At 72.3% G+C, this 56389-nt stretch carries 51 protein-coding genes (1 of these 51 cut by a window edge); 20 read left to right on the forward strand and 31 right to left on the reverse strand.

The genetic code is table 11. The features are described 5' to 3' along the window. On the forward strand, positions 1–721 hold a 721-nt coding region (locus P3T35_RS34200), incomplete at its 5' end, for an RraA family protein (RefSeq protein WP_348533449.1). A 14-nt stretch (positions 722–735) separates the two neighbouring features. Here the strand turns inward: P3T35_RS34200 and P3T35_RS34205 are convergent. Continuing rightward, positions 736–1623, reverse strand: coding sequence for a LysR family transcriptional regulator (locus P3T35_RS34205; protein WP_101383404.1), 888 nt, complete (start codon positions 1621–1623; stop codon positions 736–738). 216 nt (positions 1624–1839) lie between these two features. Here P3T35_RS34205 and P3T35_RS34210 point away from each other — a divergent pair, with 216 nt between their 5' ends. Beyond that, a complete protein-coding gene (locus P3T35_RS34210) occupies positions 1840–2412 on the forward strand; it encodes a DUF6817 domain-containing protein (RefSeq protein WP_101383403.1) in 573 nt (190 codons plus the stop codon). 8 nt (positions 2413–2420) lie between these two features. Here P3T35_RS34210 and P3T35_RS34215 read toward each other — a convergent pair whose 3' ends face one another. Further along, entirely contained in the window at positions 2421–2975 is a 555-nt protein-coding gene (locus P3T35_RS34215; protein ID WP_101383402.1) for a DinB family protein, read from the reverse strand. Positions 2976–3163: 188 nt separating this feature from the next. On the opposite strand from P3T35_RS34215, the gene P3T35_RS34220 reads away from it, so the two are divergent. Next, the gene (locus P3T35_RS34220; protein ID WP_101385433.1) at positions 3164–3931 is read left to right on the forward strand and encodes a 3-hydroxybutyrate dehydrogenase; all 768 of its coding nucleotides are present in this window, start codon (positions 3164–3166) and stop codon (positions 3929–3931) included. 59 nt (positions 3932–3990) lie between these two features. On the opposite strand, the gene P3T35_RS34225 is transcribed toward P3T35_RS34220, so the two are convergent. The 3 genes from P3T35_RS34225 to P3T35_RS34235 all read right to left on the reverse strand — a co-directional run bounded on the left by P3T35_RS34225 (position 3991) and on the right by P3T35_RS34235 (position 5898). Then, positions 3991–4626 carry a hypothetical protein gene (locus P3T35_RS34225; RefSeq protein ID WP_101383401.1) on the reverse strand — a complete coding sequence of 212 codons (636 nt, stop codon included), beginning with the start codon at positions 4624–4626 and terminating at the stop codon, positions 3991–3993. An 11-nt stretch (positions 4627–4637) separates the two neighbouring features. Continuing rightward, complete coding sequence (locus tag P3T35_RS34230; RefSeq protein WP_180356710.1) at positions 4638–5378, reverse strand: SDR family oxidoreductase; 741 nt, start codon at positions 5376–5378, stop codon at positions 4638–4640. 241 nt (positions 5379–5619) lie between these two features. After that, a complete protein-coding gene (locus tag P3T35_RS34235; RefSeq protein ID WP_101383399.1) occupies positions 5620–5898 on the reverse strand; it encodes a helix-turn-helix domain-containing protein in 279 nt (92 codons plus the stop codon). A gap of 86 nt (positions 5899–5984) precedes the next feature. Between P3T35_RS34235 and P3T35_RS34240 the strand changes: the two genes are divergently transcribed. From P3T35_RS34240 to P3T35_RS34250, 3 genes are all read left to right on the forward strand, one after another. Then, on the forward strand, positions 5985–6323 hold the full coding sequence (locus tag P3T35_RS34240; RefSeq protein WP_101383398.1) for a hypothetical protein: 339 nt from the start codon (positions 5985–5987) through the stop codon (positions 6321–6323). A 147-nt stretch (positions 6324–6470) separates the two neighbouring features. Then, positions 6471–6866: a helix-turn-helix transcriptional regulator gene (locus tag P3T35_RS34245; protein ID WP_101385432.1), complete on the forward strand. Its 396-nt coding sequence runs from the start codon at positions 6471–6473 to the stop codon at positions 6864–6866. 56 nt (positions 6867–6922) lie between these two features. Then, entirely contained in the window at positions 6923–7339 is a 417-nt protein-coding gene (locus P3T35_RS34250) for a VOC family protein (RefSeq protein ID WP_101385431.1), read from the forward strand. Positions 7340–7342: 3 nt separating this feature from the next. Here the strand turns inward: P3T35_RS34250 and P3T35_RS34255 are convergent, their stop codons facing one another. The 6 genes from P3T35_RS34255 to P3T35_RS34280 all read right to left on the reverse strand — a co-directional run bounded on the left by P3T35_RS34255 (position 7343) and on the right by P3T35_RS34280 (position 13202). Continuing rightward, the gene (locus P3T35_RS34255) at positions 7343–7660 is read right to left on the reverse strand and encodes a hypothetical protein (protein ID WP_101383397.1); all 318 of its coding nucleotides are present in this window, start codon (positions 7658–7660) and stop codon (positions 7343–7345) included. Between the two features lie 115 nt (positions 7661–7775). Further along, complete coding sequence (locus tag P3T35_RS34260) at positions 7776–8699, reverse strand: MerR family transcriptional regulator (protein ID WP_101383396.1); 924 nt, start codon at positions 8697–8699, stop codon at positions 7776–7778. Between the two features lie 89 nt (positions 8700–8788). Next, on the reverse strand, positions 8789–9535 hold the full coding sequence (locus P3T35_RS34265) for a ferritin-like domain-containing protein (protein WP_101383395.1): 747 nt from the start codon (positions 9533–9535) through the stop codon (positions 8789–8791). A gap of 147 nt (positions 9536–9682) precedes the next feature. Further along, entirely contained in the window at positions 9683–10687 is a 1005-nt protein-coding gene (locus P3T35_RS34270) for a hypothetical protein (RefSeq protein WP_101383394.1), read from the reverse strand. Between the two features lie 175 nt (positions 10688–10862). Beyond that, positions 10863–11783, reverse strand: coding sequence for a hypothetical protein (locus P3T35_RS34275; protein ID WP_180356709.1), 921 nt, complete (start codon positions 11781–11783; stop codon positions 10863–10865). Positions 11784–11948: 165 nt separating this feature from the next. Then, the gene (locus P3T35_RS34280) at positions 11949–13202 is read right to left on the reverse strand and encodes a S53 family peptidase (RefSeq protein ID WP_280709061.1); all 1254 of its coding nucleotides are present in this window, start codon (positions 13200–13202) and stop codon (positions 11949–11951) included. 487 nt (positions 13203–13689) lie between these two features. On the opposite strand from P3T35_RS34280, the gene P3T35_RS34285 reads away from it, so the two are divergent. The 6 genes from P3T35_RS34285 (at position 13690) to P3T35_RS34310 (ending at position 21153) form a co-directional block, all read left to right on the forward strand. Continuing rightward, positions 13690–15135 (forward strand): hypothetical protein, encoded by a 1446-nt coding sequence (locus tag P3T35_RS34285; protein ID WP_180356708.1) that lies wholly within the window; start codon positions 13690–13692, stop codon positions 15133–15135. A 192-nt stretch (positions 15136–15327) separates the two neighbouring features. Beyond that, a complete protein-coding gene (locus tag P3T35_RS34290) occupies positions 15328–16665 on the forward strand; it encodes a CHAP domain-containing protein (protein ID WP_101383390.1) in 1338 nt (445 codons plus the stop codon). Positions 16666–16827: 162 nt separating this feature from the next. Further along, on the forward strand, positions 16828–18540 hold the full coding sequence (locus P3T35_RS34295; RefSeq protein ID WP_180356707.1) for an AfsR/SARP family transcriptional regulator: 1713 nt from the start codon (positions 16828–16830) through the stop codon (positions 18538–18540). Next, positions 18537–18929 carry an RNA-binding S4 domain-containing protein gene (locus tag P3T35_RS34300; RefSeq protein WP_101383388.1) on the forward strand — a complete coding sequence of 131 codons (393 nt, stop codon included), beginning with the start codon at positions 18537–18539 and terminating at the stop codon, positions 18927–18929. Before P3T35_RS34295 ends, P3T35_RS34300 begins: the two co-directional genes overlap by 4 nt. 197 nt (positions 18930–19126) lie before the next feature. After that, positions 19127–20461, forward strand: a complete 1335-nt coding sequence (locus P3T35_RS34305) for a DUF2252 domain-containing protein (protein WP_101383387.1) — start codon at positions 19127–19129, stop codon at positions 20459–20461. Between the two features lie 338 nt (positions 20462–20799). Then, positions 20800–21153: a DUF6204 family protein gene (locus P3T35_RS34310; protein ID WP_101383386.1), complete on the forward strand. Its 354-nt coding sequence runs from the start codon at positions 20800–20802 to the stop codon at positions 21151–21153. 113 nt (positions 21154–21266) lie between these two features. On the opposite strand, the gene P3T35_RS34315 is transcribed toward P3T35_RS34310, so the two are convergent. Both P3T35_RS34315 and P3T35_RS34320 read right to left on the reverse strand, forming a co-directional pair. After that, positions 21267–22823: a glycerol-3-phosphate dehydrogenase/oxidase gene (locus P3T35_RS34315; RefSeq protein ID WP_101383385.1), complete on the reverse strand. Its 1557-nt coding sequence runs from the start codon at positions 22821–22823 to the stop codon at positions 21267–21269. Beyond that, positions 22823–23464 (reverse strand): TetR/AcrR family transcriptional regulator, encoded by a 642-nt coding sequence (locus P3T35_RS34320; protein ID WP_101383384.1) that lies wholly within the window; start codon positions 23462–23464, stop codon positions 22823–22825. Before P3T35_RS34320 ends, P3T35_RS34315 begins: the two co-directional genes overlap by 1 nt. 73 nt (positions 23465–23537) lie before the next feature. Between P3T35_RS34320 and P3T35_RS34325 the strand changes: the two genes are divergently transcribed. Both P3T35_RS34325 and P3T35_RS34330 read left to right on the forward strand, forming a co-directional pair. Further along, positions 23538–25157 carry an FAD-binding oxidoreductase gene (locus P3T35_RS34325; RefSeq protein WP_101385429.1) on the forward strand — a complete coding sequence of 540 codons (1620 nt, stop codon included), beginning with the start codon at positions 23538–23540 and terminating at the stop codon, positions 25155–25157. Continuing rightward, entirely contained in the window at positions 25147–26037 is an 891-nt protein-coding gene (locus P3T35_RS34330) for a diacylglycerol kinase family protein (RefSeq protein WP_218976728.1), read from the forward strand. The genes P3T35_RS34325 and P3T35_RS34330 overlap by 11 nt, the downstream gene beginning before the upstream one ends. Positions 26038–26073: 36 nt before the next feature. Here the strand turns inward: P3T35_RS34330 and murF are convergent, their stop codons facing one another. Beyond that, positions 26074–27468, reverse strand: coding sequence for a UDP-N-acetylmuramoyl-tripeptide--D-alanyl-D-alanine ligase (gene murF / locus P3T35_RS34335; RefSeq protein WP_101383383.1), 1395 nt, complete (start codon positions 27466–27468; stop codon positions 26074–26076). Between the two features lie 157 nt (positions 27469–27625). On the opposite strand from murF, the gene P3T35_RS34340 reads away from it, so the two are divergent. Next, positions 27626–28594 carry a glycosyltransferase family 2 protein gene (locus P3T35_RS34340; protein ID WP_101383382.1) on the forward strand — a complete coding sequence of 323 codons (969 nt, stop codon included), beginning with the start codon at positions 27626–27628 and terminating at the stop codon, positions 28592–28594. An 8-nt stretch (positions 28595–28602) separates the two neighbouring features. On the opposite strand, the gene P3T35_RS34345 is transcribed toward P3T35_RS34340, so the two are convergent. The 4 genes from P3T35_RS34345 to P3T35_RS34360 form a co-directional block, all read right to left on the reverse strand. Next, positions 28603–30264: a lipid II flippase MurJ gene (locus P3T35_RS34345; protein WP_101383381.1), complete on the reverse strand. Its 1662-nt coding sequence runs from the start codon at positions 30262–30264 to the stop codon at positions 28603–28605. Further along, complete coding sequence (locus tag P3T35_RS34350; protein WP_101383380.1) at positions 30261–31898, reverse strand: UDP-N-acetylmuramoyl-L-alanyl-D-glutamate--2,6-diaminopimelate ligase; 1638 nt, start codon at positions 31896–31898, stop codon at positions 30261–30263. Before P3T35_RS34350 ends, P3T35_RS34345 begins: the two co-directional genes overlap by 4 nt. Positions 31899–31971: 73 nt before the next feature. Further along, positions 31972–32406: a GNAT family N-acetyltransferase gene (locus P3T35_RS34355; protein WP_280709069.1), complete on the reverse strand. Its 435-nt coding sequence runs from the start codon at positions 32404–32406 to the stop codon at positions 31972–31974. Then, on the reverse strand, positions 32403–32627 hold the full coding sequence (locus P3T35_RS34360; protein WP_280709071.1) for a hypothetical protein: 225 nt from the start codon (positions 32625–32627) through the stop codon (positions 32403–32405). Before P3T35_RS34360 ends, P3T35_RS34355 begins: the two co-directional genes overlap by 4 nt. A 95-nt stretch (positions 32628–32722) precedes the next feature. On the opposite strand from P3T35_RS34360, the gene P3T35_RS34365 reads away from it, so the two are divergent. Further along, on the forward strand, positions 32723–33529 hold the full coding sequence (locus tag P3T35_RS34365; RefSeq protein WP_101383379.1) for a thioesterase family protein: 807 nt from the start codon (positions 32723–32725) through the stop codon (positions 33527–33529). On the opposite strand, the gene P3T35_RS34370 is transcribed toward P3T35_RS34365, so the two are convergent. The 4 genes from P3T35_RS34370 to thrS all read right to left on the reverse strand — a co-directional run bounded on the left by P3T35_RS34370 (position 33530) and on the right by thrS (position 38326). Beyond that, positions 33530–34780 carry an MFS transporter gene (locus P3T35_RS34370; RefSeq protein ID WP_101383378.1) on the reverse strand — a complete coding sequence of 417 codons (1251 nt, stop codon included), beginning with the start codon at positions 34778–34780 and terminating at the stop codon, positions 33530–33532. A gap of 85 nt (positions 34781–34865) precedes the next feature. Then, positions 34866–35450 (reverse strand): hydrolase, encoded by a 585-nt coding sequence (locus tag P3T35_RS34375; RefSeq protein ID WP_101383377.1) that lies wholly within the window; start codon positions 35448–35450, stop codon positions 34866–34868. 106 nt (positions 35451–35556) lie between these two features. Beyond that, entirely contained in the window at positions 35557–36966 is a 1410-nt protein-coding gene (locus P3T35_RS34380; RefSeq protein ID WP_101383376.1) for an MFS transporter, read from the reverse strand. A 142-nt stretch (positions 36967–37108) separates the two neighbouring features. Next, positions 37109–38326 carry a threonine--tRNA ligase gene (gene thrS / locus P3T35_RS34385; protein WP_101383375.1) on the reverse strand — a complete coding sequence of 406 codons (1218 nt, stop codon included), beginning with the start codon at positions 38324–38326 and terminating at the stop codon, positions 37109–37111. A 403-nt stretch (positions 38327–38729) separates the two neighbouring features. On the opposite strand from thrS, the gene P3T35_RS34390 reads away from it, so the two are divergent. Then, complete coding sequence (locus P3T35_RS34390; protein WP_101383374.1) at positions 38730–39080, forward strand: zinc ribbon domain-containing protein YjdM; 351 nt, start codon at positions 38730–38732, stop codon at positions 39078–39080. A gap of 44 nt (positions 39081–39124) precedes the next feature. Here P3T35_RS34390 and P3T35_RS34395 read toward each other — a convergent pair whose 3' ends face one another. Beyond that, positions 39125–40243 (reverse strand): chemotaxis protein, encoded by a 1119-nt coding sequence (locus tag P3T35_RS34395; protein ID WP_101383373.1) that lies wholly within the window; start codon positions 40241–40243, stop codon positions 39125–39127. A 383-nt stretch (positions 40244–40626) separates the two neighbouring features. Between P3T35_RS34395 and P3T35_RS34400 the strand changes: the two genes are divergently transcribed. Further along, on the forward strand, positions 40627–41418 hold the full coding sequence (locus P3T35_RS34400; RefSeq protein ID WP_101383372.1) for a DUF3050 domain-containing protein: 792 nt from the start codon (positions 40627–40629) through the stop codon (positions 41416–41418). 138 nt (positions 41419–41556) lie between these two features. Then, positions 41557–41847 (forward strand): hypothetical protein, encoded by a 291-nt coding sequence (locus tag P3T35_RS34405; RefSeq protein WP_101383371.1) that lies wholly within the window; start codon positions 41557–41559, stop codon positions 41845–41847. A gap of 126 nt (positions 41848–41973) precedes the next feature. Here the strand turns inward: P3T35_RS34405 and P3T35_RS34410 are convergent, their stop codons facing one another. Next, a complete protein-coding gene (locus tag P3T35_RS34410) occupies positions 41974–43542 on the reverse strand; it encodes an IPT/TIG domain-containing protein (protein ID WP_101383370.1) in 1569 nt (522 codons plus the stop codon). A 756-nt stretch (positions 43543–44298) separates the two neighbouring features. Continuing rightward, on the reverse strand, positions 44299–45195 hold the full coding sequence (locus tag P3T35_RS34415) for an N-acetylmuramic acid 6-phosphate etherase (protein WP_101383369.1): 897 nt from the start codon (positions 45193–45195) through the stop codon (positions 44299–44301). Between the two features lie 100 nt (positions 45196–45295). On the opposite strand from P3T35_RS34415, the gene P3T35_RS34420 reads away from it, so the two are divergent. Further along, entirely contained in the window at positions 45296–45784 is a 489-nt protein-coding gene (locus P3T35_RS34420; RefSeq protein WP_101383368.1) for a carboxymuconolactone decarboxylase family protein, read from the forward strand. A gap of 15 nt (positions 45785–45799) precedes the next feature. On the opposite strand, the gene P3T35_RS34425 is transcribed toward P3T35_RS34420, so the two are convergent. The 6 genes from P3T35_RS34425 to P3T35_RS34450 all read right to left on the reverse strand — a co-directional run. Further along, positions 45800–47347: a glycosyltransferase family 39 protein gene (locus P3T35_RS34425; protein ID WP_101383367.1), complete on the reverse strand. Its 1548-nt coding sequence runs from the start codon at positions 47345–47347 to the stop codon at positions 45800–45802. Next, the gene (locus tag P3T35_RS34430; RefSeq protein WP_101383366.1) at positions 47344–48978 is read right to left on the reverse strand and encodes a phospholipid carrier-dependent glycosyltransferase; all 1635 of its coding nucleotides are present in this window, start codon (positions 48976–48978) and stop codon (positions 47344–47346) included. The genes P3T35_RS34425 and P3T35_RS34430 overlap by 4 nt, the downstream gene beginning before the upstream one ends. Before the next feature lie 20 nt (positions 48979–48998). Next, positions 48999–50255 carry a glycosyltransferase gene (locus P3T35_RS34435; protein WP_101383365.1) on the reverse strand — a complete coding sequence of 419 codons (1257 nt, stop codon included), beginning with the start codon at positions 50253–50255 and terminating at the stop codon, positions 48999–49001. Between the two features lie 127 nt (positions 50256–50382). Then, positions 50383–54510, reverse strand: a complete 4128-nt coding sequence (locus P3T35_RS34440) for a choice-of-anchor D domain-containing protein (protein ID WP_101383364.1) — start codon at positions 54508–54510, stop codon at positions 50383–50385. 162 nt (positions 54511–54672) lie between these two features. After that, complete coding sequence (locus tag P3T35_RS34445) at positions 54673–55281, reverse strand: response regulator transcription factor (protein ID WP_101383363.1); 609 nt, start codon at positions 55279–55281, stop codon at positions 54673–54675. Positions 55282–55302: 21 nt separating this feature from the next. After that, positions 55303–56389: the 3' portion of a histidine kinase gene (locus P3T35_RS34450; protein WP_101383362.1), read on the reverse strand. The gene runs 38 nt beyond the window's last position; 1087 of the gene's 1125 nt are visible here — the last part of the coding sequence; the start codon falls outside the window, past its right edge; its stop codon occupies positions 55303–55305.

Consider the following 56389-nt stretch of genomic DNA (forward strand, 5'->3'; position numbering starts at 1 on the left):
GGAGCACGTGATGGACCAGGAGACGTTGCGTCAGCGATTCGCCTCGCTCAGCACCGCGCATGTGGCCGACGCCTGCATCCGCGCCAAGCTGCCGGTGCGCTGCGCGCCGGCCGGGATGCGGCCGCTGGAGGCCGGGAGCAAGGTCGCCGGGCGGGTGGCGCCGGCCCGGCACGTCGGCAGCGTGGACGTCTTCCTGGAGGTGTTCGAGCGCCATGTCGCCCCCGGCGACGTCCTGGTGGTCGACAACGCAGGCCGGCTGGACGAGGCCTGCGTGGGCGACCTGGCGGTTCTGGAGGCCGTTGCGGCCGGGCTGTCCGGGGTGGTGATCTGGGGTCTGCACCGGGACACCGCCGAGCTGCGGGCGATCGGCCTGCCGGTGTTCAGCTTGGGCGCCCTGGCCACCGGCCCGCAGCGTCTGGACGCCCGCCCGGCGGATGCCGTGCACGGCGCCGAGCTCGGGCCGTGGCGGGTCACCTCGGACGACGTGGTGCTCGGCGACGACGACGGGGTGATCGTCATCGCCGCCGACCGGGCGGATGAGCTGCTCACCGTGGCCGAGTCGATCCGCGACACCGAGCGTCGGCAGGCCGAGCGGATCCGCTCCGGCACCACGCTGCGGGCCCAACTCCGGTTCGCCGACTACCTGGCCGCCCGCGACCTGGATGGCGAGCTGACCTTCCGCGCCCATCTGCGCGGCATCGGGGGCGCCATCGAGGAGTAGCGAGGAGTAGCTCGCTAGGGCCGCTGGTGCGCCACCACGGTCTCGGCGAACTCCAGGGCCGGTCGGCTGAGCGCGTCCCACTGGCGGACCGCCCAGCCGACCGCCAGCGGCGGCAGGCCGGGAATCGGGATCAGGCGCAGCGACGGGTGCTCGGTGGCCTGCCAGCCGGGCAGCGCGGGCACCACGGCGGTGCCCGCGTCCAGCCCGGCCAGCAGCATGGCGGTGTCCCAATCGGCCACGCTGGTGGTGGCGTTGGGCTCGGTGGCCGGGTGGGCGAGCTGGCCGTCCAGATGGGCGCGGCCGGCCGAGTTCTCCGGCAGCCGGATCGGCTGCAGCCCGCTCAGCTCGCCGGGGTCTATGGCCTCCCGGCGGGCCAGCGGGTGGTTGACGTGCACGGCGAGCACCCAGGGCAGTTCGAGCACCGGGCGCTGCTCGATGCCGCGCACCGGGGTGCTGATGGTGATCCAGCCAAGGTCGGCCTCGTTGGCGGCGAGTGCGTCGAAGCAGCTGCGGCTGGAGGTCTCGGTGCGGAACTCCAGGTGCACATCGGGGTGTCGGCGCCGGAACGCCACCACCGCGTCCGCCATGAAGTGCCGCACCGTGGTGGCCCCGGTGGTGATCCGCACGGTGCCGCTCTCCCCTTCGCGTAGATCCCGCAGCCGGCGCAGCGCCTGGTCCAGCTGCCCGATGCCCTGCGCCGCCGCCCGGTGCAGGATCCGCCCGGCCTGGGTGGGCACCACCCCGCGCGACTGCCGCTCCAGCAGGGTCAGCCCGAGCTCGGCCTCCAGTCGGCGCACGTGCTGGCTGATCGCCGACTGGGTGCGCTGCAGGTCACGGGCGACGGCGCTGAGGTTGCCCGCCTCGCAGGCGGCGACGAAGACACGGAGGTCGTCCAAGGTCATGGGCAGCCAAGGTATCCCCTGGGAAGGCAGCCAAGCTATTCCTTGGGGATCTGGAAGAAAACCCGAGGATTGACTTGGATCTCGGGGTGCTGAACGATCGTCAGTGGCCCGGGACGGCACCCTGTCCAGGGACGGCGGCGGCGATCCGGACGCGGACGACGACCGCAAGGACAGGGGCCGGTCTCGGGAACGCCACCCACTCGGAGGAACCCCTTGATGCCCGACTCTCCCCCAGACTTCGTCCGGGGGGACCCCCATCAGCAGGCCGACGCCCTGCTCCGCTCGCTCGGGGCCGCCGAACTCGACCACCCCGGCGGCACCCTGCTCGCCCATCTGCACCGGGTCCGGGAACTGCTCGCCGACTGGGGTGCCCGCCCCGAGCTGCAACTGGCCGGCCTGTGCCACGCCTGCTACGGCACCGACGGCTTCCCCACCGCCCTACTGCCGGCCGCCCGCCAGGACTCGCGCGACCGGCTGGCCGCCGTGATCGGCCCGGCGGCCGAGCAGCTCGTCCATGACTACGCCGGCTGCGAGCGGGGCCCCACCTATCGGGAGCTGACCGGTGAACCGCCGCGCATCCACGACCGGTTCACCGGCCGTCCGTACCAGCCGACACCTCATCAGCAGCGCGACTTCGCGGAACTGACCGCGGCCAACGAGCTGGACCTGGCCCGCCATAGCCAGGATTTCCGAGCTCGCCACGGAGCCGCGCTGCTGACGCTCTTCACCCGGTGGCGCCCACTGCTCAGTGAACCGGCCTGGGCGACCGCCGAGTTGCTGTTGGGCTGACCGCCGGGTCAGGCGGCCGGCTGCCCGGTCACGTCGTACAGGTGGTGCACCGGGTCGTGGATGAAGTACTGGGCGAAGCTGCTCACTGTGAAGCGGGCGCCGTCGGAGCGGTTGCCGGTGCGCTCCCACTGCTCGCCGGTGACCCGCTCGAAGGCGGCGGCGATCACCTCGGCCGCCTCGGCCAGTTCGCCGGAGACCACGGCCGGGTCCTGCTCCCGGTAGCGTTCGGCGAGCGCGGTGTCGTCCTGGTCCCAGTTGGGGAAGAGCGGGCTGTCCTGGGTGAGCATCAGGTCGAGGCGGTAGGCGAAGAGCCGGAAGACGTCGCGGACGTGGCAGCCGTACTCCAGCGTCGACCAGCTGGCCGGCTCGGGGCGGCGGCGCAGCTCGGCCGGGTCGCCGGCCAGCAGCGCGGTCCAGCCGGCGGCGTTGGCGCGCACCAGCGCGGGGACCTCGGCGGGGTGGACGGCGGGGGTGTCCAGGCCGCAGTCGGGGCAGGCCCGCTCCAACACCCAGGTCCAGTCCTTGGTGTCGGGGACGATGGCGGCGGTCTCTTCGTTGCTCATGGCTCCATGATCGTCGGTGTGACGGGGTGCCGACCAGTGGCAGTCATGCCACTCGTCATCAAGATCCTGCCACCGAGATCCCCCCAGCGGCCGGTCAGGCCTCATGGCGGTGGCAACCACGGCGCACCGAGCGGATGTGGCGGTACGTCACATGGGTGACCGAGCCGCGGATCCCTACCGTTGTGACCATGGAGAACTATCGGACAACCGGGCGGTTCCTGACCGGCCGCACCGCGCTGGTCACCGGCGCGGCCGGCGGGATCGGCCGGGCCTGCGCGCATGCGCTCGCGGCGGCGGGCGCCACGGTCCATGTGGTGGACCTGGCCGCCGAGACGGCCAGGGCCGTTGCGGCCGAGATCGGCGGCACCGCCCAGGTGGTCGACCTGTCCGACCCGGCGGCGGTGGACACCCTGCCGTGCGAGGTCGACATCGTGGTCAACAACGCCGGCCTGCAGCACGTGGCGCCGGTGCAGGACTTCCCACCGGAGCGGTTCGCGCTGATCCAGCGGGTGATGGTGGAGGCGCCGTTCCGGATCCTGCGCCGCACCCTGCCGCACATGTACCGGCGGGGCTGGGGGCGGGTGGTGAACATCTCCTCGGTGCACGGCTTGCGGGCCAGCCCGTTCAAGGTCGCCTATGTGGCCGCCAAGCACGGGCTGGAGGGGCTGAGCAAGGTGGTCGCGCTGGAGGGCGCCCCGCACGGGGTGACCAGCAACTGCGTCAACCCCGGCTATGTGCGCACTCCGCTGGTGGAGCGCCAGATAGCCGACCAAGCGCTTGCTCATCAGATCCCCGAACAGGAGGTGGTCGAGCGAGTGCTGCTGGAGCGCAGCGCGATCAAGCGCCTGATCGAGCCCGCCGAGGTGGCCCAGGCCGCGCTCTGGCTCTGCTCCGACGCCGCCGCCTTCATGACCGGCACCTCGCTCACCCTGGACGGCGGCTGGACCGCCCACTGACCCCCGCGGCTCCCGCGGCTCCCGCCGCCCGAAGTCAACGCCCTTCGGGCAGCGGGGAGTCAGCGCGGATCCGGCCGGTCCAGGTTCCAGTGCCGGACCACCATGCCGACCCAGGCCTCGGTCTGCACGCCCGGGATCAGCGAGAACCGGCTGATGGTGCGCTGCCCGCCCTCGGAGTCGCCGTAGAGCAGATCGATGTCGACCCGCTCCCGGTTCTCGATCAGCTTCCGCAGCGGGCCGAAGTCGGGGTCCTCCGCGTCCCGGACCGCCGCGTGCCAGAAGCTGGTGTCCCCGGGCGCCACATAGAGGTCACGCGCCTGCCGTCGGAAGTCCGCCGGATCGGGGCGCTCGGCCCGTACGAAGACGTGCTCCCCCACCCAGCGCCAGCCGTGGATCACGCCGAGTCCCGGCCCCACGTTGCGCAGTGAGATGGCCAGGTAGACGTTGCCGTCGACGAGCATCACATAGCCCGCGCCGCCGTCCAGATGGGTCCAGTGCGCGTCGTGCCAGACCACCTTCTGCGTGGGCGACTCCAGTTGGGAGCCGATCAGCAGCGGGCGCAGCGAGGCGAGCACCGCCCGCTCGGCCGAGAGTGCGGCCCGGTCGGCCGAGCGGATCGAGGCGAAGGAGGCCCCGGCGAGCACCAGGGTGCCCCCGGCGGTGGCGAGGTTGGAGATGGTGGACCAGTCGACCATGGCGGGAGGCGTCAGAACATCGCGCCGTTGGCGCGCACGGTCTGGCCGGATACCCAGCCGGCCTCCTCGCTGACCAGCCAGCCCACCACCGGCGCGATGTCGCCGGGCTGCCCCAGCCGACCGCGCGGGCTGTGGTGCGCGGCGGCGGCCATCGACTCCGGCGTCTCGGCGTTGCGGTAGAAGTCGGTGTCCACCGGGCCGGGCGCGACCGCGTTCACCGTGATGCCGCGCGCGCCCAGTTCCTTGGCCGCGGCCAGCACCATCCGCTCGACGGCCGCCTTGCTGCCCGAGTAGAGGCCGTAGGGGCCGGTCATCACGGAGGTCAGCGTGGTGGAGAAGACCACGTACCGGCCGCCGTCACCCAGCAGCCGGGCGGCTGCCCGCAGGGTGTAGAAGGCACTGCGGGTGTTGAGGCCGATCACGCGGTCGAAGTCCTCGTCGGTGACCTCGGCCAGCGGCTTCTTCAGCACCATGCCGGGCAGGTGCACCACGATGTCCAGTCGCCCGTGCCGCCGCACGGTCGACTCGAACAGCTCGTTGACGTCCGCCGACACCGTCGCGTCGGAGCGGACCGCCTCGGCCTCCACGCCGTGCTTGCGCAAGGCGGCCACGGTCTCCTGGGCCGCCTCGGCGCCGTTGGCGTAGCTGATCACCACGGTGGCCCCGCGAGCCGCCAATTCCTCGGCGCAGGCCGCACCCTGGTTCCGGCTGCCGCCCACCACGATGGCGACCTTGCCCTCAAGATCGCGCACAGCCGTCGTCCCGCTCATCCCGTCCCCCAGCCGATCGCAGAAAACTGACGGCTGATCATATTGGCCGAAGATAGCGTTTCACTATCGCTACCCCTGCCCGCGCGCGGGGGGCCGACGTCATCACCGGCCCACCGCAAGGGAGTTCGCCTGCCCAGCACCCCGGCATCGCCGGCACCCCCAGCGCTCCCAGCGCCCCGAGCACCCCCCGGTCACCCCCAGCCCCGCCCAACCGCTCGGCGACTCAGCGCGCCCCGAGCACCGAGGCCAGCAGCCCCGGAAAGCGCGTGTCGAGCTCCGCGCGGCGCAGCGACATGATGCGGTTCTTGCCCTCCTGCCGGGTGCTGGTGAGACCGGCCTCGCGCAGGATGCGCCAGTGGTTGGTGAGTGTCGACCGCGGCACCGCGAGGCCGTCAGGGCTGCAGGCGCTCTCACCCTCGGCCGCCATCCGGCGCACCAGTTCGAGGCGCACCGGGTCGCCGAGCGCGTGCAGCACGGCGGCCAGTTCCAGAGCGTCTGCCATGGCAGTAGTATGCCGATCGTTTCGATATTTCGGGAAAGTCGAAATGATCTCCCCAGCAGCGACCCAGCACCTCCGGAGGCCTCGCCGTGCCCGCAATCGCCACCCTCGCCCGCATCTATGTGGACGACCTGGACGCCGCCCTGCCCACCTTCACCGCCCTCGCCGGTGAGCCGCCGCAGTTGAGGTTCGGCTACCGCGGCCTGGAGCTGGCCCGCGTCGGCGGCTTCCTGCTGATCGCCGGCCCGCCCGAGGCGCTCGCCCCCTACCGGGACACGCACGCCACCGTGCTGGTCGGCTCACTCGACGAGATCCTGGACAGCGGCACCGTGCTCGACGGCCCCAACAAGGTGCCCACCGGCCGCAACGCGACCCTGCGGCACCCGGGCGGCGCGGTCGTCGAGTACGTGGAGTTCGCGTCCGCGTGAGCCGCCGGGCGTGCTCTCCGCTCTGGTGGCCCCGCTCGGTTGACCCGCACGCCCGGTGGGCGCGACTCTGGAGGGGCCGACCCACCAGCAGGCCGACCCACCGGCAGGCCGGCCCACCACCAAAAGGACCGCCGCCCCGTGCCCCGCATACCCATCGCCGACCTCGTCCGCCTGCGCCAGGCCCGGGACCGGATGGACCGCGACTACGCGGAGCCCTTGGACGTCCCGGCACTTGCGCGGGACGCCCTGATGTCACCGGGCCACTTCTCGCGCAGCTTCCGCGCCGCCTACGGCGAGACTCCGTACAGCCATCTCATGACCCGCCGGATCGAGCGGGCCAAGACGCTGCTGCGGCGCGGTGACATGACGGTGACGGAGGTGTGCATGGCGGTCGGCTGTACGTCGCTCGGGTCGTTCAGTTCGCGGTTCACCGAGCTGGTCGGCGAGAGCCCGAGCGCCTACCGGGCCCGCGACCACGAGCACAGCGCGGGCATCCCGGCGTGCATCGCCAAGATCCACACCAGGCCGGTCCGGAACGGCTAGCGCGGGTATGGCCGGAACGCGGGCGAAAGGCCCCGCCAGTCCCTAGGGTGCTGATCATGGATCTCAAGCTTGCACAGTGCTTCATCGCCGTCGACGACCACGAGAAGGCGCTCGCCTTCTACCGCGATGTGCTCGGCCTGGAGGTGCGCAGCGACATCGGGTTCGAGGGGATGCGCTGGGTGACCGTCGCCTCCCCCGACCAGCCGGACGTGGAGATCGTCCTCGAACCGCCGGTCGCCGACCCGCACGCCACCGAAGCCGACCGGCAGGCGGCGGCCGAGCTGATGGCCAAGGGCCAGCTGCGCGGGGTCATCTTCCGCACCGACGACTGCGACGCCCTCTTCGAGAAGATCCGCGCCAGCGGCGCCGAAGTGCTCCAGGAGCCGATGGACCAGCCGTACGGGGTGCGCGACTTCGCGTTCCGCGACCCGTCCGGCAACATGCTGCGGTTCAACCAGCCGCGCGCCCAGTAGCCGTCAGGCCGGGCGCTCGCCGGTCACCACCTCGCCGTGGGTGAAGGGCAACTGGTCGGCGTCCGGCCCGCTCAGCACCAACCCGCAGCCGTGCCCTGCCTCCAGCTGCGGCAGCCGCACCCCGCGGTACTTGTGGATCTCGAGCAGCACCAGCTCCACCTCCCGCCCGTCCGGCGTCGTGCGGCGGAACCGGTCGCCCTCCCGGACCTCCTCGTAGGTCCGCGCGGCCACGGCGACCATCCCGGGCTTCCGGCCCAGCACCCGGTCCAGATAGAACTGCGGGGCCTCGGCCGCGGGCGATTCCATGATCGACTCAGTCATCCCGTCAGCATGGCACGGCGCCGGCGGCTCCCTCTCCGGCTTTTCGAGCCGCGCGCTGTCGAGCCGCGCGCTGGTGAGCCGCGCGCTGGTGAGCCGCCGGCTGTTGAGCTGCCCGCTACTGAACCGCCAGCGCCCGGGCCGCCCAGCTCAGCGCCGGGTCCGGCGGCTCCGGCGCCGGCCAGCCGTTGACCACCGCGAGCAGCCGACGGTAGCGCGCCAGCCGGGGGTCGGCGGCCTGGGCCAGCCGCTCGGCCAGCCGCCCGCGCGGGGCGGGGTCGTCGGCACGGCCGCGGGCTCGCACGTAGCGGGCCACCAGTGCCGCGGCGATCGGTGCCGCCTCGGGTGCGTCCGGCGCGGTGCCGGCGGCGAGCGCCGGACGCACCAGCTCGCACAGCTCGGTGACCAGGTCGGGGCGTGGGACGCTGTTCGGGGACCGCTCCACCGCGTGCTCCTCGGCCAGCCGGCGGAGCACGGTGCGGAACTCCCGCTCCTGGGAGAGCTCGGCGAGCTCCACCCAGGCTTGCAGCTGCGCGGCCTCCGGTTCGGCCGGCAGGACGGGGGTCAGTGAGCAGGCGATCCCCTGGAAGGCTCCCTCGGCGTCGACGCCGCCGAAGACCGCGGTGAGGAAGTCGTCGATCAGACGTCGGCGCTGCTGCTCGGTGAGTGTGGCCAGTCGGTGCATGAGTTCCATCTCCTGGGTGCCGGCGCCGCGTTCGGCCACCGCCGACAGGACCGCCTGGCGCAGCCGCAGGGTGCGGATCTGCACCTCCAGGGCCGCGACGTGTGCCGCGGCCACCTCGGGGAGGGCGAGCTCCCGCTCCACCACCTTGCGGACGGTGGCGAGGTCCAGGCCCAACTCGCGCAGGGTGCGCACGAGTTCCAGCCGGGCCAGGGCGTCGGTGTCATAGCGGCGGTAGCCGGACGGGCTGCGGTCGGTGGGCGAGACGATCCCGCGGTCGGAGTAGAAGCGCACGGTCTTGACCGTCAGTCCGGTCCGCCGGGCCAGCTCGCCGATCGAGTAGAGCGCATCGCCGTTCATGCCGCCAGCTTGGCGCCTCCCCTTGGTGGAGACTCAAGTCGGGGCCGGGCTCAGGGGCCGGGCTCAGGGGCCGGGCTCAAGGGTCGGGCTCAGGCCGGTGCGCGGTGGGCGGCCGCCGCGCCCGGGGTGCCGACCGCGCCGAGCAGGCCGGCGGCGACCGGCACCGAACTCCGCAGCACTCCGAGGACGAACCCGGTGCGGGACGCCCGCAGGCTGTGCAGCGCCGGGCCGTGGTCCACTGCCACGAACAACGCTGCCGCCAGCAGCAGCAACCGCCAACCGGCCAGCGCCAACGGGCGCAGGGCGGTGGGCAGCTCGGCGATGGAGTCGTGCAACCTGCGGGTGTGGAACGGGATGTGCCGCTGCTCGTCCCGCAGGATCCGGGCGGCGACCTCGCGGGTGAGCGGGTCGGCGACGCCGTCGCGCAGGTCGCGGTAGTACTCCACGGCGACCAGTTCGGCGGTCATCAGCACCATCAGCTCCAGCCGCAGCCCGAGCAGCCGCCGGACCCGCATGAAGATCCGGTCGCTCCAGTGCCCGGTCAGCGTCGCCACCCCGGCGGTCTCCAGCAGCCGGGCCAGCAGCCGCGCGTGGCCCAGCTCCTCGTCGATGAACAGCCGCACCGCCGCCGCGTAGTGCGCGTCACCTGCCAGGTCGGCCTTGCCGATCAGGTTCCGCCCGTCGCCGTTCTCGCCGATCTGGAACTTCTGCAGGCTCCGGCAGACCGTCGCCGGCAGGTTCGCGCCCCACTCCCACCGCGGCTCCTCCAGTCGCGCCCGCCGTGCCCGCTCCCCCTCGAACTCCGCCACCCAGTCGGCGAACCCGTCCTCGCTCATGCCCTGGCACCCCCACGTCCCGAGCCCGCCCGACACTGACCGCCCGCGGGCACACCGAGGTAGACGCCCGTCCTGGGCGCCTACCGTGACCGCCAACGCTAGCGCACAATTGAACGCGTTCAAATGACGGCGCGCAGCTGGGCGGGGTCAGTACCCGTAGTCGCCCCGGACGGGGTCGGGGAAGCGCTCCGCCACCTCTCTCAGCCGGTGGCCAGCGAAGACGGCGCGGAGCATGTTGGTGGGATGCTCGACGTGGCCGTCGAAGCGGAAGCGCTGGCGGATGAAGACGGTGCCGGTCCAGTAGTTGTCGGCCGCGTAGGGAGTACCGGGGAGGGCGTCCGGGTTGGGCTCCAGATACTGCCAGCGGGCCTTCTTCCACATGACCACGCACTCGCCCGCGTACCAGGCGGCGTGCATCCAGAAGTCCTCCTTCGCAACCTCGTTGTACTCATCGACCGACGCGAAGCGCTCAAGCAGCAGCTCCTCCAGGGCATCCAGCGACTCCGGCCGGTAGTTCCAGCGCTCCTCGCCGCCGCCCGCCTCTTGGACCCAGCTCCAGCGGTGCAGATTCCGGTGGTACCAGCCCCAGTTCAGCAGCCGCTTGGCCATGGTGAACGACTCCAGCTCCGCCCGCGCTATCCACGGGGTGGGCAGCCGCTCGGGCTCCCAAGTCCCGTTGCCCTTGCGCCGTTTGCGGGCTCGCACCGCGCCGCGCAGCCGGCGGGCCTCCTCGGCGAAGACCGTGCCCGTCTTCTCGGCCACGGCGCGCTCGACGATCTCCAGGGGGACGACCGGCGCCAACTCCAGCGCCGGGTCCGGGCAGACGACCGGCAGCCCGATGCCACCGTCCAGGGTCTCGTCCCAACCCCAGCGCCCACCGGCCTGGTTGAGCAGGGTCTCGCCCAGATAACCGGCGACCGACCGCAGCAGCAGGGTGTCCATGTCGCCGCCGAGTCGGCGGTCCAGGAACCAGTGCAGCGTCCTCTCCAGGCGCTTCAGCGAGGGCGCCTGGTAGGTGTGCGACCAACCGGCGTAGCTGAAGGTGCCGTTGAGCAGGTCCATGGCCTCGTGCAGGTCCTGGATCCAGGCGTACAGCTCGAAGTCGGCCGTGCCCCTCGGGGCGTTCATACCGCGGATGTAGACGTCGTCCATGGGGCCAGACCCTATGGGCCGGGTCTGACGACGAGTCAGACCGGTCATACGGCGGCCAGGAGACGCTGCTCACTCGCGCGGAAGGCGTAACGAGAACGTGCCCGGCGCGGCGGCCGAAGCCGTCGCACCGGGCACGTCAGGCCCTGCTGGGAACCCTGTCGGGCCCTACGGTCGATCAGTACTGGCCGTAGGTCCCGGAGCCCCAGATCGCGCTGTTGGACGTGTTGTAGACCACGAAGTTCAGGTCGAACTGGATCTTCGCGGTGGCGCCCGGGCTGTTCCAGGTGTTGCTGTCCCAGTAGGGGTTGCCGGTCGTCTTGTCGATGACGGCGAGCACACCGTAGGTCGAGTCCATGACGGTCTCGACGTTGGACTTGTTCCAGGTGCCGGAGCTCCACAGAGCCTGGCCGTCCCGCTTGCGGTAGACCACCAGGTTGCCGTCCGGCTGCATCAGCACCCAGGCGTTGGCGGACTCGATCCAGTGGCCGGGGGTCAGGGCGTGGCCGGACAGGAGGGTGTCCGCCGGAACGTCGGGGTAGGTGCCGTTGACCTGGTTGACCAGGTAGCCGGTGTGGCTGCCCCAGTACGCGGTCTGCGCGGCGTCGTTGCCGACCATCAGGTCACCGTAGTAGAACTCGGCGTAGCTGTTGGTCTTGCCCCAGGTGCCGGAGCTCCACAGGGCGCCACCGGTGGTCGGGCCACCGCCGGCCTTGTAGAGCACCAGGTTGCCGTCGGCCTGCATGGTCAGGTAGGCGCCCCAGTTGCCCCAGGTGCCGGTGGACCAGAGCGACTTGAAGTGCTGGCCGTTGGAGAAGTTCATGTAGACGACGAGGTTGCCGTCCGACTGCATCTCCAGCGTGGTGTCGTTGTCGACGATCTTCTGACCCGAGGCCAGGGTCTGGCCCGGGTTCAGGACACCACCGTTGTTGCCCACGTTCGGAGTGGCCGTCTTGGCCGTCCGCGACGCCTGCTGGTGGAACGGCTCCGCGGTGACCGGCGCCTTCACGTGCTGGGCCGCCGGCGCTGCCACTGCCGCCGGCGCGACAGCGGCCGCAAGGCCCGCGCCGACCAGCATCGAGGCAGCACGCATGAGCATGCGCTTGCGCATGATGAGGTAACCCCCCTCGTAGGTTGAGCTTGAGGAGGATATTCATACACCCTTGCGAAGACATCGTGTGCGGCAGGGCGGGGTGAATTGACGGCCGGGGCCGGCACACCCCATGAGTGTGCCGGCCCCGGCCGCTCGGAGAGTGGCGGCAGGTCAGCCGGTGAAGGCCGCCAGGCCGTTCGGGGTGCCCAGGCCGGTCGGGCCGTCGTAGCCGGGGCCGGCGGTGCACAGGTAGGACGGCGAGCAGGTGCCGTTGCTGCCGCTGGTCACGTCGTTCAGCGCGCCCGGGTGGGCGTAGGCGTCGGCGGCCGGGACGGCGACGGTCGGCGCGCCGGCGTCGGCGTAGACGCCCGCGATGATCGGGGACGAGGCGCTGGTGCCGCCGTAGACGGACCAGCCGGAGGCGCCGTAGGTCTGGTAGACGGCGACACCCGTGGCCGGGTCGGCGACGGCCGACACGTCGGCGACGGTGCGCTTGGCGCAGCCGCTGTCGGTCTGCCAGGTCGGCTTGGTCTCGTAGGCCGAGCAGCCGGAGCCGGTGCCCTCGGTGGAGCTGGTGGACCACACCGACTCGCTCCAACCACGGGCGCTGGAGTCCCGCTTGAGCGCAGTGCCGCCGACCGCGGTGACGTAGGGCGAGGAGGCCGGGTACTGCGCGCCGTACGCCGAGTCGCCGGCCGAGACGGTGATCGCCACACCCGGGTGGTTGAAGTAGGTGGTGTCGTACGAGGTGTCGACGGACGACTCGCCGCCGCCGTAGCTGTTGGAGACGAACTTGGCGCCCAGCTTGACGGCCTCGTTCACGCTGGCACCCAGGTTGGTCATGCTGGCGGTGTTGGCCTCGACCAGGATGATGTGGGCGTTGGGCGCGATCGCCGAGACCATGTCGAGGTCGAGCGATATCTCGCCGGCCCAACCGGAGTTGCTGGCGGGCAGCTTGCTGGTGCTGCCGGTCTGACTGACCTTCTTGAAGCAGCCGTTGGCGGTGGTGCAGGCCGGCAGGCCGAACTGCGAGCGGTAGACGGCCAGATCGGACTCCGCGTTGGGGTCGTTGTAGGCGTCCACGATGGCGATGGTCTGCCCGGCACCGCCGTTGGCCGGCAGGTTGTAGGCGCTGATCAGGTCGCTCGGGCCGAAGCCGGACGGAGTGGCGTTGGGGGTGACGCCGAGCGCGTTGACGTGCTGGGCGGCGCTGGTGACCTTCAGCGCGTTGCACGCCATGGTGTCACCGGCCGCGAGGGTGGCGCACGAGCGGATCCAGGAGGTGCCGCCCTTGGTGTAGACGGTCGCGGGGGCCGCGTTGGCGGGCGCGGCGGCTGCGGCCAGCGTCGCGGTGGCGAGCGCCGCGGTACCGGTGAGGGCGACGGCGAGGCGACGGATCCGGGCGCTGGCGGGGGAGCTGAACAACGAACTGCCTCCTGTGGTGGGGGAACCGGGGGCACTGCGCATGACGAGTCCGCTCATGGGCCGTGGGGTGGCTCATGGGCGGCGAGCGAGGGAGCTGTCGAATCCCGGTTCGGGTCGACCAGCTGGCGATGAGGCTAATGAGTCATGGTCAGGTCAACAAGAGGTGAGCACGAATGAAATGTTCCGGTTACCGGCGTTGGCCGGAAGTGACCATCCGTTAGCTGAAACGCCGTCGCCGGGCAACGCGGCAGTAACAATTCGCTGGACGGCAGCGCCTCGCTCAGCTCGCTGAGCAGCGAGTACGATCACACCGCCAGATCGACCAGCCTTCAGGTACCAACACCAGGAACGCGCGTTCGCACGACAGCCCCGGGCCGTCTAGCAGCGGCGGTTCGGGCAGAGCCCAGGAGACTCGTTGGCCCGCAAACCACGTCCCATCGACCCGACTGAGGGGCCCCTGCAGGCCTTCGCCCACGATTTGCGGCTCGTGCGCGAAGTTGCCGGCAACCCCACCTACCGAGCCCTCGCCACCACAGCGGGATTCGGCGCCACTACTCTGAGTGATGCCGCCGGCGGAGTGCGGCAGCCCAGCCTGGAGGTGACCCTGGCGTATGTCGGGGCCTGCGGCGGTGACGTCGCCGCCTGGGAGCAGCGCTGGCGGGAGCTCAACCGCACATTGGAGGAGCAGCGGGCGGGCGCGAAGCACGAGGACGCGGACGAACCCGAGGCCGAAGCCGGGGAACCGGCACCCACTGGATCCGACACACCCTCAGCCGACGCACCCCCACCCGACGCCCCCGCGCGGGACGCCTCTTCGGCCGACCCCGCCGCCCCCGAGACCGCCGGACCCGACGCCCTCTCACCCGACGCCCCGTCAACCGAAACCCCGTCAGCCGAGACCCCCGCACCCGGCGCCGCCGAGCTCCGCGATGGGGACTCCCCGGAGTCCAGCGGCCACCCCGGCACCCCCACCCGCCCGATGTGGCGGCGCCCGGTCACCATCGCCGCCGTCGCCGTGATCGCCCTGATAGCCACCCTGCTGGTGACCCGGCCGCCGATCATGCAGGACGCGAAGGCCCAGGAGAGCACCCCGAGCGCCTGCGGCCCGATGCCGCCGCCCGCCGCCAAGGACACCGGCTCCTTCGACTTCGTCGGCACCACCTACGGCGACGGCGCACACGTCCGCACCGGCGCCAGCCGCAACTCCCCCACCATCCGCACCGTCCCGGCCGGCTGCCAGCTGCACTTCACCGGCTACTGCCTGGGCGACGTCATCTACGACAGCCACGGTGCCTCGGCGGACATGCGCTGGTTCGAGCTCTACGGCGGCGGCGTGATCTCCTCGGCGATCATCCACGGCAACCCGCCGGACGCCATGGCACCCTCGCAGTGCCCGGCGGACCGCCCGATGCCCGACGCGATCTCGCTCAACATGCTGCGCACCGCCGACACCTCGGACACCGTGCGGCTGTGGGCCACCGGCACTAATCTGGGAATCGTCGGCTTCGCCGCGCGCTACGTCACCCCGAGCATCCCTCCCAGCGCCTCCCCGAGCGCCGGGTCGAGTCCGGCCACCGTCACCACCGGTCAGCCCACCCCGACCGGCGGCGCGGCGCCCACCGCACCGACCTGGCACCACCTGGACGTGATCAACAGCGACACCAACACGTTCAGCTACCCGTGGCGCCTGGGCCCGCTGTCCGGCACGGCCGAGCAGCCCGGCAATCCCGGCACCGCCATCGCGGTAATCGCCGTCGCCTGCCTGGGCGGCGACGGGCCGACCGATGTGACCGACGTCCGGCTGGTGCCGGCCCCCTCCGGCACCGACCCCGCGCAGCAGGTTCCGAGCCCCCCGCAGCAGATCAAGCTGAGCGCGGCGGAGCAGATCACCGCGTCGCACGCCGCCTGCCGGTACCCCGACGTCAACGGCTGAGTGACTGTCAGAGCATAGCGCCGTCACGGCCCGCGACCGGCGGGCCGTGACGGGCGCGATACGGCGGCGATACGTCCACCGACGACAGTGGGCGCACCCGCACGCAAGCCTCCGGGCCCCGGCTCCTCATCTCGGCCGGGGCCCGCGCCATGCGTGCGGGCCGTCCACGTCCCCGCTCCCCCAAGGACCACGGTGAACGTCACTCGCCTTCTGCGCCGGATATCCGGCGCCGCGGCGGTTCTGCTGATGCTCGGCTTCGTCTCGCTGGCCCCGGCGACCGCCGCCTCGGCGGCCACCGGCGCCGGCGTGGCCTCCCTGGCCACCGCCAACGTCACCAAGACCGCCGGCACCTGCGCCAACAACCCCACCTACAACAGCCTCGGCGGCTCGGAGTTCGAGCACAGCTGCGACGGCAACAACGGCACCCCCGAGTACTGGTGCGCCGACTTCGCCATGTGGGTCTGGCAGAACGCCGGCTACTACATCGGTGGCCTGGACGCCGGCGCGGCCAGCTTCTACACCTACGGCCAGAACAACGGCACCCTGCACACCGGCACCGGCTACACGCCGCAGGTCGGTGACGCCGTGGAGTACGGCTCCACGCAGGACAGCGAGATCCACCACGTGGGCATCGTGACCGCCGTGAACGCGGACGGCTCGGTCGACACCGTCAACGGCGACTGGGGCGGCACCACCGGCACCGGCTCGATGGCCGGCTTCGCGGTCAGCTCCAGCGTCGTCAAGATCACCTTGCCGGCAGGCCAGACCTCGGTCGGCAGCGTGCCGACCACCGTCGACACCAAGGACGGCTACAAGATCGTCGGCTACACCACTCCGGTGACCGGAAGCGGCTCGTTCGGCACCAACCCGTACACCGCGCCGCAGGTCTGCGGCAGCGGCTACGGCATCATCGACTCGCACGACCTCGGCTCCGCCACGGTCTTCCTGCTCTACAACGGCTCGACCGGCAGCAACTGCGTCACCACCCTGGTGAAGAACCCGTCCGGTCCGGTCGCGCTGAACGCCAACCTCACGGTCCAGGGCGGCAGCCCCGTCAGTGACACCGGCACCTACACCGACTACGCCGGCCCGGTCTCGGCCGCCGCCGCCAACTCCTGCGTGCAGTGGGGCGGCAGCTACGCCGGCACCTCGTGGACCAGCCCGTGGGACCACTGCGGCACCGGCGCGCCGACGCCCTCCCCGGCCACCGGCAACCCGTACACCGCCGGCCAGGTCTGCGGCAGCGGCTACACCGTGAGCGACAGCCACGCCCTCGGCAACGCCACCGTCTACCTGCTCTACAACTCCGCGACCGGCAACAACTGCGTGACCACGCTGGCCGACAACCCGTCCGGTGCGGTCTCGATGAACGCCACCCTCGCCGTCCAGGGCGGCAGCTCCGGTAGCAACCCCGGCAGCTTCACCTACTACGCCGGCCCGGTCGTCGAGAACGCGCCCACCGCCTGCGTGATGTGGGGCGGCAGCTACGGCACCACCTCCTGGACCAGCCCCTGGAGCCACTGCGGCTGACGCGGCACTCCAACAGGTCACACAGACGTCAGCTCGGCCCGTCAAGGGTCGAGCTGACGTTCTGTTGTACGGAATTGATTGACCGATTCCACACAGGCTCGCCGAACAATCCGACGTCGCGCTACACATGGCCTCACCAGCGAAACGAGGGGGGCCACTTCGGTGGAGTTCGGGATTCTCGGACCACTGCTGATCAAAGACGCGGCAGGGGACCGCACCGTTCCTGCGCCCAAGCAGCGCATCCTGCTGGCCGCGCTACTGGTCCGGGCCGGCCAGCCGGTGACCGCCGAGCGGCTCGCGGAGATCGTCTGGGACGGCCGACCGCCGCGCAGCGCGTCCAGCACGCTGCGCAACTACGTGATGCGGCTGCGCCAGGTGCTCGGCGAGGCCGGCGAGCGGATCGAGACCCGGGACGGCGGCTACCTGCTGCGCGCCGCGCCCGCCGAGGTCGACCTGCACCGGTTCGCCGAACTGCGCGACCGCGGACTGGCGGCGCTGCGCGCCGACGCCGTGCCGGACGCCGCCGCGCTGCTGCGGGACGCCCTGGCGCTGTGGCGCGGCCCGGCCCTCGCCGACGTGCCCTCCGACGCACTGCACCGCGAGGAGGCCGAGCGGCTGGCCGAAGTGCGCCTGGACGCCCTGGAACTGCGGCTGGCCGCCGAACTGCGGCTCGGCCGGCACACCGCCGCGCTGGCCGAGCTGCGCGAGCTCACCACCGCGCACCCCGAGCGCGAGCGGTTCTGGGCCCAGCTGATGACCGCCCTGGAGCTGGACGGCCGCCCTTGGGAGGCGCTGACCGCCTACCGGCGGGCCCGGGCCGTCCTGGCCGACGAGCTCGGGGTGGAGCCAGGACCGGAGCTGCAGGAGGCGCACCACCGGATCCTGTCCGGGCAGGACACCCCGGTGATGCTCAACCAACTGCCGCCGCAGCTGCCCGACTTCACCGGGCGGGCGGTCGAGCTGCGCCGGCTGACCGAGCAGTTGGCCGCCCCGCAACCGCACGGCGCGCCGCAGGTCGCCGTGCTCACCGGCGGGCCGGGGGTCGGCAAGAGCGCCCTGGCGCTGCGGGCCGGGTACCTGGTCGGGAGCTGCTTCCCGGACGGCACGCTGTACGCCGAACTCGGCGGCGCCACCGGCATCTCCGCGGTGCTGCGCGCCCTGCTGAGCTCGCTGGGCCTGCCGGCGTCCGCGATCCCGGCCGGGACGGCGGCCCGCACCGCGCTCTACCGTTCGGTGCTGGCCGACCGCCGGGTGCTGGTGGTGCTGGACGACGCGCAGTGCGGCGCCCAGGTGGGCCCGCTGCTGCCCACCGGGCCGGGCAGCGCCGCCCTGGTCACCGCCCGGGACCGGATGGCCGACCTGCCCGGCGCCCAGGTGGTCCAGCTGGAGCCGCTGGGCCCCCAGGACAGCCGGCAGCTGCTGGCCCGGCTGATCGGTCCGGAACGGGTGACCCGCGAACCGCTGGCCGCCAGCGCGCTGGTGGAGCGCTGCGACGGGGTGCCGCTGGCCCTGCGGATCTGCGCGGCGCGGCTGGCGGCCCGCCCGCGCTGGCAGTTGGCGCAGCTCGCCGAGCGGCTGGCCGACCAGGTGCTGGAGGAGCTGCGGATCGGCCGGCTGGACCTGTGGGCCGGGTACGCCGCCAGTTTCCGGCGGCTCGACCCGGCCGCCGCCCGGGCCTTCCGGACGCTGGCCGAGCGCGGTTCGGAGGCCCTGGTCCGCTGCCGTCCCGATCCGGTGCTGGAGCGGCTGGTCGACGCCCATCTGCTGACCAGTCCGGCGCCGGGCCACTACCGGGTGCGACCGCTGGCCCGGGCGTTCGGCCGCTCGTTGCGCCAGGCCGTCCGGGTGCCGCCACAGGTTAGGCTCAACCCATGAGCGCTGAGGAGGGTTCGGTCCGGGTGGACGCCTGGGTCTGGTCGGTGCGGCTGGCCAAGACCCGCTCGGTCGCGGCCGGGCTCTGCCGGGCCGGGCACGTCCGGGTGAACGGCGAACGGGCCAAGCCGGCCCAGCCGTTGAAGGTGGGCGACGAGGTCCGGGTGCGGCAGGAGGACTGGGACCGGGTGGTGGAGGTCACCAAGCTGCTGAGCAAGCGGGTGGGCGCCTCGGTGGCGGTCGACTGCTACATCGACAACAGCCCGCCGCGCCCGGCCTCCGACCCGTTCCACGTCAACGCGCCGGTCGCGGTGCGCGAGCGCGGGGCCGGCCGGCCGACCAAGCGGGAACGCCGCGACCTCGACCAGCTGTCCGGCCGCCGGGGGCGCTGAGCCCGGCCCGGATGCGCGGCGGCCGGGGGCCCTGACCCCGGCCCGGATGCACGGCGGCCGGGGGCCCTGACCCCGGCCCGGATGCACGGCGGCCGGGGGCCCTGACCCCGGCCCGGATGCACGGCCGCCCCGCAGCGCCGACGATGGGTTCGGGCGGGGTGGCGAGTTCGGGCGGGGTGGCAAAAGGAGGCGGCGAAGTGGTCGACGCGGCGCGGCGCGCGAAACGCGGACGGGCGGTGCGCAAGACCGTGAGCCGGGCCTCGCACGGCCGGTGGATCCCCGCCGGCGACCGGCCCGACCCGGTGGCGGTGTTGATCGAGCAGGGCGCGGACCGGGTGCCCGAACTGCTGCCGGTCCGCTACGGCCGGATGGCGCAGTCCCCGTTCGCCTTCCTGCGCGGCGCCGCCGCCGGGATGGCCGCCGACCTGGCGGCCGTGCCCGGCACCGGCCTGGAGGTGCAGCTGTGCGGCGACGCCCATCTGCTGAACTTCGGCATCTACGCCTCCCCCGAGCGGGACCTGCTGTTCGACGTCAACGACTTCGACGAGACCGCGCCCGGTCCGTTCGAGTGGGACGTCAAGCGGCTGGCCGCCAGCATCGCGGTGGCCGCCCGGGACAACGGGGAGCGCGACCGCAAGGCGCACGCCGCCGCCCGAACCGCCGCGACCGCCTACCGGGAGACCATGCGGCGGCTGGCCGAGCTGGGCGAACTGGCCGTCTGGTACCAGCGGATGGGCACCGAGGAGGTGCTCCCGCTGCTCACCCGCCGCCAACGCCAGCGGGCCGATCTGGCGCTCACCCGGGCCCGGCGGCGCACCAGCCTCCAGGCACTCGACAAGCTCACCGAGGAACACGACGGGCGGTACCGGATCATCAGCGACCCACCGCTGCTGGAGCGGCTCTCCGACCCCGAGTACCGGGCGGTCGGCCAGGTCTTCAGCAGCTACCGGGCCACCCTGCCGGATGAGCTGCGCCGACTGCTCGATTGCTTCCAACTCGTCGACGCGGCCCGCAAGGTGGTCGGGGTGGGCAGTGTGGGCACCCGCTGCTACATCGTCCTGCTGCAGGGGCGCGGCCGGGGCGAGCCGCTCTTCCTGCAGATCAAGGAGGCCCAGTCCTCGGTGCTGCAGCGGTACCTGCCCGGGCCCGCCCCCGAGCACCAGGGCCAGCGGGTGGTGGTCGGCCAGCGACTGATGCAGTCGGCCAGCGACATCTTCCTGGGCTGGACCACCGGCCCGGCCGGCCGCCACTACTACGGCCGCCAACTGCGGGACATGAAGGGCTCCGCCCAGATCGAGCTCCTGAACGCGCGCGACCTGACCGACTACGCCGCCCTCTGCGGCCGCACCCTGGCCCAGGCCCACGCCCGCTCCGGCGACCGCATCGCCATCGCCGGCTACCTGGGCACGGCCGACATCTTCGACACCGCGATCGCCGACTTCGCACTCCGCTACGCCGAACAAACCCTGGCCGACCACGCCGCCCTGACCACGGCGATCGCCACCGGACGCGTCCCGGCGGAAACGGAGTGAGCTAGCGAGCTGGGGTTCGATGCCGACCGATCTGAGGAAAACGAGTGGCTTCGTCCCGGTACGCCGCCATGGGGTGCCGCGCACAACGGAGTGAGCGAGCCGGGGTTCCGATGCCCACCGCCCCGAGAAAACCGGTGGCTTCGTCCCGGTACGCCGGCTCAGGATCGCGCGCATAGCGGGGTGAGCCGGGGTTCCGATGCCGAGAAACCGGTGGCCTCGTCCCGGTACGCCGCCATGGGGTGCCGCGCATAGCGGGGTGAGCGAGCTGGGGTTCCGATGCCCACCGCCCCGAGAAAACCGGTGGCTTCGTCCCGGTTCGCCGCCTTAGGGTCGCGCGCATGACCGAACGTGACTTCCGGATCATCGTGCGCGGTGCCTTCGACTCGCTCACCGACGACCAGCGGGCCGCGCTGCGCGCTGAGGCCGCCAGCCACGACGTGCTGTTCGCGAGCTTCACCCGCGAGGGCCACCTCAGCTATGACATCGCGGCCCGCGCCGACTTCGCCTTCCGTTTCCTGGAGTCGGGCAGCGCCGACGAGGACATCGTGCCGGCCACCGCTCGCGCCGAGGCGTCCGCCGAGGCCTGGCTGAGCGAGCGCGGCTACGCCTGGAAGAATCTGCGCTCCACCGCCGAGGACATGTCGAAGGCGGCCCTCTCCAAGCGCCAACGCAAGGCACAGGCTAGCGCTTGAGCACCAACTCGGCGTCGGCTTCGGCCTGTTGAGGGTCAGTCGAGCTCAGTACTGACTCGCGAGCATCGACTCACCCGGCGTCTGGCCTTGTTGACGGCCCGTCGGACCTATGACTAACCCCCTACCACCGACTCCGCTGCCGCCAAAGCCTGTTGGCGGTCCGTTGGGCTCAGGCCGATCCGGGTGCGCCGGTCCAGTAGGTCATCCACGTCGAGGGCGCCCTCGTGGCGGGCGGCGAAGCGGAGTTCGGCGAGGGTGGTTTCGGTGCCGGGGGCGATCGGGGTGAGGGCGGCGGGGTCGCCGTCGGCCTCGGCGAGTACGGCGGGGGCCTCGGTGCCGTAGCGGCGGACCAGTCGCAGGGGGGCCGGCACGGCGGCCAGCGTCGCCGGGGAGCCGGCGCCTACTAGGGGAAGGGCCCGGGTGCGGCAGGGGCGGGCCTGGATGCCGGCGCGGGCCAGGGCGGCATCCAGGGCGTCCTCGGCCATCCGGCGGTAGGTGGTGAGCTTGCCGCCGACCACCGTGACCAGGCCGTCGTCAGCGGTGAGCACCGCGTGCTTGCGGGACACGTCGGCTGTGCGGCCGGTGCCGTCGTCCAGCAGCGGGCGCAGGCCGGCGAAGCTGCCGAGCAGGTCGGCGCGGGTGAGCGGGCGGCGCAGCGCGGTGTTGATGGTGCTGAGCAGGAACTCGATCTCGCTGTCGGCGGGTTCGGGCACATCGGGTACCGGGCCGGGCGCCGCCTCGTCGGTGAGGCCGACGTAGACCCGACCGTCCGGGGCGGGCAGCGCGAAGACGAAGCGGTTGGTCTCGCCGGGCACCGGTACGGTGAGCCCGGCGGTCAGCCCGCCGAACGCGGACTGCGGCAGCACCAGGTGGGTGCCCCGGCTGGGCCGCAGGGTCAGGCCGGGGGCCAGTTCGCCGGCCCACACCCCGGTGGCGTTGATCACCGTGCGGGCCGCCAACCGGAAGCTCTCGCCGGTCAGTTCGTCCCGCAGCCGGGCGCCGGAGCCGTCGGCCTCCAGGGCCGCGCACCTGGTCAGCACCCGGGCGCCGTGTTTGGCGGCGGTGCGGGCCAGGGCGACCACCAGCCGTGCGTCGTCGACCAGTTGGCCGTCCCAGAAGACCAGGCCGCCGCGCAGCCCGGCGGCCTCGACGGTGGGCGCGTAGCGGAGCACTTCGGCGGGGCGCAGCCGGCGGGAGCGGGGCAGCAGGGCGGACGGGGTGCCGGCGCTGACCCGCAGCACGTCCCCGGCCAGGAAGCCGGCGCGGACCAGGGCGGCCCCGGCGAAGGAGGTGCCGGGCAGCAGTGGGACCACCTGCGGCAGCGGCTGGACCAGGTGCGGGGCGGTGCGGCGGAGCAGGATGTCGCGCTCCACCGCGCTCTCCCGGGCGATCCCGACCGCGCCGGAGGCCAGGTAGCGCAGCCCGCCGTGGACCAGTTTGGAGCTCCACCGGCTGGTGCCGAAGCCCAGGTCGTGCTTCTCCACGAGCACGGTGCGCAGGCCGCGGGAGGCCGCGTCCAGCGCGACGCCGGCGCCGGTCACCCCGCCGCCGATGACCAGGACGTCGACCGAGTCGACTTCCGGTGAGCGGAGTTCGGCCAGCTCACGGGCCCGGCGATCGCCGTTCAGCGACGCGGCATCCACGGACGCATTCAGGGACGTGGCGTTCATCAGGCGGCTCCATCCAGGTACCGGTCAAGCAGCAGGCGCAACTCTTCGTCCAGCCGGTCCGACTCGGGCCCCGAGCCGTCCGGTTCACCCGTGAGCACCGGCCCGGTGAGGGTGAACGACCAGGCCGTCAGCAGCACCGCGCGGGCCAGTAGCGCGGGATCGCCGGCCCGCACCGAGCCCTCCGCGATGGCCAGGCGCAGCGCCGTCTCCAGCATCTCCAGCTGGTGGTTGGTGTTGCTGCCGCGCCGAGTGAGCAGGTAGGGCGTCAGGAAGTCCGGGTCCAGCTCGACGATTCGGCGCAGCAGCGGGTGCACCCGGATCAGCCGGACCAGCCGCACCACGCCGTCCACCAGCTGCGCCCGGCCCGGCGCCCGGCCGGGCGGCGGGCCGTCGGCGGGCATGGCGGCGAGGGTGAGCGCCGACCACTCCCGGGTGGTGAGCGCGCCGATCACCTCGCGCACCCCGCCCCAGCGGCGGTAGAGGGTGGCCCGGGAGACCCCGGCCTGGCGGGCGATGTCGGCCATGGTCATCCGCTGCATGCCGATGGTCAGCAGCAGCTGGTACGCCGCGTCGAGGATCCGCTCCTCGGGGATGGCGTTGGCCGCCTTCGGCTGGGCACCACTGTTGATTCGCTGCGACATCACATGTACAAGTGTATCAGCGCGCTCCTGAGCAATGGCAGCCCTGAATTTCCTGAGGACCTCAATGACCTCCATGAACGAGTCGGACCTCCCCGTCACGGACTTCCATCCGTACCGCTGGGGCGACCCCGCGCGCCGCACCACGCTGCCGGCCGCCGCCACCGAGACGCTCGCCGCCTTCGGCGTCAAGGCACCCGCCGAGCCGCCGGTCGACCTCGCCGAACTCACCCTGCCGGAGCCGGGTTTCGACCTCGCCCCGATCGCCGGGGTGGTGGGCGCCGAGCAGTTGCGCACCGATGCCGCCACCCGGATCGGGCACACCCGCGGCTGGTCCACCCCCGACCTGCTGCGACTGCGGGCCGGCGACCTGACCGACGCGCCCGACGCCGTCGCCTACCCGGGCAGCCATGAGGAGGTGGTGGCACTGCTGGCCTGCTGCGAGCGGCTGGGCGTGGCGGTCGTGCCGTACTCCGGCGGCACCTCGGTGGTCGGCGGCCTGGCCCCGGACCGGGCCGGCTTCGCGGGCGTGCTGGCCCTGGACCTGCGGCGACTGGACGCGGTGCTCGCCGTCGACACCGTCTCCCGGACCGCCACCCTGCAGGCCGGCCTGCGCGGCAGCGAGGCCGAACGCCTGCTCCGCGAGCAGGACCTGACGCTGGGTCACTTCCCGCAGTCCTACGAGGGCGCCAGCATCGGCGGCTACGCGGCGGCCCGCTCGGCCGGCCAATCCTCGGCCGGCTACGGGCGGTTCGACGAGATGGTGGTGGCACTGGAGCTGGCCACCCCGCGCGGCACCGTCAGCATGGGCACCGCACCCAGGTCGGCGGCGGGGCCGGACCTGCGCCAGCTGGTGCTGGGTTCCGAGGGCACCCTGGGCGTGATCACCTCGGTCACCGTGCGGGTCCGGCCGCTCCCTGCCGAACGGGTCTTCGAGGGCTGGCAGTTCGACTCCTTCGAGGCCGGCGCGGCGGCGCTTCGCCGACTCGCCCAGGACGGCCCGCTGCCCACCGTGCTGCGGCTCTCCGACGAGGCCGAGACCTCGATCAACCTGGCCGACCCGGCCGCGATGTTCGCCGGCGGCCCCGGCGGCTGCCTGGCCGTCACCGGCTACGAGGGCAGCGCCGCCGAGGTGGCCGCCCGCCGGGCCGCGGCGAGCGAGGTGCTGGCGGCGGCCGGCGGGCAGCCGCTGGGCGAGGAGCCCGGCGAGTCCTGGCGGCACGGCCGGTTCAAGGCCCCCTACCTGCGCGATCCGCTGCTGGACGCCGGGGTGCTGATCGAGACCCTGGAGACCGTGACCTTCTGGTCCAAGCTGTCCGAGCTGCGTGCCGCCGTCACCACGGCACTCACCGACGCGCTCACCGCCCAGGGCACGCCGCCGCTGGTGCTCTGCCACATCTCGCACGTCTACGAGACCGGCGCCTCGCTCTACTTCTCGGTGGCCTGCGCCCAGACCGAGGACCCGGTGGCCCAGTGGCAGCAGGCCAAGGCTGCGGCCAACCGGGCGATCCGGGCCACCGGCGCGGCGATCACCCATCACCACGGGGTCGGCACCGACCACCGGGCCGCCTACGCCGAGGAGGTCGGACCGCTGGCGATCGAGGCGCTGCGGGCCGTCAAGCGGGTGCTGGACCCGGCCGGGATCCTCAACCCCGGTGTGCTGTTCGAAAGCGGCTCGTCCGAGGGTGACCACTGAAGTGGCCGCTGACGTGCCCGCGTTCACCGCGATAGTGAACCCGATCTCGGGCGGCGGCCAGGCCGCCGCCCACTGGGAGCCGGTCGCCGCACTGCTGCGCGCGTCCGGCGCCACCGTGCGGGCCGAACCGACCCGCGGCCGGGAGCACGCCATCGAATGCGCCACCCGAGCCGCCGAACGCGGTGAGGTGGTGGTCGCGGTCGGCGGCGACGGCCTGGTGCGGGACGTCACCGAGGGTGTGGTCCGGGGCGGCGGCACGCTCGCCCTGGTCCCGGCCGGGCGCGGCAACGACCTGGCCCGAGCGCTCCAACTGCCGTCCGACGCACCGTCACTGGCCGGGCTGCTGCTGGCCGGTGCGACCCGGCAGCTCGACGTGCTGGAGGTCAACGGGGTGATCGCGCCGGGCAACGTCTACATCGGCATCGACTCCGTGGCCACCCAGCTGATCAACGCGGGCCGCGGCCTGCCCGCCCTGCTGGTCTACCGGCTGGCCCCGCTGCGCGCGCTGCTCGGCTGGCGTTCGGTCGGCTACACCCTGACCGTGGACGGCGAACGGCAGTCGGTGCGCGGGCACACCGTGGTGCTGGCCAACTCCGGTGCGTACGGGCACGGCCTGCGGATCGTGCCGCAGGCCGTGCTGGACGACGGGCAGATCCGGCTGATGGTGGCCGGCGACGGCCCGCGCTGGAAGATCATCGCCTTCATGCGGGCCGTCCAGCGCGGCACCCACACCCGCCGCCCGGAGATCTCGGTGCGCACCGCCCGCGAGGTCACGGTGGAGACCGACCGCCCGGTGCCGGTCTGCGCCGACGGGGACGAGATCACCACACTGCCGGCCACGATCCGGGTCCTGCCGGGGGCGCTGCGCATCATCGCCTAGCTCAACGGTCGTGCGGTGAGCGCCTGTTCGAGCGACTCACCGCACGGCCGTGGGGAACGCGCAGAGCTGCTCCGCCGTCTCGGCCAGGCCGGTGGCGTGCGAGCCCTTCACCAGCACCAGGTCACCGGGCCGCAGCAGCTGACGCAGCACCTCCAGTGCCGCCACCCGGTCGGCCACCAGCATGCTCGCCACCCCGGCCGCCCGCGCCTGGCGGTGGATCAGCTCCGCCTCCCGCTCCCCCACCGCGATCAGTGAGTCGACCTTGGCGGCGGCCACCAGCCGGCCCACCTCCTCATGGTGGTCGCCCGAGTGCTCCCCCAACTCGGCCATCTCGCCGAGCACCGCCACGGTGCGCCGCCGGCCGCCGGCCATCGCGGCGAGCGCCATGAGGGCGACCGCCACCGAGTCCGGGTTGGCGTTGAACGCGTCGTTCACCACCGTCACCCCGTCCGGGCGCTCCAGCACCTGCATCCGGCCCGGCGTCAACGGCTGTGCCTTGCTGAGTAGTTCGGCCACCTCGTCGAGCGGCAGGCCGAGCCCCAGCGCCACCGCGGCGGCCCCCGTGGCATTGGCCACCTGGTGCGCGCCGTAGAGGGCCAGCCGAACCGGGGCGACCTCGCCGTGCTGGTCGGTGAGGGTGAAGTACGGGCGCCCGGCCTCGTCCAACTCCACCGCACCGGCTCGGACATCGCCACCGGATCGTCCAAAGGTGAGCACCCGGGCGGCGGTTCGGGACGCCATCGACATCACATACGGGTCGTCGGCATTCAGCACCGCCAGGCCGTCCGACGGCAGCGCCTCGACCAACTCCCCCTTGGCGGCGGCGATCGCCTGCTTGGTGCCGCCGAACTTGCCGATGTGCGCGGTGCCGATGTTCAGCACCAGGCCGACCCGCGGCGGCGCGATGCCGGTCAGCCAGGCGATGTCACCGGCCTGGCTGGCCCCCATCTCCAGCAGCAGGTAGCGGGTCTCGGCATCGGCCCGCAGCACGGTGAGCGGCAGCCCGATCTGGTTGTTGTAGGAGAGCGGGGTGGCCACCGTGCGGCCCAGCGCGGGCAGCAGTTGGGAGAGCAGGTCCTTGGTGCTGGTCTTGCCGGCCGAGCCGGTCAGGGCCACCACCATGGCGTCGGTCAGCCGCCCGGCGGCGGCCCGGGCGAGCTCCGCCAGCGCGGGGAGCACCTCGGGCACCACCACGGCGGGCACGCCCACCGGTCGTTGCGCCAGCACAGCCACCGCGCCGGCCTCCACCGCCTCCACCGCGTACCGGTGGCCGTCGGTGCGGTCGCCGGCCAGCGCGGCGAAGAGCGAGCCCGGCTCGGCCAGCCGTGAGTCGACCACGGCGGGGCGGTCGACCATGGCGGCCGGGTCGGGCGCGTCGTACAGGGTGCCGCCGACTAGCTGGGCGATCTGGTGCAGCGTCAGCGGGATCACGGGAGGCTCCGTTCATGGGATTGCGGTGAGGGTGCTCTCGACGCTAACTGCGGCCACCCGGGTTTCCTCGGCTACGCCACGCCCGTGCCTCCCGCCGATCGAGCGGGTGGCTTGCAAGCATGCTTCGGGGCCGATCCGAGTGTGAGCGAGGTGGCAGATGGCTGAGCAGTTGGCAGATGACGTGGCACCGATGGGCGGCGAGGTGGCGCCGGTGAGCGTGGTGATCGCCGCCTACAACGCCGCGCCGACCCTGGGGGCGGCGCTCGCCTCGGCGCTCGGGCAGGTGCCCCGGCCGGCCCAGGTGATCGTGGTCGACGACGGGTCGCAGGACGGCACGGCCAGGGTGGCGGCCGCGTTCCCGGAGGTGCTGGTGGTTCGCCAGCGCAACCAGGGTCCGTCGGCCGCCCGCAACGCCGGCATCCGGGAGAGCAACCAGCCCTGGGTGGCGTTCCTGGATGCCGACGACCTCTGGCTGCCCGGCAAGCTGGCCCGGCAGCTGGCGGCGCTGCGCGAGCACCCGCACGCGGTGTTGCTGGCCGGCGACTGGGTGCGCACACTGTCCGAGGACGGGATTGGGGCGGTGGCCGACCACGGGGCTGAAGAAGCGCCTGGTCAGCGCGCGCTCAGCCGCGTGGTCGGCTACCGCGACGTCCTGGTGCTCAACCGGTTCCAGACTTCCACCGTGCTGGTCCGGGCCGAGGTGCTGGGCCGCGTCGGCGGCTTCGACCCCGCGCTGGACGGCGCCGAGGACTGGGACCTGTGGCTGCGCTGCGCCCGCCACGGCACCGTGGTCAAGCTGGACGCCCCGCTGGCGGTCTACCGGGACGAGCCCGGCGGCTACAGCAAGGACCTCGGCCGGCTCTACGCCCGGATGCTCACCATGCTGGGCCGGGAGGGGCGCGGCGGCGTGCTGCCGACCGCCGCCTTCGCCCAGGTGCTCACCTGGCACTACCTGCGGTTCGCGGTCGCCTTCGCCCTGGCCGGCCAGCGCACCAGCGCCCGCACCGTGCTGACCGAGCTCCGCGCCGCCGGCCTGGCCCGCCACGTCCCCGCCGCCACCGCCCGCTACCTCGCCCCGTTCCTCGGCGGCCGAGCGCTACGGCGCCTGCGGGGCCGGGCGCTCTGAGCAAGCGCTCAGTCAGCACCGTCACCCGCACCCGCCTCCCCCTCGCCCTGCTCCCCGTCCTCGCCCCACTCCCCCACGCCCCCGCCCACGAACCACCGCCACCCCGCCACCCCGCACCCCAGCGGCAGCGCCGCCCCCACCACCACCGCGCCGCCCAGCAGCGCCGGCAGCGCGGCCAGCCCGGTGGCGCCCCCCAGCGCCCCCACCCGCCACCAGGCGAGCAGGGCCGCCGGCACCCCGCTCGCCAGCGCCCGCCCCAGCACCGGTGCGGGCAGCAGCGGCGCCCCGCCGAACCGCCGGCGCAGCAGGCCCGCGGCGGCCAGCGCGGCGGCGGCGTAGCCGACCGCCACCGCGACCGCCACCCCCCGCACCCCGGCCGGCCGGTAGAGCGCCAGCGCCACCACCACCGTCACCCCGTTGTTGACCAGGTAGAGCCCGAACGCCGTCCGCAGGTCGCGCATCGCCTGGAGCACCCGGATGAAGTACAGGTACGCCGAGAAGCTCGGCAGCCCCAGGGTGAGCAGCGCCAGCACCTGCCCGGTGAGGGTCGCGCCGCCGACCCCCGCCGCGCCGTGGCCGAGCAGCAGTCGGGCGATCGGGTCGGCCAGCGCGGCGAGCACCGCCGCGATCGGAACCATCAGCAGCGTCAGCAGCCGCAGCCCGTCGGCGACTTGGGCGCCCAGCTCGTCGACCCGCCGGGCCGCCCAGGTGGCCGCCCAGCCGGGTTGCCGGGCGCCCGTGATGGAGACCGCGACCACGCCGAACGGCACCTGGAAGAACGCGAACGCATAGGTGTAGGCGCTCACCCCGCCCGGTTCGGCGGCGGCCAGCAGCAGCACCGCGAACAGCCCGGCCTGGTTGGCCGCCACCATGGCGAAGGTCCAGCCGGACAGCCCGGCCACTTGGCGCACCGCCGGATGCCGCGGCCGCCAGCGCCAGCGCAGCGGCGCCCCGGCCCGCCGCACCCCGCCGACCAGCACCAGCGCCTGGGCGGCCACCCCGGCCGTGGTGCCCAGCCCCAGCAGGGTGAGCAGCCCGGGGGCGCCGAGCACCGCGGTGACGGAGCTGTGCCGCAGCCGGGGCGCGGCGGCCAGCAGCAGCCCGATCAGCACCAGGTTGTTGGCGATCGGCGCGAACGCCGCCAGCGCGAACCGGCGCACGCTGTTGAGCACGGCGGTGGCCAGCGCGATCACGCCGTAGAGCAGCACCTGCGGGGCGAACAGCCGCAGCAGCCGGACGGCGACGGCGCGTTCCGGCCCGGCCGTGGCGTGCGCGGTGGCCAGCGTGTAGCCGCGCATCAGCACCCCGGCGCCGCCCGCCACCAGCGCGGCGGCGGCCACCAGCAGCACCAGGCAGACCGTCAGCACCGCGCTGATCCCCTCCCAGTCCGCGCGCGAGCGCTGCAGCCGGGCGACGAACACCGGGATCAGGGTGGCCGAGAGCACGCCGCCGAGGACCAGGTCGTAGACCATGTTGGGAGTGGTGTTGGCCAGGTTGTAGGCATCGGCGAGCGGGCTGACGCCGAGCGCGTAGGAGAGCGCGAAGACCCGCCCGAGGCCGGTCAGCCGGGACAGCGCGGTGCCCGCGGCCATCGCCAGCTCGGGCCGGATCCGGGGGGTGCGCGACTGCTCGTGCCTCTCCTGCTCCGGAGCCTGGTCGACGGCCGTCACGACCGGACCACGTCCGTGTCCGGCGCCGGGTCCGCGCCGCCGGTCACCCGGTGGCAGTGCACCACGCCGAGCCCGAGCCGGTCGGCCTTGACCTGCCAGGTCGCGGCCCGATCACCGTCGTCGCCCCAGCCCTGGGCCAGCAGCGCGGCCCTGGCCTGCTTCCGGTCGTCGAACGGCAGGTTGTGCCCGGCCACGTACTGGATGGTCTCGTGTCCCCGGCCGACGATCAGCACCACGTCGCCCGGTCCGGCCACCGCTATCGCCAGGTTGATCGCGATCGCCCGGTCCAGCTCCACCACCACCTGCCCGTCGGCCTGGCCCAGCGTGCCGGCCAGCATCTGGTCGACGATCGCGCGCGGGTCCTCTTCGCCGGGGCTGTCGCTGGTCAGGATCGCGGTGTCGGCGGTGATGGCGACCCGCCCGGCGTCCTGGCGCTTGTAGCGGTCGCGGCCGCCGCGGCAGCCCACCACCAGATGGACTCGGCCGCCCGCCAGCGCCAGGGTGCGGGCGGTGGCCAGCTGGGCGGCGATCGCGCCGGGGGTGTGCGCGTAGTCGACCAGCACCAGGAACGGCTGGCCGACGTCGACCGCCTCGGAGCGGCCGGGAATCCCAGCACAGTGGGCGATCCCCGCCACCGCGGTCTCCTGCGGCACGCCGAGCGCCCGCGCCGCCAGGTAGGCGGCGGCCACGTTGGTGGCGTTGCACTCGCCGATCAGCGGGGCGGACAGGTCGACCGGGCCGTCCGGGCCGGTGAGGCGCAGCCGGATGCCGCGCCGGTCGGCCCGCACCTCGGTGATCCGGGCCTGGGCGCGTTCGCTGAGGCCGAAGCCGATGGTCGGCACGGTGGTCTGGGCGGCGAGCCGCTCCCCCCATTCGTCGTCGACGCAGACCAGCGCGGCGCGGCAGCGTTCGGGGGTGAAGAGCAGCGACTTGGCGTAGTAGTACTGCTCGACGGTGCCGTGGTAGTCGAGGTGTTCGGGCGTCAGGTTGGTGAAGATGCCGACGTCGAAGGCGATTCCGCCGACCCGGTGCTGGTCCAGCGCGTGCGAGGAGACCTCCATCACGGCGGCCTCCACGCCGCCGGCGCGCATCCGGGCCAGGGTCCGCTGCAGGTCCGGCGCCTCCAGGGTGGTCAGCTTGGCGGACCAGCGGCGCCGACCGATCCGGGTCTCCACGGTGCCCAGCTGTCCGGCGGTCCAGCCGGCGGCGTTGAAGGCGGAGTACAGCAGGTAGCTGGTGGTGGTCTTGCCGTTGGTGCCGGTGATCCCGGCCAGCGCCAGGCCGTCGGCCGGGTGGCCGTGCAGGGCGGCGGCCACCGGGCCGATCGCCCACCGCACGCTGGGCACCCGCAGTTGCGGTACGGCCAGGTCGAGCGGGTGCTCCACCAGCAGGGCCCGGGCTCCGGCCTGGACGGCGGCCGCCGCGTAGTCGTGGCCGTCGGTGTGGGCGCCGGGCAGCGCGCAGAACAGCCAGCCGGGGCGGACCTGCCGGCTGTCGTGCGTGCAGTCGAGCAACCCCACGTCCCCACCGGTCTGTTCGGCCCCCGCCCAGACCGCGGCGAGCTGGGACAGCGCCACCGGGCGCCGCACTGCCGGCCACGGTGTGGAGTCCTTGTTCACCTCGCTGCTGCCCATGGCTCATCACGCTAAGCGCATGATCAGTGACGTGCAGCTTATGTGTGGCCACTGGGGGAGCGATCACCGTGCGTCAGGCGAGCAGCTTGTAGGAGAAGCTCCCGTCGCGCAGCCGGCCGAGCGGGTCGGTGGCATAGCCCGGGACGACCCCGAACCTGGTCCAGCCGGCTCCCTGGTAGAGCGCCTCGGCGTCGCTGCCGGCTTCGGTGTCGAGCAGCAGCAGGCTGACGCCGTGTCGGCGCGCCGTCTGCTCGGCGGTGGCCGGCAGGCGGGCGGCCAGGCCTTGGCGGCGGCTGCCCGGGTGCACCATCAGCTTGACGATCTCGGCGCGGTGGGTGCCGTTGGCCTTGCGGGTCAGGGCCAGGCCGACGGTGCCGGCCAGGGCGCCGTCCTGGCGGCGGGCCGTCCAGACTGGCAGGTCGCCGGCGGTGACGGGGCGCCGTCCGGGCGGCGGGCCATCCAGACCGGCAGGCCGCCGGCGGTGACGGCCGGGCGCTGCGCCTGTCACCTGTCGGCGGCCTCGGCGGGGCCGGACGGATTCCGGAAGCCGAGGGACGCGCCGTCGGCCACGGCGGCGAGCAGTTCGGCCGGCGCGGGGACGGCGGCGTCGAAGTCGGCGGCGGAGAGCCTGGCGGGCGTCAACTGCGGTGCGGCGGTCGCGGCATGACCACCGGCACCGCGTAACGGACCGGCGCGGGCCCGGGGTTGTCGAAGCGGGTCGGCCCCCATCGCCGGAATTACGGACGAGTAACCTCAGGGGTCACATGATCCTCGCCACGGGCTAGGGTCGGACCCAAGGCAGCGACGGCGACAGGGGACGCGACATGACGGCCGACCAACTCGGCGTGACCACCGAGGAGTCGTTCTACCGGGACCTCGGCGACGGCCGGTTCGAGAGCACCGGCGCCACCGCCGGGCCGTGGAGTCCCAAGGCGCAGCATGCCGGACCGCCCTCGGCCCTGCTCGGCCGGGCGCTGGAGCGGCACCAGCCGCGCGAGGGGATGCGGATCGCCCGGGTCACCCTGGAGGTGCCGTACCCCGTGCCGGTCGGCGAGCTGGCGGTCAACGTCCGTACCGTGCGGGGCGGTTCGCGCACCGAGCTGCTGGAGGCCGAACTGACCTCGCAGGGGCGGGCCGTGATGCTGGCCCGCGCCTGGCGGGTGGTGGCGAGCCCTGCGGACACGCCCGCGCTGCGCCCCGAGCCGGGGCCGGCCGCGCTGCCCGACGAGCAGCCCCTGCACGCCGTGGCCGGCACCAACACCGACGGCTATGTCGCCGCGATGGAGTGGCGCTTTCCCAGCGGCGACTTCAACACCCCAGGGCCGGGCAGCGCCTGGGTGCGGCAGCGGATCCCGCTGGTCGCGGGCGAGCCGGACACCCCGCTGACCCGGGCCCTCACGGTCGCCGACAGCAACTGGGCCGTCGCCTTCGAACTCGACCACATCCGCCGCATGGTGATCAACACCGACATCACCCTGGCCCTGCACCGCGACCCGGTCGGCGAGTGGCTCTGCCTGTCCGCCGCGACCGCGGCCAGCCCGGCCGGCTCCGGTCTGGCCGCCGGCCGGATGGACGACCAGGTCGGCGACTGCGGCCGGATCCTGCAGACGCTGCTGGTGACCGAGCGCTGATCAACTCGCGGGAGCCAGTTGCCTCCCGCGCACCGACGGCACCAGCAGCGGCAGCAGCGTGAGCCCGGTCAGCGCGATCCCGCCTGCCACCGCCACCCGGCCCGCACCGAAGGCGGCGGCGAGCGGGATCACGCCCAACTGGCCCACCGGAATGGCGACCCAGGAGCCGAAGTCGTCATAGGAGGTGACCCGCGAGATCAACTCCGTGGGGATGCCGGTCTGCAGGGTGCTGTCCCAGAGGATGCCGCAGACCGCCGAGCCGGCCCCCGCCGTGAAGGTGGCCGCCGCGAGCGGCACCAGCCCGGCGTGCAGGCCGAGCAGCACCAGCGGCAGGCCGCTCAGCGCCGCCGCGGCCATCGCGACCACCAGCGGCCGGCGCACCGTCAGCCGCAGCATCACCAGGCTGAGCAGCAGCAGTCCGACCGCCTTGGCGCTGTTGGCCGCGCCCCAACCCGCGGCGCCCATGCTGTGTTTGACGATGCTCGGCCCCAGCACCTGCCAACTGCCCACCTGGATCAGGTTGAACACGGTGAAGGTGGCGGTGATCGACCAGACCCACGGCAGCGAGCGGAAGTACTGCCAGCCTTCGCGCAGTTCGGCCGGCAGTCGGCGCGATGTGCCGGACTGCCGTGCAGGGAGCCGGACTTGGGTCAGGCAAGCCGCCGAGACCACGAACCCGGCGGCGTCGCAGGCGATCCCCCAGCCGCCCCCGATGCCGGCCGCCAGCACCCCGGCCAGCGACGGACCGAGCACCTTGGCGGCGTTGCGGGTCGACGCCAGCATCGAGTTGGCCCGCTGGATCGCCCCCGGCGCCACCAGCTCCGGCACGATGCCGCGCAGCGCGGGCGTGGTGAACGCCTCCGCCACGCCGTTCAGCACCGACGCCGGCAGCAACAGCCACAGGCTCGCCCCGCTGAGCACCACGAAGGCCACGAACGCCTGGGTGAGCCCGGCCGAGAGGTTGGCCAGCCGCAGCAGCCGATCCCGCCGGTACCGGTCGGCCAGCCCGCCGCCGAGGATCAGCAGTGCGATCATCGGGGTCATCTGGGCGGCCAGCACATAGCCCAACCAGTGCGGATCCGAGGTGCGTTGGAGGACGGCGAAGGCCAGCGCCACCGAGGTCATCGACCCCCCGAACAGCGAGGCCGCCCGTCCGATGAAGAACCATCGGAACGGGCGGTCTCGCAACGGATTGGGCGGCTTGGCCCGTTCGGCGTCGAGGGCGGCTGCTTCGTGATCGGTGTCGGTCATGGCGGGTCAGTCTGCCAGCGAAGCACCCTTGCCCGCCGCCGAATTCAGCCGCTTGGGCTCAGCGGGTCGGGCTCGCGGGTCGGGCTCAGCCCTCGGTCTTGGCCAGCAGCTCCAGGACCTCGGCCGTGGTGCCGGTCTCGCCGAGGCGCGGGAAGATCCGCTCCACGCTGTTGCGGTGGGCCTCCTCGTCCCGGTCCGCCATCGCATCGGTGGCCAGCGTCACGTGGTAGCCGTGCTCATGGGCGGCGCGGGCGGTGGACTCCACGCCGATGCTGGTGGCGATCCCGCCCAGGACGATCTGGGTGATCCCGCGGCGGCGCAGCTGCAGGTCGAGGTCGGTGCCGTAGAAGGCGCCCCAGTTGCGCTTGGTCACCTGGATGTCGCCGTCGTGGCCGGCCAGCTGCTCGATGATCTGGTCCCAGCCGGCGGGGAACCCACCAGTGGGGTGCGGGGTCTCGTTGCGGCCGGGCATGACGTCCGCGCCGTCGGCGGCGAAGGTGACCCGCACCAGCACCACGGGCAGGCCCTTCGCCCGGAAGGCGTCGGCCAGTTCGATGCCGTTGGCGACCACCTGGTCGCTGCTGTACGGGACGGTGGGCATGCCGACGATGCCGTTCTGCAGGTCGATCAGGACCAGTGCGGTGCGCGGGTCGAGGGTGGTGACGGCCATGGTGGTGCCTTTCTCAGGAAGGGTCTTCAGGGTCTTCAGGTCTTCAGGGATATTCAACAGGTCATCGGACGATCGACCGGGCATCTGCGCCTGGGCGACACGTGCGCTACCGGCGGCGGCGCAGCGAGCGGTCCAGCAGGCTCACCACCAGCAGCAGGGCCGCACAGGGCAGCATGAAGAGCGCCAGCTCGTGCAGGCCCGGGGTGTCGGCGCCGTGCCGGAAGGAGGCGGCGACGGCGGCCGAGGCCAGCATCGCGCCGAGGTACATGAAGGTGCGCAGCAGCCCGGCGGCGGTGCCCATCCGCTCGGCGTCCGCCTGGTGGTAGAGGGCGTTCTGGTTGGCCAGCCCGATGGTGCCCTGGGGGATCCCGATCAGCACGCCGGCCGCCACCAGCAGTGGGATCGGGGTGTCGGACCGCAGCACGGTGAGCAGGCCGCAGGCGGCGATCATCACCGCGCCGCCGAGCACCAGCTTGCCGCGCAGCTCGGGTCGGCGTCCGGAGAGGATGCCGGCCACGATGGCGACCGCCGAGCCGGGCAGCATCAGGGTCCCGGTGAGCGAGGTGGCGAGTCCGCGCCCCTGCTCCAGCCACTGCGCATAGCCGTAGAGGAAGGCGTAGGAGACGGTGTAGGCGAGCACCTGGCGCAGGTAGGTGCCGAGCAGCGGCCGGTTGCCGCCGAGCACACGCAGGTCCAGGAACGGTTCCGGGCAGCGCAGTTCGCGCACCGTCAGGGCGGCGGCCGCCAGCACGGCGAGCACCGGCAGGTACCAGTGGTCGGGGCGCGGCGCCATCAGGAAGAGCAGCAGGCCGGTGAGGGTCAGCCCGAAGAGCACCATGCCGAGCACGTCCACCGGGCCGGCCTGGCGCTCGGCGGTGGCGGTCGGCCGCGCGCGGGGCAGCCGGCGGGCGCCGAGCACCACGCAGGCCAGGCCGAGCGGGAGGTTGACGACGAAGACGGTGCGCCAGCCGCCGAGGCCCACCAGCAGGCCGCCCAGCGTCGGGCCGATCATGGCGGTGGCCTGGGCGGCCACCGACAGCGCGGTGAGGATGCCGCCGGGGGTGTCCCGCCCGGTCCGGGTGGCCTCGCTGCGGATCACGTACATGGCCGCCGGGTAGGCCGCCGAGGTGCCCAGGCCGATCAGCACCCGGGCGACGATCAGCACCCCGAGGCTGGGGGCCACCATGCCGAGCAGGCCGGCCAGGCCGATCAGCGCGGAACCGCCCAGGTAGAGCGGCCGGGGGCCGAACCGGTCCACCAGCCGGCCGATCACCGGCTGGGCGATCGAGGTGGTCAGGTACAGCGCCGAGACCAGCCAGACCGTCTCGGCGGCCGGTGCGCCGAAGGCGATGCCGATCGGCACCAGCGAGACCGCGATCATCGTGGAGTTGACCGGGTTGAGCATCGACCCCAGCACCAGCGGCGCGGTCAGCCGGCGGTCGAAGGAGGGCGCGGCATTGACGGGTGCCGCATCGGCGGGTGCCGCGCCACGGCGTAGTTCGGAGAGCCCCTTCATGACGCACTCGGCCGTTCGGGGGTGGCCAGCCTCGTCGTCTCGTCCATGACCTCCACCGTAAATCCTTCAACCGAAACTGTCCAGTTTGGCTGTTCAGTTCAGCTGGACAGTTTCGCCTGAGGATCTGGTTGAGGATCCAGGGTCAGTCGACCCAGAGCGCCGCCCCACGGGCCGCCACCCGGGCGGCGATCCGGTCGAGCGCCTCGCCCTGCGGCAGCGGGTCGAGGCGGCGACCGTCCCGCAGTCGCAGCGCCAGCAGGCCGTCCGCCGCCTCCCGGGCACCGATCACCGCCTGGTATGGCACCAGCCGGGCCTCGCGGATCCGGGCCCCGAGGCTGCCCTGCTCCGGACCGGCCAGCTCGACCCGCAGGCCCGCCTCCAGGCAGCGCGCCCGCAGCGCCTCGGCCTGCGGCAGCTCGCCCTCGCTCACCGGCAGCAGCGCCACCTGCACCGGCGCCAGCCAGGCCGGGAACGCCCCGCCGTGCTGCTCGATCAGGTGCGCCACCGCACGCTCCACGCTGCCGATGATCGCCCGGTGCACCATCACCGGCCGGTGTTTGGCGCCGTCGGCCCCGATGTAGTGCAGGTCGAACCGCTCCGGCTGGTGGAAGTCGACCTGCACGGTGGACAGGGTCGCCTCCCGGCCGAGCGAGTCGCGGATCTGCACGTCGATCTTCGGACCGTAGAAGGCGGCCTCGCCCTCCTCCGCCTGGTACTCGATCCCCTCGCTCTCCAGCACCTCGGTCAGCAGTGCCACCGAGCGCTCCCAAAGCTCGGGCGCCGCAACGTACTTGCCGCCGGCGCCGGGCAGCGACAGCCGGTAGCGGGCCGCCTCGATGCCCAGCGCCTGGTACGCCCGCCGGATCAGCCGCAGCGCACCGCGGGCCTCGTCGGCCACCTGCTCCAGGGTGCAGAAGATGTGGCCGTCGTTCAGCTGGATCGCCCGCACCCGGGTCAACCCGCCCAGCACGCCGGAGAGTTCGGAGCGGTACATGGGCCCGAGCTCGGCCATCCGCAGCGGCAGCTCGCGGTAGCTGTGCGACCGGGAGCGGTAGATGACGGCGTGGTGCGGACACAGGCTCGGCCGCAGCACGACCTCCTCCTCGCCCAGTTGCATGGGCGGGAACATGTCCTCGCTGTAGTGCGACCAGTGGCCGGAGATCTCGTACAGCTCCCGCTTGCCCAACACCGGTGAGTAGACGTGCTGGTAGCCGGCCCGCCGCTCCTCGCCGCGGATGTACTCCTCCAACTCGTGCCGCACCACGGCACCGTCCGGCAGCCAGTACGGCAGCCCCGCACCCACCAGCGGGTCACTCCCGAACAGGCCCAGTTCCCGCCCGAGCTTCTTGTGGTCGAACATCGTGTTCTCGCCTCGCCCTCTCGAATTCCCCCGAGGGGCGGGCACCCGGCCGAGCGCGCAAACGCAGCAGCCCCGGGGCACTCGCCCCGGGGCTGCTGTCAGTCAAGCATCAATCAGCGCGCCGGGACCTCCACCGGCGTCGTCGTCACTGCGGCACGCTGCATCATGTGACCCACGGTAGCAGAACCCGCTCCGCAGGGCCCAGGTCGTGCGGATGCCGCTCCCCCACCCAATCCTGCCCGCCTGCACTTGCCACACGGGTCATTTGAAAAATTCTTCATACCCATAGATCCTGTCTGCCTGTCGAGCCGGGCGAGGCGAGCGCTACGGCCGCACCGGCACACCCGCAAGTGTCCGGCTGACCCGCCCACCGAACCGCTCCCACCACGAGACCCCTGGACGAATGAGCGACAACCTCCCCCCGTGCCCGAAGTGCTCCAGCGAGTACACCTACGAGATGAACGCCCTGATGGTCTGCCCAGAATGCGGCAACGAGTGGGTCCCCGCCGCGGCCGGTGCGGCCGCTCCGGGCGAGCGCGTGATCAAGGACGCCGTCGGCAACGTGCTCAGCGACGGTGACACCGTGACCGTGGTCAAGGCGCTCAAGGTCAAGGGCAGCCCGTCGGGGATCAAGGCCGGCACCAAGGTCCGCAACATCCGCCTGGTCGACGGCGTCGACGGCCACGACATCGACTGCCGGATCGACGGCTTCGGCGCCATGCAGCTCAAGTCCAGCGTGGTCAAGAAGGCCTGACACGACCGGGTCGCCCGCGCCACTCGCGGGCGACCCGGTCGGGCTCAGTACCGCAGCACCGCCGCGATGGACTGACGGTCCGTCAGCGTCTCGTCGGGCACGAAGGTGACGGTGCCGCCGGCCTGGAGGGTGCGTTCCACGATCTCGTCGACGACGTCCTCGCGGATCTCGCCGGTGCCGGTGGGCTGGGCGTCGGCGAGGGCCGGGGCCAGGTGGCCGTCGGTGACCTCGACGGTCTCCTGGTAGTGCTCCTCCACCACGAGCTCGGCCACCCGGCCCTCGGTGACGGCGACCCAGATCTCGTCCAGCCCGGCGGCCAGCGTCTTGCGGCCGGCCGCCTGGTCGAGGCGGGCCAGCGCCGCCTCCCGCTCGGCGCGCGCCTGCTCGGCGCGCACCAGGGCCAGGGCCGGCGCCAGCGCGGTCGCCGGGCCGGCGCCCAGGCCGCCCTTCTCCAGCCGGGCGACGATCACCTCGCGGTGCGCGGTGATCGACTCGAAGAGGCTCACCGCCTCCGGCACGCCCACCAGGTAGCACGGGCGCGGCGCCTCCTTGAGCAGCGCGTCCAGGGCGGCGTCCACCTCGCGGTAGAAGATCTTGGTGTCCTCGTGGCTGTACACGCTCGGCGTGTCGCCGATCTGCTCCTCGCGCTGCGGGTCGAACTTCTCGGGGTTGGCCGGCCGCTGCGGGAACCCGCCGGCCGTCGACTCCGCCAGGTCAGGACCGGCGCCGCTCCACAGCCGCACCTGCTCCGCCCCCAGCGTGAGCACCCAGTAGGGCGCGTACACGGCGCGGGCCGCCACCAGGTTGCGGGTGAGGAAGGTGTCGGAGACCACCACCCGGACCGGGACGGTGCGCGGCAGCTTCCACATCTGGTGCTCGCCCGGCGCCGCGAACAGCAGCAACCCGTCCTGGGCGTGCCGCAGATCGACCTCGGCGGCCGCCTTGTCCAACTGGTCCAACACGTCCAGCCGGTCCGCGCGGCCGAGCGTGTCGTCCGCCTCGATCCGGCGGCGCGCCTCGGCCAGCAGGTTCTTCAGCTGCAGCGTGTCCTGCTCGGTCCCGGTGGCCTGCCGATGGGTGGGCATCGCCACGGTGACCGCCGGCCGGGGGCGGGGCGCGGCCAGCGCGGCCAGGATCGCGGGGGTGAGGTCGGTGACGTCCACGGGCGGCCTTCCGATTCGGGATGCGGGACGGGTACGTATCCCACCCTCCCCGCGCCGGTCCGCTCCCGCATCCGGAGCGTGCGCGGGGAGTGCTGGAGGGGTGGTGGGGGCGGTCCTCGGTCGGGGCTGGCGCGGCCGATGGGCCTACCGGGTGACCTGTGAACCGCTGCGGCGCCGCTGGTGGGAAGGGGGAGGATCGCTGACGCTGCTTCAGTGGGGCGCCGTTCTTGTCGAACTGGTGTCAACTTCGCGAGGGTTTGGCGTTTGAGCTATCGGATCCGCCGGTCCGATCCCGTAGCCTGGCCCGCGTCATCGGACACACACGCTCCGTGCCCGACCGAGCAGTCCGCACGGAGCTTCTCCCTTCTCTGCCAGGAGCCGCCATGAGTTCCGACCGCTACCACTGGGATCGCTCGCACCCCGGCCTGACGGCCCTGCGCGAGGCGATCGAGCCCGTGCGCCGGGAGGTCGTCAGCCATCCGATCTACCAGGGGCTGAACTCCTTGGAGCGGGTCCGGACGTTCCAGGAGCGCCATGTGTTCGCGGTCTGGGACTTCATGTCGCTGCTCAAGTGCCTGCAGCGGCGACTGACCTGCGTGGAGCTCCCGTGGCTGCCGAGCGGGCCGACGGCGAGCCGCCGGTTGATCAACGAGATCGTGCTGGTCGAGGAGAGCGATGAGCTCGGCGACGGCTACATCAGCCACTTCGAGCTCTACCTGGACGGGATGGCCCGGGCCGGGGCCGACACCGGGCCGGTGAACGACTTCCTGCGGCTCCTCGGCAACGGGACCGGCGTGACCGAGGCGGCGAAGTCGGCCGAGATCCCGTCGGCGGCCGCCGAGTTCATGGCGGTCACCTGGGACATCATCGAGAACTCGCCGGTGCACTGCCAGGCCGCGGCGTTCGCGTTCGGCCGCGAGGACCTGATCCCGGAGATGTTCGAGCAGGTGATCCGGATCGAGGACGCGGACGGCCGGCTGACCGTGTTCAAGGACTACCTCGCGCGCCACATCGAGGTGGACGGCGAGCAGCACACGCCGATGGCCATGCAGATGCTGATCGACCTCTGCGGTGACGACCAGGAACGCTGGACCCAGTGCGCCGACACGGTCACCCGCGCGCTGTCCGCCCGGGTCGCGCTGTGGGACGGGATCCTCGCCGACTGCGGCGCGTGAGCCTGAACGGCCTCCCGAGCGGGGACTCGGGAGACCGTTGACCTGGGGGTTTCACAGGTTCACCCGTACGCGGTGCGGCACTGGGGCTCCCTGGGGGAACGAGCGGGGCGGCCCAACCCCACCCCCGAGGAGAGCCCCTTGAAGCGCATCCTTCACGCGGCCGGCGTCATGGCCGCCGCTGCCACCCTGTGCCTGACCACCGCCACCAGCGCCGGCGCGACCACCGGAGCGCTCGTCCTCAACGGCGAGCGGATCACGAATCCGCACGGCTGCTACAACCCGGACCGCTGGCCGTTGTCCGTCGGCAACGAGACCAATGAGGCCGTGACCATCTACAACGGCAGCGACTGCAGTGGGTCAGTCGAGATCGTGCTCGCGCCTGGCTCGACTGCCGTCTCCGAGTTCGGCCAGAGCGTCTACGTTCCCTGATCGCCTGCAGGCCGCCCCCGCCCACGGTGGGGGCGGCATGTGACCACGACGGCGGCGATGATCAGGCCGAGCACGTCGGTGGCGATGCCCCGCTTGCGGCCTGGACTCTTCTTTCCCGGGCAGGGGTCAGGGTTCGATGACTCCCGCGTGGTCGCTGGACGGCGACAGGATTGCTGACGGGGTGCTTCCGCCGGCGAAGGAGACGTCATAGCCGCCGTTGGCGAGGATGAGCGTCAGGATGAGCGTCTCGTTGAACCGAGCGATGCCTTGGGTGTCGGTGACAGCGACGCCCAGGAGGTTGCTGCCGATCTTGAAGATGATGGTCTGGCCGGGCACCGGAAGGCCGGTGACCTGGTCGGCCAGTGCGGCGGTCAGGAACGGGAAGTACACGTGCGGCGGGAACAGCTTCGCCAGCGCCGGGGTCGCGGTCAGCGAGGCGGCGTGGACGGGCAGGACGTAGGTGAAGCCGTTCACCAGGCTGGCACTGCCACCAGGAGTGGTGACGGTGACCGTCGCGGGACCGACCGCGCCGGGCGGGGTGGTGGCGGTGAGCTGCGTGCCGGCGGCGTTGACGCTCACTCCGGTGGCGGGGTTGCCGCCGATGTCGACGCCCGCCCCGGTCAGGTTGGTGCCGATGATGGTCACGACCGTGCCGCCCGTGGTGGGCCCTTGGGTAGGGTTGATGCTGGTCAGCGTCGGGGCGAATTGGATGACGCTGACGTTGTTCGAATTGATGTTGCTGACGTAGACCTTGCCGTTGACGGCGACCGCCACGGCGATCGGTCCGCTGCCGACGGGGATCGGGGCGCCGACGACGGTGTTGGTGGCGGTGTCGATCACCGACACGCTGTTCGACGCTCGGTTGGCCGTGTAGGCGATCCCGTTGAGGCCGACCGCGATTCCCCATGGCTGGTTGCCGACGGCGATCGGGGCGCCGACGACGGTGTTGGTGGCGGTGTCGATCACCGACACGCTGTTCGACCCGATGTTGACGACGTAGGCGTTGCCGTTGGGGGCGATCGCCACGAAGTTCGGCTGGGAGCCGACGGCGATCGGGGCGCCGACGACGGTGTTGGTGGCGGTGTCGATCACCGTCACGGTATTCGACCCCCGGTTGCAGACGTAGGCGTTGCCGTTCGGGGCCACCGCCACCCCGACCGGCTGGGAGCCGACGGGTATCGGGGCGCCGACGACGGCGTTGGTGGCGGTGTCGATCACCGACACGGTGTTCGCGGCGAAGTTGGTGACGTAGACGTTGCCGCCGGGGATGGCCGCCGCCGTGGCCGGCTGGTTGCCGACGGGGACCGGGGCGCCGACGACGGTGTTGGTGGCGGTGTTGATCACCGTCACGGTGTTCGACCCGCTGTTGGGGACGTAGGCGTTGCCGTTGGGGGCGACGGTCAGCCAGACCGGCGTACCGCCGACGGGGATCGGGGCGCCGACGACGGTGTCTGTGGCGGTGCTGATCACCGACACGTTGGCCGACCCGGAGTCGGTGACGTAGAGGTCGCCACTGGGGGTGAACGCCAGCCCGACCGGGCTGGAGCCGACGGGGATCGGCGGGATGGTCAGAAGTGTGAGCGCCGGGGCTGCCGCTCGGCTCACCTCGCCCGCCCCGGCGGGCAGCCACGCCTGGCCGGGGAGGTAAAGAAGCTGTGGCACTTCCTGCTGCGTTGTCTGGAGGGTGGTACTCATGCGGATCCCTTCGGAAGGAGCCGCCCGCGGCCCGGCAAGCTTTCACATCGGAGCACGCAGGTCCAGCGCTCCCTGTCCGGGCTGCCACAACCCACCATCACAGAAGCCACGTCACGAAAACGCAGCGGGCTGCGCACCCCGAGAGGGATGGGCAGCCCGTTTGGTTCGGTACGGGGCATTTCCCCACGCTGAGGGGTACCGAAACACCATCCGGGCCTTAACAGCGGACCCCTGCTGCCGGCGTGGCGGACACGATGACCCCAACGGTGCCGTGGCTACTGCCACGCCCGTCCGTACCCGCCCGAAGACGTTCCTGACCGCGGCCGTCACGGGAGGATGGCGCCAGCCGGGCTGGGCTCTCACCAGTCGTTGCCTGGCTGGTAGTTGATGTGCCGCCTGAGTTCCGCAGTTGGTGGGCACGCGGATGTGTCGAAAATAGGGGTTGAGCTGCAATACCGGTCAGTCAGGCCGTTTCGGCAGGTAGAGGCGGGTGCCAGGCCACTTTCAGGGTGGACTGAACGCGATCGGGATCGCGCCAGGTTGAGCTTCCCCCGGTGTGCGGGAGGTGCTGATCAGCTGGTCAGCAGGGGTTGACGGGGCTTCAGGTTCACTTGGTCGGCCGCTGCCTGGTTGGCGTAGTGCTTGCTCTTGGACGGCCTCCTCCCCGCCCGACGCGACCGACAGTGCGAGCGAGTCAAGAAGCCGCCCATCTTCGTAGCTGGCCTCGCAACGGATATCACCTCACAAACCGTCCTCTCAGGACTGCCTGTTGAGCGCCCGCACCGCCGCCCACGGGTGGCCGTGGTGGGCCGCGAGGGCGGCGCGGGCGGCGGCGGGGGTGGCGCCGGTGACCAGGGTGACCAGGGCGGTGGGGGTTTCGTCGGCGCAGGCGGCCAGCACCTCGGCGGCGGTCTCCGGGGGCACCTGGCAGGCCGTCACCAGGGTGCGGACGGCGCGCTCGCGCAGCTTGGCGTTGCGGGCGGAGGCGGCGATCATCAGGTTGGACCAGGTGCGGCCGCTGCGCACCATCAGGGCGGTGGAGAAAGCGTTGAGGGCCAGCTTCTGCGCGGTGCCCGCCTTCATCCGGGTGGAGCCGGTGACCACCTCGGGGCCGGTGTCCAGGGCGATGTGCAGGTCGGCCAGCGGGGCGAGGGGGGCGGCCGGGTCACCGGAGAGCAGCGCCGTCGCCGCACCGATCGAACGGGCCTCGCGCAGGGCGGCGGCGACGTAGGGGGTGCGGCCGCCGGCGGTGACCCCGATGACCAGGTCGCCGCCGACCGGGGCGTCCTCGGGGTGCTCGTCGGGCGCGTGGTCCTCGGCGTCCTCGCGTGCGGTGCCGCGGGCGCCGGGGCCGCCGGCGAGGTGGGCGATCACGGTTTCGGGGCCGACGCCGTAGGTGGGGCCGAGTTCGACGGCGTCGCCGAGGGCGATCCGGCCGCTGGTGCCGGCGCCGTAGTAGTGGATCCGCCGGCCCGCGCGCAGCACGGCGAGGGCGGTGTCCACCAGTTCGGCCAGTTGCGGGAGCGCGGCGCGGACGGCGGCGGGCACGGTGGCGTCCTGGTCGTTGATCAGCTCCAGGAGTTCGAAGGTGCCGAGTTGATCGATCGTGAGGGTGTCGGGGTTGCGCTGCTCGGTCGGCGGTAGGGAAGGCATCGGCAGCTCCTGGATGTGTGCGTCAACTGCCCGGCAGCGTAGGGGACCGAGCGGGTGAATCGGCAAGAGTCGGGCAGTGGGACGTCGGTATATTGCGGCCATGACAGCACCTGAGCCCCGTCTGAATCTGCGTCAACTCTCCCGCGACAACTACGCCGCGCTGCTGAAGCTGAGCGCCGTCGTCGACCAGGCCGCGCTGGACGCCGGTCTGGAGAAGCCGCTGCTTGAGCTGGTCCGGATCCGCGCCTCGCAGATCAACGGCTGCGCGTTCTGCCTGGACATGCACACCAAGGACGCCCGGCACGCGGGCGAGACCGAGCAGCGGATCTACGCCCTGAACGCCTGGGCCGAGACCCCCTTCTACACCGAACGCGAGCGCGCCGCCCTGGAGTTCACCGAGGCGGTCACCCTGGTCCACGACGGCCAGGTGCCGGACGACGTCTACCAGCGGACCGCCAGGGTCTTCAGCGAGCCCGAACTCGCCCAGCTGCTCTGGGTAGCGACCGTGATCAACGCCTTCAACCGGCTGGCGATCACCCCGCGCGTGCCGGTGGGCGGCTACGTCGCGGGGGATCCGTCCAGCATCTGAGGGCTTACAAGAACGTCAACTCCGCTGCCAGACGGTGTACTCCTGCTCACCGTGGCTGGTTCCGGCGGGCAGCGTGGCCAGCAGGTGGTAGCCGCTGCCGGGGGCCTTGAGGGTGGTGGTCAACTCCTTGTCCAGGGCGGCGGTCGGCCCGTCGTCGAGCACGACCAGGCTGAAGTAGTGGTCGGCGATGGCGGCGCGATAGGCGGGCAGGTTGGTCAACTGGTGCCCGCCGGCGTCGCCGTACTGGAAGAAGTAGGTGTTGAGCCACTGCTGCGGCTGCGACTGGTCGCGCAGGTAGTAGCGGGGTACCTCGTCCTCCTCCATCAGGTAGCGGTCCTGCCCGGGGTGGACCAGCGGACGCAGCGTGCTGACCAGGCCGGACGAGTCGGGCCAGCCTTCGTACATCGGGCCGGCCGCATGCCCGGCGTAGAGGGCGAGCACCCCGCAGGCGCCGATCGCGACGCCCGGCACCGCACGGCGCAGCAGCGGCACGGCGCCCCGGAAGGCGGGCAGGCCGGAGAGCCCGGCCAGCCCGGCACCGGCCACGGGTGCGGCGAACAGCAGCCCGAACCCGATGTGCTTGTGCAGCGAGACGCTGGTCCCCAAGTGCGCCTGGTAGACGGTGGCGAGCAGCGCGGTGCCGGCCAGCAGCGCCCCCAGCAGCGCGGGCGCCCAGGAGCGCCGCCGGTGCAGCAGGAACCCGACTCCGACGACGGCGAGCACGAACACCCAGCCGCCCCAGACCAGCGACAGCCGCACGATGTTGGCCAGCGGTTCGCCGCCTGCGGCCCGGTTGACCGTGGTCTGGGAGAGCCCGGCCCGCACCTCGGGCCCGGCCAGCGCCAGCCCGACCGCCGCCAACCCGCCTGTGCCCGCCGCGAGTAGCGCACCGCGCAGCATCCCGCGCCGCCAACTGAGCCCTAGTGCGGGCCCGGTGAGCACGGCGGCGAGCACCACGGTCGGCAGGTAGAGCGCCGAGGCGTACTTGACGCCGCAGGCGAGCACCAGCGGCAGCGCGGCGGGCATGACCAGCAGCGCCGAGCGGTGTGCGGTGCGCACCGTCCACCAGAGTGCCAGTGCCAGCAGCAGAACTGACGGCGCGTCATAGGTGGCCAGCCGCCCGAGGAACAGCGCGGGCGCGCTGGTGGCGAACAGGGTGCTGCCGATCACGGCAGCCGGCTTGCCGTACAGCCGCCGGGTGGTGGTCCACAGCAGCGCCGTGGCGCCGAGCATCATCAGCAGGCTGAACGCCCGCACGCCCTCCAGGCCGAACGCGTCGTCCATGACGGCCGCCGCCACCGGGTAGAGCACCGGGATGCCCGAGAAGTACGAGGCGTAGTTGTCCCCCACCGGGGTGCCGTGCAGCAGGTGGCCGAGTTCGCGGTGTCCGGCGTAGGCGTACAGCGCCTCGTCCTCGAAGGCGGTGTTGGCCAGCCGGTAGGCCAGCGCGCACTGCACCAGCAGGATGGCGATCAGCGGCAGCCGGTCGGCGACCGCGCTGCGCACCCGCCCGGCCCGCCGCTGCGGCACGGCGTAGACGGACAGGACGTCGATGGCGGTCACTGCCCGCTCCCGGTGTGGTCGACCTTCTGGATGGTGATCTGCTGCTGGCCGGTGCCGAAGGTGGCGACCGTGGTGGAGTGGGCGATGGCGGCGCGCACCGTGGGCAGGCCGTTGGGATCCTGCCGGATGATCGAGGTGAGCACCACGTAGTCGAGGTCCTGCCAGCCGTGCGGCAGGGTGCGGGTGACGGCCGGGTCGAGGTCGACCTTGTAGAACCAGATGGCGCCGAGCCCGGGTTGGAAGCCGTCCCGCACCGTGTCGAGCCACATCGCGTCGTCGACCACGATCCGCTGGTGGGCGGGGTCGGGGATGTTGGCGCGGATCCAGTCGGCGGCGGCCACGTACTCGTTGTTGGAGTAGGCGGTGTCGGCGGTCTCGTCGCCGGCCTCCCACTGCGGTGCGACCACGCCGGCGAGGGCGATGGCGAGCACGGCGACCAGGTCGCGCGGGCCCAGCCTCCACCGCCCGAGCCCGAGCCAGTCCAGCCGGCCGAGCACCCCGAAGCGCAGCCGCAGCAGGCCGCGCACGCCGGTGTCGGCCATTCCGGCGATGGCGAGCGCGAAGAACGGGATCACCTGGATCACGTACATCGCGGGCAGGTAGCCGTTGGGCCGCATCGCCACCGCGACCAGCAGCACGGCGGCCACCCCGATCTCGCGCAGCCGGCGCACCGCCAGGGCGGCCAGGGCGGCGGCCGTCCCGGCGTAGATGAGCAGCGGGTCGCGCACCAGCCACCAGTGCAGGGTCAGGTTGGAGACCGACCCGGCCTTGAGGATGTTGCCGGAGCCGCCGCGGCCCAACTGGTACTGGAGCGCCCCGATCAGCGAGTTGTGCCCGGTTCCGGGGAACAGCTCGCCCTTGAGCACCGCGTAGAGCAGGTACTGGGCGCCGATGGTGGAGAACGCGATGAAGAAGCCGACCAGCGAGAACTTGCGGGTGGCCTTGTCGGTGCCGCGCCAGACGGCCATCACCAGGGCCGGCGCGGTGATCAGCATGGTCTCCTTGGAGAGCACCGAGACGGCGGCGCACAATCCGGCCGCGATGTGGTGCCACAGGTGCCGGCGTGGTGAGAGCGCGCAGGCGAAGGCGGCGAGCATCCAGACGGCGGCGAAGTTGTCCAGGTAGATCTCGCGCTGCATGGTCACCGAGAGCGGTGACAGCCCGAAGACCACGGCGGCCAGCGCGGCGGCCCAGCGCGGCAGGTTGATCCGGCGGCCCACCAGGTAGGTCAGGGCGGTGCCGGCCGCGCTCACCGGCAGCATGATCACCCGGGCGTGCATCACCACCAGGGGGCCGTGCCAGATCAGCGCCGGGATCCAGGAGAGCGCGGCGATCTGCACCCAGCCCAGCGGCGGGTGGTCGTACCAGTAGCTGTAGTGCGCGAGCCCCTTGCCGTGCTGGATCGCCCAGGCCTGCGCGAGGTAGGTGCCCTCGTCGTCGCTGACGGTGGGGAAGTTCTCGATGTTCAGGCCCTGCACCAGGACCACGGCGACCACCAGCAGTGCGGTGATCACCAAGTCCGGTCGGGTGGCCAGCAGTTGGGCGAGTCGGCCGCGGGGGTCGGGCGCGGCCGGCTCGGATATCGGATCGGGGCGTTCTTCATCCAGAACTGTCTCGACGACAGTCGCCATCGGGTTTCTTCCTCCCCGGTTCAGGAAGCGGTGCCCGCTTCGACGCCCAGGTGGGCGCCGACGTGGCGGGTGAGTTCCCAGTCCTTGCGCCCGCGCAGCTCGCGCCAGACCGCGCGGATCGCCGCGCCGGCCAGGATGAGCTGGTAGAACGGGCCGCCGATGATCAGCTTCACGTAGTGCGACGGCTTGATCGTCAACTGGTACTGCTTGCCGAAGTCGTGCAGTCCTACGGCTTCAAAAGCGAACATCGCCACCATCGGAATCAGCGGCGAGAAGGAGATCAGCGCCACCACGTCGGGCACCGAGCTGAACAGCGCGACCGCCACCCCGACCAGAATCAGCAGGCCGGAGAAGGCCTGCACGAAGGGCGTGGCGAGGGTGTAGCGGGCCAGCATCCGCTGCCGCAGGCTGGGCAGCGAACGCCAGTCCCGCTTGCGGTAGACCTGGAGGAATCCCTGGTTCCACCGGGTGCGCTGCTTGAAGAGGGAGACCACCGAGTCCGGCGTCTCCTCCTTGGTGACCATCGCGGAGTCGTAGGCCACCACGACCTTGGCGCCCTGGCTGGACAGCCGCACCCCCAGGTCGCAGTCCTCGGCCAGGCAGTTCTGGTCCCAGCCGTCGTTGGCCCGCAGCCGGTCGGTGCGCACGAAGACCGTGTTGCCGCCCAGCGGGATGAACCCCTTGGCGGCGTGCAGGTGCAGCCGGCTGCGGAACCAGAAGAAGTACTCCAGGCAGTTGCGCAGGCTGTACCAGCTGGAGTGGAAGTTGATCAGTTGCACGCCGCCCTGCACCACGTCGGCCGCGGTGTCGCGGAACGCGTGGTCGACGTGCGACAGCAGGTCCGGGTGGACCTGATCCTCGGCGTCGAAGACGCCCACCACGTCCCCCCGGCAGGTGGGCAGGGCCGAGTTGAGCGCTTTTGGCTTGTTCTTCTTCTCGTGGGTGTCGGTGACGACGAAGACCTGCTCCGGATGGAGCGCGGCCAACCGGTGCGCCACCTCGGCGGTGTCCGGATCGTCGTGCCCGACGATCACGATCACCTCGAAGTCCGGGTGCGTGGACTCCAGGAGGCGCAGCACGGTGCGTTCCAGGACGGCCTGCTCATGGCGGGCCGGCACCAGCAGTGAGAAGGAGAGCGCCCCGGTCCCGTCGGGGTCGGCGAACTTGGTTGCGGCGAGCGTCTCGGGTGTGCGCCACGCGTGCAGCATCCACCACAGGGTGAATACCGCAACGGCGAAGAGCATGAGTGAGCACAGCACTATGACTGCTGAAATCATGAAAAATGTCCCCCCAGCACGAACCGGTCGAATCCCGGTCCGAAACTGGATTATTGACGAAGGTTCAGTGCAGGGGGGCGGTTTCACCTGCTTTTGACTCGCCCGTAGCGGTTTGGTTCAGGACAGATCAGGAGGTGTACGCAATCGTCGGCGCGGAGACCGCGAAGGTGTCGGTGGAGGCACCCACGCCTGCGGTGAATGCCGCGAGCACCTTGCTGGGCAAGGTGACCGGGACGTCCACCTGTTGGGTGCCGTCGATCTTCACCACCAGATGGCTCGCGGTGGTGACGGTGATGTCGATCTGGTGGCTGCTGCCTTGCAGGGCCGGGATGTTGGTGTCGGCGACCAACGGCGTGATTCCGGAACTGCCGGCCGCGGTGGTGCCGACTCCCAGTACCGGCGCGGAGTTGACGCCGAAGTTGCCGAACACGCAGAGCCCGGTGACCACGGCGTTCCGCCCGCCGGCGCCGAGCCCGCTGCCGCCGCTGCCCAGCGCGCCGGCACTGTTGCTGGAGGCGTCGAGCAGCGAGAAGGTCATGCCGTCACCGGGCGAGCTGCTGGTGCTGCTGATCTGCTCGGTGAAGGTGGCGTGAAGGCCAAGTGGAGAAACCGCCTTGGTGTTGACGATCGACCCCGCAGCGGAGTGCTGACCGTCGGTGGTCAGGTTGACGGTGCCCGCGTTGTCCACTGCGACACCGTTCAACTGCCAGGAGCTGTCGGTGAATCCGGGCAGGGTGCCACCGCTGGTAGTGGCCGGTTGTCCGGTGCCGGAGAGCGAGACGGTGACCGTGCCACTGGTGGTGGTGATGGTGAAGGTGCTGTTCTGGGCGCCGGTCAGAGTCGGGGTGAAGGCGACCGGAACGGTGATGCTGCCGCCGACCGGCACGGTGGTGCCGTTGCTCGGCAGGGTGGCGCCGAACGGAGCGGCCGGGGCGCTGCTCGCGCTGACCGTCTCGGTGGCGGTGCCGTTGTTGGTCAGCGTCACCGACTGGTTCGCGGTGCTGCCCACGGTCGCCGAGCCGAACACCACGGCGGACGGCGTCGCGGTGAGCGGCTGCGGGCCGCTGGTCGCCGCACCGGGCGGGGTGATCACCGCGTTGCTGACCGCGTGCACGTCGGTGGACGCGCCGGTGGAGCCGGTGAAGCCGACGTAGGCGCTTGCGGGGATGGTCCCGGCGGCCGGCACGTAGTCCAGCAGCGCCGTGCCGTCCAGCGACACCTTGACGTGCCCGCCGGCCACCGTGACGGCGACGGTGTGGGTGCCGGTGCGCAGATCGCTGGGTGCCTTGGCGTAGGCCAGGTAGGTCAGGTTGTCGTGGCCGCTGCCCGGCCCGGCCGCGATCCCGACGAAGTTGCCCATGCCGGTCTGGCCGCTCCAGGAGCTGACCAGGTCGATGCTGAGTCCGGGCAGTCCGGAGAAGCCGAGCCCGCCGCCGGCCACCCCGGTGGCGGTGGCGCTGCCCTTGGTCGCGTCGACCAGGGCGTAGGTCATCCCGTCACCGCCGCTGCCGCCGCCCAGTTGAGCGGTGAAGGAGGCGGTCAGGCCGTCGGTGGCGACCGGCGAGCCGTAGAAGGCGGAACCGGACTGGTTGCCGGTGGCGGCGGTCAACTGCACCGTGCCCGGGGTCGGTTGGGTGGTGCTGCCGTTGGTCTGCCAACCGGTGGGCGGGGACGGCAGGTTGGCCAGTCCGGTGCCGGTCAGCTGGACGAACATGTCGCCCTGCCCGGTGTTGCCGGTGACTTCGTAGCTGTCCGCGAGCGGGCCCGCGGTGCTGGGCGAGAAGACCACCGGCACGGCGATGGACTGGTCGGGGCCGATCACGGTGCCCTCGGCGATCGCGTTGGGGCTGCTGAAGGTGCCGACCGGCGCCTTGGCCTTGTTCAACGTCACCGGGATGTTGCCGTCGTTGGTGACGGTGAAGCTCAACTGCTGGGAGCTGGTGCCGACCGGGATCGACCCGAACGCCAGGGTGCTCGGCGTGATGGTCAGATGCCCCTGCCCGGTGATGGCGCTGCCGGTCAGCGGCACGGTGAAGGTGCCCGAGGTGGAGGTGACCGAGAAGTTGTCGTTGCTGGTGCCGGCCACCGTGGGGTTGTAGGTGATGCTGACGATGAACGAGCCGCCGGGCTGGATCACCGTGCCGACGGCCGGCGCCCCGCTGACGGTCCACGGCGCGGCGGGCGTGCCGATCGCGCTGATCGTTTCACTGCCGGTGCCGGTGTTGGTGAACTGCACGCTCGTTGAATCCGGCACGCCTGTGGGCTCGTCGGTGTAGCTGACACTGGACGGCGCGGTGGCGAAACCGGCCTTCACGCCCGAGCCGGTCACCGAGAAGCCCACCGTGCCCACGCTGGTGGCCAGGTTGACGATGCCCGAGGTGGCACCGGCCGCGGTCGGCGTGAAGCTGACCGGAATCGACAGGGTGTCACCGACGGCCATGGTGTGCGGCAGCGTCGGCGCGGTGACCGCGAACGGCGCGGCGGTGCTGACGCTGTTGACGGTGAGCGCCTGGGTGGCGGTCACGGTGAGCGTGCCGGAACCGCTGGAGCCGACGTTGACGGAGCCGACCGCCACCGGGGAGCCGGTCAGCGCGGAGGCTGCCGGGCGGCCGAAGGACAGCAGGTGCCCGTCCCGGGTGCCGATGTAGACGTGGCCGTTGCTGGTGGTCGGGGTGGTGAACTTGCTCGCGGTGCCGATCGGGCCGGACCACAGCAGGCCGAGTGACCCGTCCGCGTCCGGCGTGCCGTTGTACGCGTACAGCGTGCCGCCGTTGCCGTACATGTCGTTGGCCTTCTCCACCCAGACGGTGGCCGAACCGGCGGTGGTCCCAACGGAACTGACGATCGGTGAGCCCTCGTTCAGATAGCCGAAGTTGATGCTCCCCTGGCCGACCAGGGCGAGCGCGGGCGTGCCGTTGCCGGCAGTGCCGATCTTGAAGGCCTGCATCGGGCCGCCGTTGCCGGAGTAGTAGACGTAGCCGCTGCCACCGCCCCAGAACGCCGGGTGGCAGTAGCAGCCGTTGTAGGGGCCGAGAGTCTGCACGTTGGCGTCGGTGCCGTTCGGGCCCTGCGAGTGGCCGCCCAGGTTGTCCCGGTTCAGCAGGAAGATCCGGCCGTCCTTGCCCTCCTCCACCGCCAAGTGCGGTACGGCGGAGGTGCCGTAGCCGTCCGGGATGGCCATCACGCCGCCGGAGCCCAGGTCGCGGTCGTTGGTGTCCAGCATGGTGGCATCGGACGGGCTGAAGTAGTCGGTCGCCTTGAGCGAACCGTCGGACTGCACGGCCAGGTTGATGACCGACTCGGACATGGTGCTGGGCGGGTTGCTGCCCGGACCGGGCGGCGGCGAGACGCCGTTGCCGGTGGAGAACATGATGTGGCCCTGGGCGTCGGCGACCAGGCCGCCGCCCGAATCCCAGATGCCGCCGCCGTGGTTGGCGGTGCCGGTCTCGTCCGCCCACAGCGCGGTCTGGGTGCCGGCGGTGGAGACGCCCGCGACATAGCCGCGCCAGGCGCCGACGTCGCAGACCGACCCGAAGCCCGCGTACACCACGCCGTTGAGCAGCAGCAGCCCCGGCCGCTGCCCCTCCTCGACCGGGTTGAACACCACGCTCGGGTCATTGCCCGGCGACCCGCCGATCACCACCGGGAAGCCCGGCTTCTCGGCGCCGGTGGCCGGATTGACCGCGTGCATCTTCCAGATCGGCGACTGGTGGTACTGGCCGCCGTCCTCCTTGGAAGTGAGGAAGAGGTAGCCGCTGGCCGGGTCGTAGACCGGGGTCGAGGTGATCCCGATGTAGGGGGCCAGGTCGCCGCAGGACCAGCCGGCGCCCGGGGTGGTCACGCCCGAGGCCGGCCACGGTGCGCCGTAGCTGTCGGTCCACTTGACGGCGCCGGTGGTGGCGTCCATGCCGTAGACGTGGTTGGTCTCGGTGGCCACGATCACCGTGCTGCCGAGCACCACCGGTGCGGCGTAGACCTGGCCGTCGACCGCGCTGGAGAACTGCTGGCCGAAGTCGGAGGAGCTGACCTGGGCAGGGGTCAGGCCGGGCTCGTTCTGGTCCCAGCCGGTGCGGTAGTTGTCGACCGAGATGGTGTTGGAATCGGCGTGCGCGGCGGTCGGCCCGGTGAGGGCGAGCGCGCTGGTGCCGAGCGCGAGCAGGGCCGTGCTGAGCAGCGCGGCGGTGGTGCGGCGGCCGGCGCTGGTGCGGTGCCCGGCGCCGGTTCGGCGGCGGGCACGGCTGAACAGTACTTTCATCTATGGAACCCCCCTGAGTCCGGACGTGCAGAAGTCCGGACGACTGTGCAGAGGAGCTCAAGCTAGCGATACGTCAGATCATGTGTATGACGTTTGGTCAACTCTTAGACAATCAGTGGAAGAATGTGGCATGGGGTCCGCTCGCTGGGAGGACGCAGCTGGTCAGAGCCAGCCTCGTTCATCGGCGACCCGCAGCGCCTCCGTGCGGTTGCGGGTGCCGGTCTTGGCGATGGCAGACGAGGCGTAGTTCCGGACCGTCCCCTCCGACAGGTAGAGCTTGCCCGCGATCTCCGCCACGCCCGCGCCCGAACGGGAGGCGTTCAGCACGTCCCGCTCCCGGGCGGTGAGCGGCGACGCCCCCGCCGCCAAGGTCGCCGCGGCCAGCTCCGGATCCACCACCCGCTCCCCCGCCGCCACCCGCCGGATGGCATCCGCCAGCACCTCGGCCGGTGCGTCCTTCACCACGAAGCCCACCGCGCCCGCCTCCATCGCCCGCCGCAGGTAGCCCGACCGCCCGAAGGTGGTCAGCATCACCACCCTGCAGTCCGGCAGCTGCTCGGCCAGCACCGCGGCGGCGGCCAGCCCGTCCAGCCCCGGCATCTCGATGTCCAGCAGCGCCACGTCCGGGCGGTGCTCGCGCGCCGCGTCCACCACCTGGTCACCGCGGCCCACATCGGCCACCACCCGGAAGTCGTCCTCCAGGTCGAGCAGCGCCCGCAGCGCGGTGCGGATCAGCTCCTGGTCGTCCGCCAGCAACAGACGGATCGTCATACCGCGCCTCTCCTGCCAAGATCACAGGGCTACCCGCAACCGCCAACCGTGTGGGTCCAACGGACCGGCCTCGACGGTACCGCCCGCCGCCGCCACCCGCTCACGCAACCCGGTCAGCCCCTTGCCGTTCCCGGCCCCCGCTCCCCCGACCCCGTCGTCGCCGATCTCCACCGAGGAGGCGGTCACGGCTACCGTGCACCTGGTCGCCCGGGCATGGCGCACCACATTGGTCAGCCCCTCCCGCACCACCCAGCCGAACAGCTCCCGGTCGCCGGCGGCCACCATCTCGGTGGTCGTCGGCAGATCGGCCACCACCCCCGCTGCCCGCAGCAGTTCGCGGCCCCGGGCCAGCTCGGCGGCCAGCGTCACCTCGCGGTAGCCCGAGACCGCCGCCCGCACATCGGCCAGCGCCTGCCGGGAGAGGCCCTCCACCGCTGCCATCTCCGCCAGCGCCTCATCCGGGGCCTTGGGTGTGAAGCGTTGCGCCAGGCGGCTCTTCACCGTGATCGCGGTCAGCGAATGGCCGAGCAGGTCGTGCAGATCGCGGGCGATCCGGTTGCGCTCCGCCTCCGACGCCAGCCGGGCCACCTCGGCCCGGGCCGCCACCAACGCCCGGTTGGTGGCGGCGATCTCGGAGAACGCGCCCGCCACCAGCGCGGTGAAGAACAGCGCCAGCGCCTGGAACACCGCCGGGCCGCTGTTCCAAGGGCGCACCGCCCAGGGCACCAGGAGCGCGGCGGCCGTTCCCACCACCATGGCGTGCGAGGCGTACCGCCGCCGGAACACGGCGAAGAACGCGACGATGACGGTGGCCAGGAAGAAGGCGTCCTCATGGGCGAACGGCAGCGCGGCGACGAACAGCGCCGCCATGACCCCCAGCAGTGCCGTGGACTGCCGCTGCCGGCAGGCGGCCATCGCCGCCGCGGCCGCCAGGTAGACGGCGCCGAAGACGGTGACGATCACGTACCCCGCGACCGCGCCGGCTCCGTGGGCGTACTGCGACACCCCGGCCGCGGCGAGCCCCGGGTAGACCAGCATCCCGTTGGCCAGCATCACCCGCCGCCAGCCCTGCGCCCAGCGCGCCGGGTCGCGGGGCGGGGGCTCCGCT

The sequence above is a fragment of the Kitasatospora sp. GP30 genome (assembly GCF_029892145.1).
GTDB lineage: Bacteria > Actinomycetota > Actinomycetes > Streptomycetales > Streptomycetaceae > Kitasatospora > Kitasatospora acidiphila.

What these genes read in the sequence shown, in the direction of transcription:
- P3T35_RS34410 (WP_101383370.1), bottom strand. Translation starts at nt 43,542, where the DNA reads ATGAGTACCACCCTCCAGACAACGCAGCAGGAAGTGCCACAGCTTCTT.
- P3T35_RS34420 (WP_101383368.1), top strand. Translation starts at nt 45,296, where the DNA reads ATGACAGCACCTGAGCCCCGTCTGAATCTGCGTCAACTCTCCCGCGAC.
- P3T35_RS34255 (WP_101383397.1), bottom strand. Translation starts at nt 7,660, where the DNA reads ATGACTGAGTCGATCATGGAATCGCCCGCGGCCGAGGCCCCGCAGTTC.
- P3T35_RS34315 (WP_101383385.1), bottom strand. Translation starts at nt 22,823, where the DNA reads ATGAACGCCACGTCCCTGAATGCGTCCGTGGATGCCGCGTCGCTGAAC.
- P3T35_RS34350 (WP_101383380.1), bottom strand. Translation starts at nt 31,898, where the DNA reads ATGGGCAGCAGCGAGGTGAACAAGGACTCCACACCGTGGCCGGCAGTG.
- P3T35_RS34370 (WP_101383378.1), bottom strand. Translation starts at nt 34,780, where the DNA reads ATGACCGACACCGATCACGAAGCAGCCGCCCTCGACGCCGAACGGGCC.
- P3T35_RS34445 (WP_101383363.1), bottom strand. Translation starts at nt 55,281, where the DNA reads ATGACGATCCGTCTGTTGCTGGCGGACGACCAGGAGCTGATCCGCACC.
- P3T35_RS34250 (WP_101385431.1), top strand. Translation starts at nt 6,923, where the DNA reads ATGGATCTCAAGCTTGCACAGTGCTTCATCGCCGTCGACGACCACGAG.
- P3T35_RS34400 (WP_101383372.1), top strand. Translation starts at nt 40,627, where the DNA reads ATGAGTTCCGACCGCTACCACTGGGATCGCTCGCACCCCGGCCTGACG.
- P3T35_RS34360 (WP_280709071.1), bottom strand. Translation starts at nt 32,627, where the DNA reads ATGGGGGCCGACCCGCTTCGACAACCCCGGGCCCGCGCCGGTCCGTTA.
- P3T35_RS34375 (WP_101383377.1), bottom strand. Translation starts at nt 35,450, where the DNA reads ATGGCCGTCACCACCCTCGACCCGCGCACCGCACTGGTCCTGATCGAC.
- P3T35_RS34215 (WP_101383402.1), bottom strand. Translation starts at nt 2,975, where the DNA reads ATGAGCAACGAAGAGACCGCCGCCATCGTCCCCGACACCAAGGACTGG.
- P3T35_RS34390 (WP_101383374.1), top strand. Translation starts at nt 38,730, where the DNA reads ATGAGCGACAACCTCCCCCCGTGCCCGAAGTGCTCCAGCGAGTACACC.
- thrS (WP_101383375.1), bottom strand. Translation starts at nt 38,326, where the DNA reads ATGTTCGACCACAAGAAGCTCGGGCGGGAACTGGGCCTGTTCGGGAGT.
- P3T35_RS34310 (WP_101383386.1), top strand. Translation starts at nt 20,800, where the DNA reads ATGACCGAACGTGACTTCCGGATCATCGTGCGCGGTGCCTTCGACTCG.
- P3T35_RS34435 (WP_101383365.1), bottom strand. Translation starts at nt 50,255, where the DNA reads ATGATTTCAGCAGTCATAGTGCTGTGCTCACTCATGCTCTTCGCCGTT.
- P3T35_RS34415 (WP_101383369.1), bottom strand. Translation starts at nt 45,195, where the DNA reads ATGCCTTCCCTACCGCCGACCGAGCAGCGCAACCCCGACACCCTCACG.
- P3T35_RS34270 (WP_101383394.1), bottom strand. Translation starts at nt 10,687, where the DNA reads ATGGACGACGTCTACATCCGCGGTATGAACGCCCCGAGGGGCACGGCC.
- P3T35_RS34340 (WP_101383382.1), top strand. Translation starts at nt 27,626, where the DNA reads ATGGCTGAGCAGTTGGCAGATGACGTGGCACCGATGGGCGGCGAGGTG.
- P3T35_RS34440 (WP_101383364.1), bottom strand. Translation starts at nt 54,510, where the DNA reads ATGAAAGTACTGTTCAGCCGTGCCCGCCGCCGAACCGGCGCCGGGCAC.
- P3T35_RS34325 (WP_101385429.1), top strand. Translation starts at nt 23,538, where the DNA reads ATGAACGAGTCGGACCTCCCCGTCACGGACTTCCATCCGTACCGCTGG.
- P3T35_RS34205 (WP_101383404.1), bottom strand. Translation starts at nt 1,623, where the DNA reads ATGACCTTGGACGACCTCCGTGTCTTCGTCGCCGCCTGCGAGGCGGGC.
- P3T35_RS34380 (WP_101383376.1), bottom strand. Translation starts at nt 36,966, where the DNA reads ATGAAGGGGCTCTCCGAACTACGCCGTGGCGCGGCACCCGCCGATGCG.
- P3T35_RS34225 (WP_101383401.1), bottom strand. Translation starts at nt 4,626, where the DNA reads ATGGTCGACTGGTCCACCATCTCCAACCTCGCCACCGCCGGGGGCACC.
- P3T35_RS34320 (WP_101383384.1), bottom strand. Translation starts at nt 23,464, where the DNA reads ATGTCGCAGCGAATCAACAGTGGTGCCCAGCCGAAGGCGGCCAACGCC.
- P3T35_RS34260 (WP_101383396.1), bottom strand. Translation starts at nt 8,699, where the DNA reads ATGAACGGCGATGCGCTCTACTCGATCGGCGAGCTGGCCCGGCGGACC.
- P3T35_RS34235 (WP_101383399.1), bottom strand. Translation starts at nt 5,898, where the DNA reads ATGGCAGACGCTCTGGAACTGGCCGCCGTGCTGCACGCGCTCGGCGAC.
- P3T35_RS34220 (WP_101385433.1), top strand. Translation starts at nt 3,164, where the DNA reads ATGGAGAACTATCGGACAACCGGGCGGTTCCTGACCGGCCGCACCGCG.
- P3T35_RS34275 (WP_180356709.1), bottom strand. Translation starts at nt 11,783, where the DNA reads ATGCTCATGCGTGCTGCCTCGATGCTGGTCGGCGCGGGCCTTGCGGCC.
- P3T35_RS34300 (WP_101383388.1), top strand. Translation starts at nt 18,537, where the DNA reads ATGAGCGCTGAGGAGGGTTCGGTCCGGGTGGACGCCTGGGTCTGGTCG.
- P3T35_RS34430 (WP_101383366.1), bottom strand. Translation starts at nt 48,978, where the DNA reads ATGGCGACTGTCGTCGAGACAGTTCTGGATGAAGAACGCCCCGATCCG.
- P3T35_RS34265 (WP_101383395.1), bottom strand. Translation starts at nt 9,535, where the DNA reads ATGAGCGAGGACGGGTTCGCCGACTGGGTGGCGGAGTTCGAGGGGGAG.
- P3T35_RS34365 (WP_101383379.1), top strand. Translation starts at nt 32,723, where the DNA reads ATGACGGCCGACCAACTCGGCGTGACCACCGAGGAGTCGTTCTACCGG.
- P3T35_RS34210 (WP_101383403.1), top strand. Translation starts at nt 1,840, where the DNA reads ATGCCCGACTCTCCCCCAGACTTCGTCCGGGGGGACCCCCATCAGCAG.